Raw genomic sequence first — 57,671 nt, forward strand, 5'->3', positions numbered from 1 at the left:
ATACTTGAAATAAACAAAAGCACCCCCATATTCGCCAATAGCAACCTCATCCTATAGGTCTATTGTGCGAAATTGATATTTTTTGAAAATTATATTACAATACAGCTATCAGGAGTTTAGCTCCATAAAGTTTAGGTTTGGATTTTAGATCCATAACGTGATGGTAGCCGTATTTGATACGACTACTTTTCTTTTTATCTAGCAACTGTTTCCATTTTGGAAACAACTCAAAAAATCCCCACACTCTCCATCGCCAAACTTTGAGTGTGAGGATTCAACTTTCCATCAAGCAAGCAATGGAAAGGATGATAAAAAAATACAACTATAGTTTATCATAAGTTCTACACCTTTTCAACTATGCGGGCAAGCAATAGAAAAGAAAGGACTTTTTATGATAAAAAAATACCTTACAAAAAAAGGAGAGACTAGATATCTCTTTCAAACATATCTGGGTATAGACCCTGCTACTGGAAAAGAAAAGCGTACAACACGCCGTGGTTTTAAAACCATTAAAGAAGCTAAAGCAGCCGAACGTGACCTTCTCTTAGATGTTGAAGAGAATGGTTTTTCAAACAACGAAGATTTCCAGAACCCTACTTTCGCTGAAGTTGCTGATTTGTGGCTTGATAGCTATAAGAGCACTGTAAAACCAACAACTTATCAGAATACTAAGAAGAAACTTGATGTTATGATTGACTTGTATTTTACAGATATGAAAATCCAGCAGATCAGTGTAGCTTATTGTCAGAAGGTTGCTATCCAGTTAAGAAATCGCTATATCCTCTATGCCAATTACTACTCTGTCATTAGCCGTATTTTCAAGTATGCCACTTCTATTGACATTATCAAGTCAAATCCCTTAGACAAGATTATCAAGCCTAAAAATAGGCCATTGAAGACCAAAGAAAACTACTATACAAAACAGGAGCTAACGGAGTTTCTTAAAGTTTGCAGAGTAGATTGTAAGCCTGTAGAGTATACCTTTTATCACTTACTAGCTTTTACTGGTTTGAGGACTGGAGAAGCTATCGGACTCATCTGGTCAGATGTTGATTTTGAAAATAAACGATTGGATATTTCTCGTACGGCTGTCGTTGTTAATAAAAAACAAACTGTTCAGGACCCTAAAACCAAAAGGAGTAAGAGGGTTATCACTTTAGATGATGAAACTCTGAATGTATTAAAACTCTGGAAACGTCAGCAGATAAAAGAGTATTTTCGGGCTAGTGTGCCTTACAAACATGATTCGAATTATATCTTTACGAATAGTTTCGGAGGATGGATTTCGCCTTCAGCTGTGAAAGAGAGACTTAGAAGATTCTTTTGTGAACATAAGGATGTCAAAAAAATCACTCCTCACGGTTTCAGGCACACACACGCTTCTCTTCTCTTTGAAGCTGGTGTTACAGCAAAAATCATTTCAGATAGATTAGGTCATAATAATGTTCAAACCACCCTTGATATGTATACCCACATCAATGACAATCAACGTTTTGAAGTCGTCGATCAACTCATGGATTTCATCCGCCCCAGCTAAAAGTCATGCCGTATTCAATCTCGTATTCACTTTTGGTAGACATGCTAGAAACCCACTGATTTCAAGGGATTAGGAAGACGTGTACTATTTATACCATAAATCCGCTTTCAACGATAAAGAAAAGGTAAGAAAAATGAAACATTTAGAAATTGAATTGAAAACACTCTTGAAAAAAGATGAATACAATCGTCTAAAAGACCAGTTCACAGACGTCACTCCTGTTCTTCAAAAAAATTACTACATGGACACGCCTGATTTTGAACTGCGAGAAAAGAAAGTTGCTATGCGCATTCGCACTTTTGAAAACTGGGCAGAATTGACACTCAAAGTCCCACAGAGTGTCGGAAACATGGAGTACAACCAAAAATTGCAGCTAAAAGATGCTGAAAACTATCTGAGCAAGAAAGAACTTCCTCAAGGGCTAGTACTGGATGAATTGGCGAAACATGGTATTAAAACTAGTGAATGGCAGATTCTTGGTTGTCTAACAACGCTTCGCTATGAAATGCAAACATCTATTGGCCTCATGGCGCTAGATGAGAGTCAATACTTTGATATGACAGATTACGAATTGGAGCTTGAAGTGGAAAATCATGAGCAAGGCAAACAGGATTTCCAACAATTTTTAGAGGAAAATCAGATTTCTTATCAAAAAGCTCCTTCAAAATTGGTTCGATTTGTCAAAAGTATGAAAAATAGCTGAAATAATCTCCATTTTTTGGTAAAATAGAAAAGATAAAAATACACGAATCCTAGTTCATATAGGTAAGGCAAATATCACTAGGATTTATAAAGTTTACAGAGGACGGTCTATAATGTCAGATAGAAAAAACATGAAACTTTTCGCACTCAACTCTAACCAAGAGATTGCACAGAAAATTGCTCAAGCTGTTGGTGTCCCACTTGGAAAACTATCATCACGTCAATTTTCAGACGGAGAAATCCAAGTGAATATTGAAGAAAGTGTCCGTGGTTATGATGTTTACATCATCCAATCAACAAGTTTCCCTGTCAACAACCACCTAATGGAATTGTTAATCATGGTCGACGCTTGTGTGCGTGCAAGTGCCCACAGTATCAACGTTGTCCTTCCGTATTTTGGCTATGCACGTCAAGACCGCATTGCTTGTCCTCGTGAGCCACTTACAGCAAAACTAGTTGCCAATATGCTGGTTAAGGCTGGGGTTGATCGTATCCTGACTCTTGATTTGCATGCCGTTCAGGTCCAAGGTTTCTTTGATATTCCAGTGGATAATCTTTTCACTGTTCCCCTATTTGCAAAACATTACTGCGATAAGGGACTACTCGGTTCAGATGTTGTTGTCGTTAGCCCTAAAAATTCAGGTGTAAAACGTGCTCGTAGCCTGGCTGAATATCTTGATGCTCCTATCGCCATTATCGACTACCCTCAGGATGATGCAACTCGCAACGAAGGTTATATTATCGGTGATGTTGAAGGTAAAAAAGCCATCTTGATTGATGATATTCTTAATACAGGACGTACCTTCTCTGAAGCTGCTAAAATCGTTGAACGTGAAGGAGCTACAGAAATTTATGCTGTTTCTAGCCACGGTCTCTTCGTTGAAGGAGCTGCTGAACTTCTTGACAATACTAAGATTAAAGAAATTCTTGTGACTGATTCAGTAGCAACAAAAGAAAAAACTCCTAAAAACGTATGCTACATCACTGCTAGTGAGTTAATTGGTGACGCTATCGTACGTATCCACGAAAGAAAACCAGTCAGCCCACTCTTTGCTTACAACAAAAAGAAATAAGGTGATTCTTTGATTTATTTGGACAATGCTGCAACGACTCCTATGTCAGCAGTTGCTATTTCAGCTATGACCAAGGTTTTACAAGAAACCCATGGCAATCCTTCTAGTATTCATGGACATGGTCGTCAAGCTGGCAAACTCTTGCGAGAAGCCCGTCAGGAACTAGCTCAGTTACTGGGGACAAAACCTCAACATATCTTTTTCACTTCTGGTGGGACTGAAGGCAACAATACTGCTATCATTGGCTACTGCCTTCGTCACCAAGAACAAGGAAAACATATCATCACAACTGCCATTGAGCACCATGCTGTCCTTGAAACCATTGATTACTTGGTTCAGCACTTTGGGTTTGAAGCAACCATTATCCAGCCAGAAAATCAGGAAATCACTGCCCAGCAAATTCAAGAGGCCTTACGTGACGATACGATTTTGGTTTCTACCATGTTTGCTAATAATGAGACAGGAAACCTACTTCCCATTGCTGAAATTGGCCAAATACTCAAGCAACACCCTGCTGCCTATCATGTTGATGCAGTTCAGGTTATTGGTAAAATCCCTATACATCCAGAAGAATTGGGCATTGATTTTCTCACTGCTTCTGCCCACAAGTTCCATGGCCCTAAGGGAATCGGCTTTCTCTACGCATCTAGCATGGACTTTGATTCTTATCTACATGGCGGAGACCAAGAACAGAAAAAACGTGCAGGGACTGAAAATCTAGCTGCCATCGTGGGTATGGTTGCAGCCCTAAAAGAAGACCTCGAAAAACAAGAAGAACATTTTCAACATGTACAAAATCTAGAGACTGCCTTTCTGGCAGAGCTAGAGGGAATTCAGTATTACCTGAATAGAGGACAACATCATCTTCCTTATGTTCTCAATATTGGATTTCCTGGCCAGAAAAATGACCTCTTACTCCTTCGTCTAGATTTGGCTGGAATTTCTATCTCTACTGGTTCAGCCTGTACTGCGGGCATTGTACAATCCAGCCATGTTCTCGAAGCCATGTACGGGGCAAATTCAGAACGCTTGAAAGAATCCGTTCGCATCAGTTTGTCGTCAGAAAATACTGTTGAAGACCTACATACCCTCGCAAAAACCTTAAAAGAAATTATCGGAGGTTAGCCATATGGCATTTGAAAAAACCATTCTGTTAAAAAATTGTCGTTACGACTACACTCTTAGCCCTTCTGTTAAAAAATTCACCCTTAAGGACAACACCTTTTTTGAGACTAAGGTTGGTAACTATGAATTGACTCGCCTACTTGAAAAAGTGCCAAACAGCGGTGAAGGCTTCCAACTCAAAATCATCATTAACAAGGAACTTACAGGTGCTAAAATCAATATCACTGACAAGTTTGGCCTTCGTCTAGTTGATATTTTCAAATCAGAAGATCACCACATTCATCAGGAAAAATTCTATTTCCTCATGGATAGCTTAGTAGAACGTGGTGTCTTTACAAAATCGGAAAGATAGAGCCAAAATGTTTGAACTGACCTATAAGGACAGCTATCATGTAGAGCGTACACTCAAGTATGAAGATTATGAGGCTCTCATGCTAGCTTTGTCAGGATGTGTGACTCTACCAGATACACTTTATGTGACTTCTTTGACTTTTAAGGGCCAGGAAGTTTATCAGGGTCTGGTCGGAGACCTCTACCGTTTTCTATCACATGCAGATTTTTTACATCAAAACTAAGATTTTTCTTAGTTTTTTCTTGTTTTTGTTGATTTTTTCACAATGTTTCTATAAAATAGAAGAATAGAAAGGTTGTGATTTTGTGAAAGATAAACAGTCTGCTATTCCAAAAGCTACAGCAAAAAGACTCTCTCTCTACTATCGAATTTTTAAGAGATTTCATGCAGAAAAGATTGAACGTGCCAACTCTAAGCAAATTGCAGAGGCTATCGGTATTGATTCAGCGACCGTACGTCGTGATTTTTCCTATTTTGGTGAACTAGGTCGTCGTGGTTTTGGCTATGATGTCAAAAAACTGATGACGTTTTTTGCCGATTTGCTTAATGATAACTCCATCACCAATGTCATGCTGGTTGGTATTGGAAATATGGGCCATGCCCTTCTCCACTACCGCTTTCATGAGCGTAACAAGATGAAGATTATCATGGCCTTTGACCTAGATGACCATCCTGAAGTCGGTAGCCAAACTCCTGATGGAATTCCCATTTACGGAATTTCTCAAATCAAGGATAAAATCAAGGATGCTGATGTGAAGACTGCTATCCTGACAGTTCCCAGCGTCAAGTCACAAGAGGTTGCCAATCTCTTGGTAGATGCTGGCGTGAAAGGAATTCTCAGTTTTTCACCAGTCCATCTGCATTTACCAAAAGACGTGGTCGTTCAGTATGTCGATTTGACAAGTGAACTCCAAACTCTCCTCTACTTCATGCGAAAAGAGGATTAGAAAGCGAAAATCATTTTATGAAAAAACCAGTTATAGGGATTACAGGAAACGAAAAAACTCATCCAGATGATGACATCATGATGAGCTACGCAGCAAAAGGCTTTGTGGAAGGCGTTAAAGACGCTGGAGGGATTCCCATCATCCTACCGATTGGTGATCAAGAAATGTCCTGCCACTATATCAGTATGATTGACAAGCTCATCTTGACAGGTGGGCAAAATGTTGATCCAAAATTCTATGGTGAACCAAAAACCATTGATAGCGATGACTACCACCTTCAAAGAGATATATTCGAACTAGCCCTCATCAAGGAAGCTATCAAACAGAAAAAGCCTATTTTCTCCGTCTGTCGTGGGACTCAGCTTTTTAACGTTGCCATGGGCGGAACTCTGTACCAAGATATCGAAGATCATTGGCAGAATTGTTCTGCCGAGTACACAACTCAACGCTTGGTGACAGAACCTGATACTGTTCTCCGAGAAATCTATGGAGAAATCTCCCATATCAACTCCTTCCATCACCAGAGTATCAAGGATTTAGCACCAAATTTAAAGATTGCGGCTCATGATCCTAAAGATGGTATTATTGAAGCTGTCATGAGTACGGATGATGTTGCCTTTCTCGGTGTCCAATGGCACCCAGAATTTCTATTTGAAAATCGCCCCAAAGATAAAAACCTCTTTGACTATGTTGTTAATGAACTTTAGATTAAATCTGTCTTTTCACGGTAACTAAAGTAACTAGATTGTGAGACAATCAAATGGTCCAAGAGGACAATCCCCATCAGGTCGCAGGCTTCTTTAACAATTTTAGTGACATGATCATCATTTTGGCTAGGCGCTACCGCTCCCGAAGGATGATTGTGAACCAAGATGAGAGAAGTCGCCATATGCTTGATAGCATAGTGAAGAATCTCTCGCGGCTCAGCGATACTACGAGTTGCAGAACCGATAAAAATGGTCTGTTGATGAATGATTTGATTTTGAGTATTGAGATAGAGCGCCACCAGGTGCTCTTGTTTTTTATCCCCCAATTCCTGCTGCATCTTCTTGGCCAACTTTTGACTGCTGAGAATACTCTCCATCTCAAGGGTCTCATGCTTGTGAATACGATGCCCCAGTTCAATCATTGCTTGTAATTCTATGGCCTTAACGCGCCCGATACCAGATAGGCTCTGCAATTCCTGCAGGGTCATTTTTTTCAAATCCGTTAGGCTTGAAAGATTGCTCAAGACTTTCTGGGCAATTTCAAAAACGCTAGCCTGACGTGTCCCTGTCCTGAGTAAAATAGCTAGCAACTCTTGATTACTGAGCGCTTCAACTCCTTCCTTGGCCAGTCTTTCTCTTGGTAATAGTGAATCTTCTTGGAATGAAATACTATACATAAAAATCCTCCTCACTTTATTATTCGTGAGAAGGATGGAAAATTAGATTTTTTTCTCAATTGGAGCCACACTGGCTAAAAGTTTTTTCAAACCTACTTCCGGGAAATTGATTTTCAATTCCTGCGTAGCACCACTACCTGAAACTTCCAGAACAGTTCCCTCTCCCCATTTCTTGTGGAGGGCAATGTCACCAATGGACCAATTCGTCTCGCTAGAAGCTGATTTTGCTCCAGCTGTAAATGGACCAAATGGAAGACCGCTTGACTGGATAGTTTTTGGAGCAGCACTGCGTTTACGGTCTTGGAGGGCCTGCGCCAAACTCATACCTTGACCGAAGGCAAGGCCACCACTACTATATGATGCTTTAAAGCTTGTATTTGCTGGACGAGCCAGACCTTGATACTCAAGTAAGTCTGAACTGATTTCGTTAATAAAACGAGTGGGACGGTTGTAGTTGGTACGACCAAAAAGCAGGCGTGAGTTGGCATTGGTCAGATAGAGAATTTTCTCTGCACGCGTAATTCCTACATAGGCTAGACGACGCTCTTCTTCCAATTCATCTTGATCCTCAGCTGCACGACTAAGTGGAAAGACATTTTCTTCCATCCCAATCAAAAAGACAACTGGAAACTCGAGACCTTTGGCAGCATGCAGGGTCATCAAGGTCACTTCTGATGTCTCCTGACTACCTGAATCTGTGTCCGCAATCAAGGCCAAGTCATTTAAAAAACGACTCAGTTTATCCAGACCAGTTTCTTCTTCTGGCCCATCAGAGGTGTCATCAAAGTTTTTCGTCACAGAGAGGAACTCCTCGATGTTTTCTACACGAGCCTTGCTTTCTAAGGTCGCTTGGGCGTTAAGAATATCGACATAACCTGTTTTTTCTAGGACGGACTCAACCAACTCAGTAATGCTTAAGTGATCCAGTTGCTCTCGCAAATCTAACATCATATTTGCAAAATCCCAGATAGACTGGGCTACTTTACCCTTGATACCAGACAACATGATATTGGCTGAAGCATCTAGCATAGACATGTTTTGCATATTTGCAAAGTCACGAATTTTCTCAACAGTACCTGGCCCAATTCCACGTTTTGGTTCGTTGATAATACGCTCAAAACTGATATTGTCACTCAAATTAGCAATAAGATTAAGATAAGCGATAATATCGCGGATTTCCTTACGGCTGTAGAACTTGGTTCCACCAACCATGGTATAAGGAATGTTTGACTTGAGCAGGGCTTCCTCAATAGTACGAGACTGGGCATTAGTCCGATAGAGAACTGCAAAATCCTTGTGAAGGAAGTTTTGACTGCGACTAAGTTCATCGATGGTTCTGGCTACAAATACAGCCTCATCTAGCTCATCATCGGCACGATAGTAAACGATTTGCTCCCCATCAGCATTTTGAGTCCAGAGATTCTTGGGACGGCGATTTTTATTATTTTTGATAACCTCATTAGCCGCTTGGAGAATTGTTTTAGTGGAACGGTAATTCTCCTCCAACAAAACCACCTTGGCTTGGGGATAATCTTTCTCGAAATCCAAGATATTCTGCATATCCGCACCACGCCAACCGTAGATAGACTGGTCCGCATCTCCAACCACACAGATATTTTTAAAACGGGAAGCCAAGAGTTTGACCAATTGATACTGGGCATGGTTGGTATCTTGGTACTCATCAACATGGATGTACTGAAATTTCTGCTGGTAGTAGGTCAAGACATCAGGATTTTGATCAAAGAGACGCAGGGTCAGCATAATCAAATCATCAAAGTCAACCGACTCCGACTGACGCAGTTCTTTCTGATAGGCTGTATAACACTGGGCCACAATTTGCGTGTACATATCTCCAGCTTGGGCAGCATAGGCAACATCATCAATCAGATCATTCTTAGCATTGGAAATAGTTCCTAAGATGCTCCGTTCATTCCATTTTTTCGGATCCAAGTTTAACTGCTTAAGAATGCGTTTCATAAGAGTTCGCTGTTCACCAGGATCTACAATAGTAAAATTGCGGTTGTAGCCAATATGGTCTGCATCACGACGCAGAATACGCACACACATGGAGTGGAAGGTCGCAATCAGACAGTCCTGAGTGGCTGGATTGAGGCTATAAGCACGCTCTTTCATCTCACGCGCAGCCTTGTTAGTGAAGGTAATAGCCAAGATATTCCAAGGATTGACCAGCTTTTCATCGATTAAATAAGCGATACGGTGGGTCAAAACTCGGGTCTTTCCAGAGCCAGCCCCCGCCATAATCAACAAGGGACCTTCTGTCGTTTGCACCGCCTCAGCCTGACGGTCATTCATTCCATTTAATAATGCGTTCATCTTCTCTTCCTTACTCTTGAAGTCAATATTTCTATTATATCAGAAATCAGGGAAAATAGAAACTTTACGGGGAGTAGCAAAATATAGCGGATTGAAACTAGAATACTACACTGTAGGTTTCTAAAACACTCGACTTTTTCACTTAATTTTTTCATGAACTAGCTCAATACATCAATATAAAAAAAGGTAAATTTAAGATTGGCAATACGAACGTTAAACAGAATTCCATTTCTCTTTTTAAAACCAAAACAACGATATCGTAAAACCTCTACAGGAACGATAGATTGCGACACTAAAATATTCTCCCCTAGTTTTGCTTTACTAATAGTATATAGGAGGAGAGCCCTGAATCCTAGACCCTCTGTTATGATGTGGTTACAAACAGAGTTGGAAAAAATCTTAAAGTCAGAAAAACGCATGATATCAGCCCCTAACACTTGATACAATGCGTTTTATTATGAAAAGATCTACTGGATTTTTTATCAAAATAAACTTCCAGTAGTCTTTTCAATTTTTATTAATAAGTTCCTTCTTCACCTTGGCTAGTCAAGATAACAGGTCCATCTTTCGTAATGACAAATTGGTGTTCATACTGACATGACAATCCACCGTCAATGGTCTTATGCGCCCAACCGGTTTTCATATCTGTATCGATTTCCCAGTCACCTGTATTAATCATTGGTTCAATAGTCAAGACCATTCCTTCACGGAGACGAAGTCCACGACCAGCAATACCATAGTTAGGAACCATTGGTTCTTCGTGCATGGTTGGGCCAACACCATGACCAACCAAATCACGCACTACACCGTAACCACGACTTTCAGCGTATTCTTGAATGGCTGCACCAATATCACCAATACGGTTCCCAATAACAGCTTGCTCAATCCCCTTATACATTGCTTCTTTAGTTACATCCATCAAGTTTTTCACTTCTTCGGACGGTGTACCTACAGCATAAGCCCAACAAGAGTCTGCTAAACCACCAGAATAGCTCTGAGTGTATTTCTTCATTTGCTCAACATTGTTGAAGTTTAATTTTGAGACATTCAAATCAGACTTAGCAATTGGACCTCCCAAAACCATGTCAACCTTGAGCAAATCACCATCTTTCAAGATATAGTGACGAGGGAAAGCATGAGCTACTTCATCATTAAGAGAGCAACAGGTAGCATAAGGATAGTCCATCATGGCACCGTCAACTCCAATCTGAAGCGGAAGGAAATTTTCTTCCTTACAACGACGGCGAACGTATTCTTCAACTTCCCACATATCTACGCCAGGCTTAATCAAATCACGCAAGCCAATATGGATACTTGCTAAAAAATCACCGGCCTTATCCATAGCTTCGATTTCACGAGCTGATTTTAATGTTATCATTTTTTCTCCTAGTTTCTAATTAATTTTAACGGTTACATTTGCTTTTGAAACAATCTGATGACCATGATAAATATCGTAATCAATAATAGCTGACCGTCTAGTATGGTGGATAATGCGTGCTTGAATGCGCAGTGTATCATCTATCTGAACAGCCTGCAAAAAGTAGATGAGCATCTGCTCGATAATGAGATTGCGACCACTATTCACAACTAAATCTTGGGTCATGTGAGTCAGTATCTCCGCTAATACACCATTAGCCAAAACACCGTTTTTCTCAAGCATAAAGGGTTCCACTGTAATGACGACTTCATCATGGTGATAAGCGAGTTTTTGACCAATCTGCTCAGAAAAAGTTGGTAGAGCAGAAACTTGGGAACGACTCATCTTCTCCATGACATCTCGTCGTGTCACAACTCCAAGCAAGGTTTGATTATTCCGAACAACCGGTACCATTTCAAAGTCTTCAGCAATCATCCGTTGACTCACATTGGCAATATTTGTCGATAATCCAACTAAAAATAAACTACGAGACATGACCTTGTCAATTGTGGTACTTGGTGACTTATCACCAGCATCTCTCATGGTTACAATGCCAACAACAACCTGATGTTGATTGATAACAGGAAAACGACTGCTACGATTCTTGCGTACCAAGTACAAATAATCTTTAACGGTGTCTGTCTCTCTCAGAAAACCATACTCATGACTTGGACGATAAAGCTTCTCAACTGTCAAAATATCAGTCTTGATTTGGACATTTGACAAGGCTTTATTGATCATAGTCGCAACAGTGAAAGTGTCATGCTTGCTTCTTAGAACAGGAATCCCTTTTTGATTTGCCAGTTTAAGCACATCATCATGAACATGAAAACCACCTGTAACCAAAACGGCATTTTCATTTTCCAGCGCTAGTAATTGGATACGGGTTCGGTCTCCGACAATCAAGAGCCCCCCATCGTGAAGGTAGGACAGAATATTTTGTTCAGTCATGGCACCAATTGAAAACTTACTAAATTCTCTATCTAAACCTTCTTGCCCAGCCAGAACCTCAGAAGAAGTCACTTCTGCAATTTCAGCAAAAGTTAATCTTTCAATCGCAACTTTCTGGGATTTGACGCGGATTGTTCCACTTCTAGGACGGGTCTCCACAATTCCACGGTTTTCAGCTTCTTTAATGGCCCGATAGGCAGTTCCATCACTGACTCCCAGATGATTTGAAATACTACGAACACTGACCCTTTTACCAACGGGTAATTCTTCCAAATAGCTTAGAATTTCTTGGTGTTTACTCATTAACTTCTCCCTTTACAAAGCGAAACTCAAGATAATCTCGCATTTTCCTTGTGTAGCGATCACTTCCCTTAAACTGACGAATCAATCGAAATCCAGACTTAAGGGCAACCCGTTGACTAGCTTCATTTTCAAGGTGGGTAATGATGGATAATTGTTTTAAGCCAAATTCTTCAAAAGAAAGTTGACAAATTTTTCTAACAACCTCTGTCATAAATCCTTGCGACCAAGCATCTTTTCTCAAAAAATAGCCAAGTTCTGCTTCTTTTTTAATTTCATCTAACTTTTCAAACTTAATAGAACCAATCATTTGTTGATTTTTCTGGTCACAAATTGCCCACACTCCCAAAGGGGACTTCATAAAGTAATTGGCAAGTGCATACTGACTTTCTTCCAGACTTGCCTGCGTTGGGAAAATAAATTGAAGATTTTCTGGATTTGAAGCTACCTCGTGGAAGTCCTGATTATCACTAAAAAAGAAAGGACGCAAATACAAGCGATCCGTTTCAAAAAAAGAAAACATTGCTAATTTGGTCCAAATATTCATAAACACCTCTACGGTTTAATACTCAACAAGTCTAATATCCGCTCCTAGATTACGTAATTTTTCGATAATATCAGAATAACCACGTAAGATAAACTCGACATTGATAATTTCAGTTTGTCCCTCGGCCATCAAACCAGCAATAACTAAAGCTGCACCTGCTCTCAGGTCAGTTGCTTTAACACTGGCTCCACGTAAACTACGTCCACCCGTGTACAAAATATGACCATTTGTTGTCGAAATGTTCGCATCCATCTTTACTAGTTCAAAAACATGATTTACACGTTTTTCGTAAATCGTATCGACAATTGTACCACGACCATTCGCTCTTAGTAAAAGTGGGGTAATCGGTTGTTGCAAATCAGTTGCAAAGCTTGGGTAAGGAGCCGTCTTAATATTGATTGCTTTCAAATTAGACTGTTCCTCGACAAAAATGCTGTCTTCAGATACAGTCATTCTCACTCCCATTTCTTCCAACTTAGCAATAAATCCTTCTAGGTGTTCGTAAAGAACATTATTGATACGAATTCCTTTACCAACTGCAGCAGCTAAGGAAATATATGTTCCAGCTTCAATGCGGTCTGGAATCACCTGATGACGTGTCCCATGTAATCTTTCGACACCATCAATAATGATGATATTGGTTCCTGCCCCACGGATATGGGCACCCATATTATTCAAGAGGGTAGCTACATCAATAATTTCAGGTTCACGGGCTGCATTTTCAATAATAGTACGACCATTTGCTTTAACCGCAGCAATCATCGTATTAATCGTTGCTCCTACACTAACCGTATCCATGTAAATACTTGTACCATGAAGTCCTGTATCTTTAGCAGATAACTTCATGTTATCTCCCTCGTAGCTAACAGTGGCACCCATAGCTTCAAAAGCCTTAAGGTGTAGGTCAATCGGACGAGGACCAAGGTCACATCCTCCAGGCAAGCCAACTGTGGCTTCACCAAAGCGACCTAAAAGACTTCCATAAAAATAATAAGATGCACGAAGACTATTGATTTTCCCATAAGGCATTGGAATATTTTGAACACCTCTTGGATCAATCTCCAAGACATCGTCATAACGCTTAACAGTAGCTCCCATCAATTCCATAATTTCGACAAGACTGGCTACATCCGAAATATCTGGAACGCAATCCAAAGTCACCACATCATCAGCCAAGATAATAGCCGGAATTAAGGCCACAACACTATTTTTAGCACCACTAATAGTGATTTCACCTTGTAGTGGTAATCCACCATTGATAACAATTTTTCTCATTCTAAGTTTTCAATACTCTCTCAAGATTTCTAATAAGGTCTTTAAAATAAATTATATCATAAATGCAACCTTTTTTCCATCCTTTTCAATTTTATTGGATAAATCAGAGTTGATGAGTTAGTCACTGATACTCAATGAAAACCAAAGAGCAGATTAGGAAGCTAGCCGCAGGCTGCTCAAAACACTGTTTTGAGGTTGTAGATAAGACTGACGAAGGCAGCTCAAAACACTGTTTTGAGGTTGCAGATAGAACTGACGAAGTCAGTAACATATATATACGGCAAGGCGACGCTGACGTGGTTTGAAGAGATTTTGAGTATAATCTTTCTCGAAGCGCTATTACCCCTTTTTTGTCCCCTGAAATCGAGTAGGAGCTAAGACTAGCTCCCTTATCTAAGTATCGGAATACGGCTGTTCAACTAAACTTTAGAAAGAACTTCTCCCCCTTCTCTCAGTTCACAGAAGCGTTTTATACATACCGTCCTATATTTCATGAACAAGACGTTTTCAGGCTAGCATCCTATCAGACAATCTATTTTAAAGATAACCGTGACTCAGGATCACTTCTATCTGTCGTTTTCTCTTTATAGTGATAGACCTCACGGGATAAGTCGTACATCTATCCTCGTTTATACAAGATATGAGGACGTTAAAAGGTTACAGTGAAAATAGGAAATCTTAGTACGAATTCAATTACTCTCGTGCTTTATGTACTACCTTTTTGGAATTTAGAGTTCTGAGCCCCCTTATCCACTATATACACCTTACTATCACGTTCCTGTTCGTAGAGCCACGATTTCGCTATCCCTTCCTCTGACGATTCTTATTTCCAGCGACAGACTTAAAACGGTCTATCCCCAGACCGTTTTAACCCGCTACCTCACGATAGTCAGGCTTGGGAATCGCTATTTGACTCGCCGAGAACTTTGACATCAGATATACTATAACAAAGTGAAATAAGAATCAAACAATTTAATTTTAAAATTCAAATCAATTGATAACAATATTTTAGAAGATATCCTGTGCTATTCCAGATTCAGTTTGCTATACATGCCCGTTGTACCACAAAATCCCGTGTCTGATGAGGCACGGGATTTTTTAGCTTCTTTACTGAGATGGATTGTCTTTTTTAGTTCGTGCCAATCTCAGAGCACGATTTGGATTGAGACGATTAAATAGTTCTTCCAATTTCTTTTCATTCCAAACATCTGCGGCGGAAACAAAATTGCCATCCGCATCTCGGAAAGATATCGGTTTATCTCCCATACTAGTCTCCTAGTCTACAAATTCAAATTCAAATTTACCAATGCGGACCAAATCCCCATCCTTAGCACCACGCGCACGAAGGGCTTCATCAACCCCCATACCACGTAATTGACGGGCAAATTTCATGACTGATTCGTCACGATCAAAGTTGGTCATATTAAAGAGTTTCATCAGTTTTTCACCGGAAAGTACCCATGTCGCATCGTCATCACGGCTAATTTCAAAGGCTTTCTCTTCCTCGTCAAATCCATAGTAAGCTTCTTCTTCCATATCGGACTCGTCGTAAAGCAAGAATTCTGGTGTCTTGTCTAACAATTCAGCTGTAGCATCCAAAAGCGTAGCCAGACCTTGCTTGGTCAAACCAGATATTGGGAAGATAGCTGGTAACTCTTCAAATTCATCGTAGTTTTCAGCCAATTTTTTCTTAAATTCTTTAAGATTTTCTTGACTCTCAGGCATATCCATCTTATTGGCTACGATAATCTGTGGACGCTCCATGAGACGAAGATTGTATGACTCTAACTCCTTGTTAATGGCAAGATAATCCTCATAAGGATCACGGCCTTCGCTAGCTGACATATCAATAATATGAAGGATGACACGGGTACGCTCAATGTGACGGAGGAACTGAGTTCCCAAACCAACACCTTGACTAGCCCCTTCAATCAAACCTGGCAAATCGGCTACTGCAAAGGATTCACCTGATTGGGTGCGAACCATACCTAGATTTGGCACAATGGTCGTAAAGTGGTAGGCACCAATTTTAGGTTTAGCCGATGTGATAACACTTAAAAGTGTTGATTTCCCTACAGATGGGAATCCTACTAAACCAACATCTGCCAAGATTTTTAGTTCCAATTGTAACTCACGTTCCTGACCTGGTTCCCCATTTTCAGAGATTTCAGGTGCAGGATTTTTTGGTGTTGCAAAGCGGATATTTCCACGACCACCACGACCTCCGTGGACAACGATAAATTCTTGTCCATGTTCAATCAAATCTGTCAAGACCTTGCCAGTCTCTGCATCACGAACAGTCGTACCTTGTGGTACTCGAACTATAAGGTCCTCAGCACCACGTCCATGCATTCCTTTGGTCATTCCTTTTTCACCAGAATCAGCCTTGAAATGACGATTGTAGCGGAAATCCATGAGGGTACGTAGTCCTTCGTCTACAACGAAAACCACATTACCTCCACGTCCACCATCACCACCCCAAGGACCGCCATTAGGGACATATTTTTCACGGCGAAAGGCAACCATGCCATCACCACCATTACCAGCCTTGACCTTAATCTTGGCTGTATCTAAAAACATACTCATTTTTTCTTCTCACTTTAAAAAAGGGCTGGGAAATCCCAGTCACAAAATTTTCTTGAATCTTTTTATAGATTACTGAGGGCACCAATTGCAGTTGCAAAAATACCCAAAATACTTGCTACTAACATGATAAGCACGATAAGCAAGGTTAATTTCTCAAACATCGTTTTTTTACGTTTTCCATTATCTCCAAATGCCATTTTTATCTCCTTCGTTACATTCTATTTTCTATTATCTTAGCATGAATTCAGCTAGTTTTCAATAGTCAGTTGCTACTGGTGCAATAATCCATAAAATGATATAAGCTACAATTCCCGCTCCGTAACAGCAAGCAAGAACACCCCATATTACACGAACAATAGTCGGATCCATATCAAAATAATGGGCTACCCCAGCACAAACACCAGCAATTTTTTGATCACTACCACTTCTCATCAATTGTTTTTTCATAGCTATTCCTCTTTCTATTCTTCATGGTCTTTCCAATAATCTCTGATGCTGATTAACTGTGTTTTTGAAGCCTTCAGCATGCGTCTAGAGCCTTTTACCGGTACAGCGACCACCTTTTGCGGTAGATACAAAACTGTCTTAAAGATACGCTGACTAACCGTATCATCTTTGGCTAAATCTTTCTGGAAGTTATTTGAAATAATAGCATCAAGATAAAACTCATGCACCCGTTTCCCAAAGTTCTCAGCCGAAATCTCGTACAATTTTTCTGATAAGGTATGCTCATTCATGTCTGGTGTTGCAATCAAGGCCTCTAAAATAGCACCAGCCAAATCATGTTCTCCATAGTACAAGGTTCCAAACATCTTGTCATTGATGAGATTGTCCAGATAAGGATTTCCATGAGCAATGACAGGCGTCCCACTAGCTAAGCTTTCCAAGTAGGTCAAACCCTGCGTTTCACTTGTCGATGCCGAGATGAAGAAATCTGCCGCCTTATAATAAAGAGCCGTCTCACTAGGAGCAATCATCCCTGTAAAGATGACCGAGTCTTGAATCTCTAGTTTCTGGGCTTGCTCTTTGAGGTCATCCAGATAAGGACCATCCCCAGCTACCACCAGTTTAACCTTGTTCTCCTCTTTCAGAACTTCTTCAAAGGCTGCTAATACTGCCTGAATATTTTTTTCATAGGAAATTCTGGAAAGACTAAGTAGCATCTTTTCATCATCTTGAATCCCTAGTTTACTACGCAGTTCTTTCAAATTTTCCTGCTTGATTTCAGGACGCTCAAACTTGGCTAATTCAATCCCAGTAGGAATGACCCGTTTTTCAACCTTGACCTTATAGTCCGATAGTAAATCACGGACAATCTCACTCGGGCAAATAACCCCATCCACATCGTGCAGGAAACCTCTAACCAAATACTTGACCATACTAGGACGAATCAACATCCCCTTGGCAATATAATGCACATAGTCTTCGTACTGAGTGTGATAGGTATGGATGACTGGAATCTTCAATTCACGCGCAATCCAAATTCCCAACAAACCAAGAGAAAATTCTGTCTGAGTGTGGATAATATCCAGTTGATATTGTTTAGCAATTTCAAGCGCCTTGCTGAAACCTCGATAGGCAAAGCGACGATCTTTAAAAGCAAAGAAAGGAACACTTGGAATGCGGATAATTTGCCAGTCTTCATAACGATTGACATCCTTATCTGTCGTCGTAAAGATAAAAACAGCATGCCCCTGCTTTTCAAGTTCTGTTTTCAAGGTTCGAATACTGGTCGCAACACCAGAAACCTGAGGAAAATAGGTATCTGTAAATAAACCAATTCGCATAGATTACCTCACTTTTTACTTTCTCCCTAAAGCGGCTTGTTTCTCATAAAAATCCAACCAGATTTGTAACAGATGCTCTTCTGAATACTCTCTAGAAATATTCTTAGCTTTTTCTTTCAAATCTTTTAAAGCAGCAGGATTTGCTTGATATTCTAAAATAGCTTCTTTCATCTCTTCTCTGTCTGCTGTCGCCCGATAATTCCCCTCTAAAATCACCTTATAAAGATCCAAATCACGCAACATAATCGGAGCTTCACAACTGGCAGCCTCTAAAATCGTCATCGGAAAGAGCTCATTGTAACTAGGAAGCAAGAAAAGATCCGCTAGGGCATACAACTCGCGCATCCGCTCTGGCGATACAATACCTGGAAAAATCAAATTTTTAGGGGGATTCTCCATAATTTTCTTATAGCGTTCATAACCATCTGTCATGCCACCAAAAGAGAAACCACCAGCCCAGATAAAGGTAATCTGCGGCAATTCCTCAGCCAGACGGATAAAATCGTCAATCCCTTTGCGCTTCTGAACTTGACCAGCACCTACTACGATAAACTGATTGTCACTAAGACCTAGCTCTGTACGCAGTTTCGCTACCTCTTCCTGTGGAAGAGGATGCCATTTTTCCTTGTTGACAAAGTTAGGAATATAAGTCACTTTTTCACGTGGAATACCCGCTGCCACCAAATCCTCAATAAACATAGGATTGACCACCACCAAGTGCTCCATCCGATTGTAAAAAGAAAATACATAGCGTTTCACAATTCCCTTTAAGAAAAATGGAATTTTCAAACTCCCCTCAAGTGTGTCAGGCAAGAAATGCACATAGCCAATTTTCCTTCCTGAGCGTTTCTTTTGAAATGTTGATAAATAATAGGGGAAATCAATGGTATGAAAGTGAGTCACATCTGCCTCTATTGGAAGATTTTCTGTAACAATCAATTGGTCCTTGGCATCACGGTGAAGAAGACGAACTAATTCACGGTAAGCACCTGAAACTCCTTGTCCTGCTACTTTCTCACTTGAACTCAACATATTGATGCGTAATTTCTTTCTTTCCATAACTACTATTATATCATTTTCTTTGAATAAAATCAGCAAAAGAAAGGAGAGACTAGAGGAAAAGAAGGGGAAATTTCCTCATTTTCCAATGGTCTCTCACATGTTTTTATAGGTTTACTTAATGCCTAGGGCAATGCGTGCATAGCGACTCATTTTTTCAACGGTCCAGGCTGGATACCAAACCAATTTGACCTCAGTATCCGTTACTTCTGGAACCTCGGTCATGGCATCATAAATCTGGTCCGTCAAAAGGTCTGCTAGGGGACAACCCATAGTTGTCAAGGTCATATCAATCTCTGTTTGCCCTGTGTCGCCGTCAAAACGAATCTTATAAATCAAACCAAGATTGACAATATCGATTCCCAACTCAGGGTCAATAACTTCTTCCAAGGCTGATAAAATTCGTGTTTTGATATTTTCAATTTGCTCTTCTGTATAAGCCATATTTTCCTCACTCTTAGTCTTCAATAAAATCACGAAGCGGTTTGCTACGACTTGGTTGGCGTAGTTTTCTCAAAGCCTTGGCTTCAATCTGACGGATACGCTCACGAGTCACGTTAAAGACTTTACCCACATCTTCAAGGGTACGCATTTTTCCATCATCTAGTCCAAAACGTAGACGCAGAACATTTTCTTCACGGTCTGTAAGAGTATCCAAGACCTCATCCAACTGCTCACGCAAGACGATACGAGTTGTATAGTCCACTGGATTTTCAATCACTTCATCTTCGATAAAGTCTCCAAGGTGGCTATCATCCTCTTCACCGATTGGTGTTTCAAGAGATACTGGTTCTTGAGCAATCTTCAAGATTTCACGAACCTTATCAGGAGTCATATCCATACGTTCAGCGATTTGCTCAGGTGTTGGATCTTGACCTAATTCTTGAAGGAGGTTACGCTGTTCACGAACCAATTTATTGATGGTTTCAACCATGTGAACTGGGATACGGATGGTACGAGCTTGGTCCGCAATAGCACGAGTGATAGCCTGACGAATCCACCAAGTTGCGTAAGTTGAGAACTTGAATCCTTTAGAATAATCAAACTTGTCAACCGCCTTCATCAAACCCATATTTCCTTCTTGAATCAAGTCAAGGAACTGCATACCACGACCGACATAGCGTTTGGCAATAGAAACAACCAAACGAAGGTTGGCTTCCGCAAGGCGTTGTTTAGCTTCGATGTCACCCGCTTCAACAGCCAGTGCTAACTCTTTTTCCTCTTCATTGGTCAAGAGAGGAACGACCCCGATTTCTTTCAAATACATACGGACAGGGTCATTAACCTTAGCAGAAGTTGACCCAATCAAGTCCTCATCGCTGAGTTCTGGTTCTTCTTCATTGCTAAGAACACGCGCACTTGGATTTCCTTCATTATCTGTGATAGAAATTCCTGCATCTTGAATCCGTTGCAAGAGATCTTCAATCCCATCAGCGTCCAAGGTAAAAGGAACGACAAGACTAGCATTGATTTCATCATCTGTTGCTGTCCCTTTTTGCTTATGATTACGGATAAATTCTGCTACTTGTACGTCAAATGTTGTTACTTCTTTTTGTTTTGTTGCCATTATTACTCCATTCTTCTCTTTTGTGAAATTAAACGTTCCAATTCTTCTAAGGCTGTGTCGGTATCTCCTACATGGCTAGCTTCCTGCACCTTCTTTTTGATTCTCATATTATCCTGATTCAAGAGAGCCTTGTTTCGAGTCATTTCTACTTCACTAAGTTCCTGAGGTGACATCTCAGATGGTAAATCCTGAGCTAAGACTTGGTACCAAGCTCTTTCAGCTTCCTCTGTCTGTTCTGCTAGAACTTCTGGAGGAAGATTGCCATACTGTCCAAGCAAGTCATATAAGACCTGAAATCCAGGTGTATCAAATGCAAAATCTTCTCGCAAGCGGTAATCGTTCAAAACAAGAGGGGATTCCATCATTCGATAAAGTAGATGGGCTTCTGCCCTCATAATAGCGGATAACTGCTTGGTGACAGGCATGGTGATTGGCGTCGGTCTGGAAATTCCTTCCATGCGATTCTGCCTTTGCGCCTGACGACTCTCATTAACAATCTGCTCAATCTGAGCATAATCAAAGGATGCCAGACTGTCAGCTAAAATATGAATATAGCTATTTTGAGCAGTGATAGACTTTTCTTGAACAATCAAGGGAGCTATTTTTTCAATAAACTCAATCTGAGCCTGTAGATTTTCACTATTTTCAGGCTTGTACTGGTGAATGTAGAACTCAATCGGACTAATACGAGTTTTCGTTAATAGATAGGCCAATTCTTCTGGACCATTTTTTTGTAGATACTCATCCGGATCCAAGTTATCAGGCATGCTGACGATTTGCACAGGTATATCACCAATTTCGTCCAGCGCTTTCAATGTCGCAGCTTGCCCAGCCTTATCGCCATCGTATACCAGAACTAACTTCTTGGTTAACCTTTTCAGATGCTCAACATGCTCACGACTCAAGGCTGTTCCCATAGATGCGACAGCATTTTCGATTCCAGCCCGATAGGCTGCAATGACATCCATGAACCCTTCCATGAGGTAAATCTCACTGGCTTTTCCAGAAGATTTTTTTGCCCTATCCATATGATATAATTCGTAACTTTTGTTAAAAATTGCAGTCGATCGGCTATTTTTATACTTAGAAGTTTGTGAATCCGTTTTCTGCCAGATACGACCTGAAAAGGCAATGACCTTTCCCTGGTCATTTGTCAGGGGAAACATAATCCGATTGTGAAAGGTGTCTACAAATTGATTTGCATCCGATAGGTAAAATAGCCCTGAATCTAGAAAATCCTCATCACGATACTGACCAGACAAACGTTGATAGAGATAGTTGCGTTCTGGAGGTGCTAAACCAATCCGAAAATGTTTGAGCACTTCATCTGTCAAACCTCGCTGATAGAGGTAATTTCTGGCTTCCTCCCCCATGGTCGTGGTCATGAGAATAGCATGATAAAATTTGGCTGCATCTTCGTGCATATCATAAAGAGCTTGGTAGGGTGAAGCTGGATTCTGTTCACTATAAAGCGGTTTTTCAACCTCAATTCCAACACGCTGACCTAAGATTTGGACAGCCTCTATAAAGGGAACCCCTTGGTACTCCTCTATGAACTTAAAGACATCACCAGATCGGCCACAACCAAAACAGTGGTAAAACTGCTTATCCTCTACAACGTTGAAAGAAGGTGTTTTTTCACCATGAAAAGGACAGAGCCCTAGATAGTTCCGTCCTGCCTTTTGTAAAGAAATCACATCTCCTATGACTTCCACAATATTGGCATTGTTTTTGATTTCTTCAATGACTTGTTTGTCAACCATACACAATACCTCCATGTTATCATAGTTTACTTTATATAGTATACTTTATTTCAGAAAAAAAGTAAACCATTTCACTCATTTTCCCTACTTTATTCAAAGAGTTGATAATAATCAGAGATTTTCATTTTTGCTTTTTCTTCTTGATTCAAATCTTGGATAATCCGTCCTTCTTTCATGACAATCAAGCGATTGCCATATTTGAGAGCATCTTCCATATGGTGGGTAATCATAAGCGCTGTCAGCTGATTTTTCTTGACAAATTCATCTGTCAATTCCATAAGGGAAACACTGGTCTTTGGATCAAGAGCTGCAGTATGCTCGTCTAACAAGAGTAATTCAGGACGCTTCAAGGTTGCCATCAAGAGACTCAAGGCTTGTCTTTGACCACCTGATAAAAACTCAATCGGTGTATTCAAATGCTTCTCAAGACCATTTCCTACTTTTTCAATTGTAGCCTGAAACTCATCCTTATAGCTAGCCAGACGTCTTGGTAACAATCCACGCTTTTCACCACGAAACTTGGCAATCAAGAGATTCTCTGCCACTGTCATACGAGGAGCTGTTCCCATCTTTGGATCTTGGAAGACTCGAGACAGATACTTAGCGCGCTTCTCTGGTGAAAACTTGGTAACATCCTCACCTAAAATACGGATGGTTCCACTGGTTAAGGACAAGGTTCCTGCAATGGTGTTAAAAAGGGTTGATTTCCCAGCACCATTTCCGCCCAAAATCGTGATAAAGTCCCGTTCAAAAATTTCTAAGGAAACATCATTTAAAATAATCTTTTCTTCATCAAAGCCATTTTTAACGATTTTGGTTGCATTTTTTAATTCTACAATTGCTGTCATTTGCTTAACTTGGCTCCTTTCAAGATGGTTTGCTTAAATGTTGGAATCATGAGGCAGACTGCTAAAATCACGGCGCTGTACAAACGAAGGTAACTTGTATTAAAGCCAAGCGCAATAACCGCCCACACTAAGAATTGATAAGCGATAGAACCTACAACGATGGTAACCAGACGTTCTGCCAAACTCAAACTCTTGAAAATAACTTCTCCAATAATCAAACTTGCAAGCCCCACAACGATAACCCCGATCCCTCGAGATACATCAGCATACCCTTCTTGCTGGGCAATGAGAGCTCCTGCAAGGGCAATCACACCATTTGATAAGACCAAGCCCATGAGCTCCATGCGTCCAGTATGAATCCCGAAACTTCTAGCCATATCAGGATTGTCACCTGTAGCAATATAGGCTTGTCCGAGTTTGGTATCCAAGAAAAAGAGCATGAGAGCAATAACAATACTCACAAAGATGAGACCTGTCAAGAGTTGATTCAAGTCTGAATCAAAAGGCAAAACATCCTGGATTTGCTTGGTTCCAAGTAAGCCTAAATTGGCACGTCCCATAATCAAGAGCATGATAGAGTGACAGGAAGTCATCACCAAAATCCCTGAGAGCAAAGTTGGGATCTTCCCTTTTGTATAAAGAAGTCCTGCTGCCATGCCAGCCAAACAACCTGCTCCTACAGCAAGCAGTGTCGCTAAAAAAGGGTTCACGCCTTTGGTTATCAGAGTGACAGCAACAGCTCCCCCAAGAGGGAAGGAACCTTCTGTTGTCATATCTGGAAAGTTTAAAATCCTAAATGTCATAAAGATTCCCAGACCTAGAATAGCCCAAACAAATCCTTGAGAAATAATGGAAACAATCATATTTTATTTAATCCTTTCTATATTCATCTTTTTAAAAAATGGGAAGAGTCTCCTCCTCCCTACCTTATTTATTCGATGACTTGTCCTGCTTCTTTGAGAACAGACTCAGGAATCGTAATACCTAGTTCTTGAGCTATTTTTTTATTGATCACTGACTTACCAGTTGAAAAGACATTGACTGGGGTATCAGCTGGTTTTGCACCTTTCAGAACTTGCGCAATCATTTTTCCAGTTGCCACACCAAGGTCATGTTGGTCAACTACAACGGATGCCAAACCACCTACTTCTACCATAGCTGCCGCACTTGGATAAATTGGTTTCTTAGAACTTTGATTGCTAGAGACAACCGTTGGAAATCCTGATGCAATGGTGTTATCAATTGGAACCCAAATAGCATCTACCTTGCTAGTCATAACAGTGACAGTTGAGGCAATTTCATTTGTTGAAGGAACTGCAAATGTTTCCACTGTCAGACCTGCTTTTTCAGCATAAGCCTTAAATTCTTCGACCTGTGTTTTTGAATTGTCTTCGCTACTTGAGTAAAGAGCTCCGATTGTTTTCACATTCGGTGTCAGAGTCTTGATGAGTTCAACTTGTTGTTGAGCTGGATTGTGGTCAGATACCCCTGTAACGTTGCCACCTGGTCTTTTCAAATCTTTAACCAAGTTAGCACCAATTGGGTCTGTAATAGCGGCCATGATAACAGGTAGGTCTTTTGTGGCACTAGCTAAACCTTGAGCAGCTGGTGTTGCAATACCAACCACAAGGTCATTTCCATTTGCAACCAATTGTTTACTCATTGTCGCAACCTTACTTTGGTCACCTTCTGAGTTCATAAAGTCGATCTTCAACTGGTCATCTTTATATCCTTCTTCAGCAAGTCCAGCTTGAATCCCTTTATAAATCAAATCAAGGGATGGATGGCTCACAAATTGAAGCACACCAATCTTGGTTATTTTCTTCTCATCCTTATTATTCTGAGATTCTGGTTTATTCATTGAAGAGTAAATCAAGCTTCCTGCTACTAAGACTGCTAAGGCAGCGACAATTCCAATTAAACGTTTATTTTTCATTCTGTTTCTCCTTTTTAATTCCTTTAAAATACTTCACTTATCTAATACTCTTCGAAAATCTCTTCAAACCACGTCAGCGTCGCCTTACCGTAGGTATATGATACTGACTCTGTCAGTTCTATCCACAACCTCAAAACAGTGTTTTGAGCAGCCTGCGGCTAGCTTCCTAGTTTGTACTTTGATTTTCATTGAGTATAAACAAGCGACGCCATCGTTTTCTTTCCATACTAACCTCCATCAAAAAAAGTCCTCACACAAAAAACTTGTGTGAGGACGTCGATGCGCGGTACCACCTCAATTATAGGGAATTTCCCTATCGCTCTGTCTCGCAATAACGAGATGCACTGTAAGGTGTGCTCACCGAATTTTTATGATTTCAAATTCTAAATAACATTCAGCCCAATTTTCATCATCGCCACTTATCTGTTTTCAGCTACCACAGACTCTCTTGAAAGTTTGTACGATTACTTTTCTGAATGGTTAAATTATATCATTTTTAAACTACTTGTCAATAGTCTATGAGAATTTTTTTCATCTTCACTTTTGAAAATGATTAGCCTGAATTACGCAATCCTGTCGCAATTCCGTTGATGGTGATATGAATCAATCGTTCTTGATCACTGGACAATTCTCCACGACGTTGGCGTTTAATCAACTCTAACTGAATATAGTTGAGAATATTAAAGTAAGGCATACGGTAATCCAGACTAGCTTTTAGATATGGATTGTCAGCTAAGAGTTCGTCATGTCCTTCAATAGCCAAGATAACGTTCTTAGTAACTTGCCATTCATTTAAAATAGTCTCATAGATGGCCTTAACTTGCTCGTCTTCACAAAGTTTAGCATATTCAAAAGCAATATTCATATTTGATTTTGACAAGACCATATCAACATTTGAAAGAAGCGATTGGAAGAAAGGCCAATTTTGGTACATATCTCGTAAGATAGCAATATTCTCTGGATTTTTATCGATAAATTCCTTGAAGCTTGAACCAACCCCGTACCATCCAGGGAACATAACACGACTCTGTGACCATGAGAATACCCAAGGGATGGCACGCAAACCACCGATTTCAGTAATCGTCTTACGAGCGGCTGGACGAGAACCAATATTAAAGCTTGAAATAGCCTTGATTGGACTTGACTCGAAGAAATAATCATAGAAATGCTCATTACCAAAGACCAAATCACGGTAGATATCGTAACTACGGTCCACTACTTGATCCATAATGGCTTCATAACGATTTGAGGTATTGGTATCGCTCTTCTTCTGAGTAATCATACGGTTAATCGCTGCCGATACTAGCATTTCAAGGTTATAGTAAGCGGCGTCTTTGTTACCGTATTTATTGCCAATTACTTCACCCTGCTCCGTCAAACGAATACGATCCTTGATAGACTTGAGTGGTTGAGAGGTGATGGCTTCATAGGTTGGTCCACCACCACGACCGACAGTCCCACCACGGCCATGGAAGAAGGTAACCTTAACGCCAAATTCATCTCCAATAGCAGTCAATTGTTGTTGAGCCTTATAGAGGGTCCAACATGATGACAAGTAACCGCCATCTTTATTACTGTCAGAGTAGCCAAGCATGATTTCTTGGTAGTTATTACGTGAAGCAATCCATTTTTTGGCAAGAGGAAGAGAAAGATATTGTCTCATTGTTTCCTCTGAATGATCCAAGTCTTCAATTGTTTCAAAAAGGGGAACAATCTGAACACGCGCCCTTTCCGTATCCACCAGTCCTACTTCTTTTAATAGAATAGCTAATTCTAGCATATCAGAAAGGCTGGTTGCATGTGAAATGATGGTCTGACGAATGACATCATCTCCCAACTTATCTTTCAAAACACGAGCCGTCTTAAAAATAGCTAGTTCTTTTGCTAATAGTTCTGATTTTTCTGCGTGAGTCGCAGAAAGAATTCGTGGATCTTCTTCTAATTCTTTCAAGAGAAGGTCACACTTTTCTTCTTCGCTCAACTCGCTATAGCGAGAATGAATTCCTGCTGATTTCAAGAGTTCTGCCACACAGGCTTCATAGACGCTAGAGTCTTGTCGCATATCAATTGATGCTAGGTAAAAACCAAATATCTCTACTGCCTGCAGTAATTCAACAAAATCACCTGAAATCAAGGACTCGCCCTTATTTTCTAGTAGAGAATCTCGAATGGCAATCAAATCCTTGTAAAAATCATTGGCGGTTTCATAACGAGTCCCAACTTCCTTATCTTCAATCAGATAGGTTTTTGTTGCTTGAATTTTTGATTGAATATCAAATAAAGCACGACGGTAAAGCTCTTTTTCACGGTAAATCGAGTTATCCTTAGACTGACGAGCCATTTCTCTGACTTGCTTACTTACATTGACAATACTAGTTGAAAGAGAAAATTCACGATAAAGTTGGTAAATCTTTTCATCATAGTAGTTCATGATGACTTCACACTGAGTGAGTGCAGACTGCTTCAAGGTCTCTGCTGTAACAAATGGATTTCCATCACGGTCACCACCTATCCACATACCCATGGTGATTGGCTTAGCCTGTTTTAAATTCAACCCATGCGCTTGCGCTAAGCGCTTATACTCCGTCGTCAAATGAGGTACAGCTTTCAAAAAGGAGCTGTTGTAATATTCCATAGCATTCGTGATTTCGTTAGTCACTTTTAATTTTTTCTCACGAATCATGTCTGTCTGCATGATAATTTCGATATAACGGCGCAAATCATTGTGCCATTTTTCTTTATTGATCAACCCCAACTTAACATCACGGTATTTACGCAAAAGACTATGAATATGATTTGTTAAATCCAACATACTTTTGCGTTGCACTTGTGTTGGATGGGCTGTCAAAACAGGGACAACATTCAAGTGTTCTAGAATCTCAACGGCATTTTCCTTTTCTGCTACCAATTTAATCGTTGTAGATAATTTACCTAAATAGTCCTGATCAATATTATTTTGATGATTGATTTCATAAGCTAAATCCACATCCTCTGAAATATTAATCAAAAGAGGCAAGATTGAAAAATAGCGTGAAATATAGACCATTTCATCATTTGATAAGCTAGTCACTAGACGGTTTAGACCTTGATAATCTTCCTGCGTTGATAATTCTTTCAACTGCATGATTTTTTCAAAGGTCTCTGGGGCAAGCATGTTTTTAGTAATATCTTCCAATAATTCTGTTAGAATCAATACTTCTTCTTGCACAACACTTTTATTACTATAATTTTCTAATTTTTGAAGAGACATAGACTATCCTTTCTTTATTCTACTTCACAGAAGGTTCATTGGTTGATTTTCCAATTCTCGGTACAACTTAGCGCGTTTTTCACTGGCGTCGATATTTAAGACAAAGGCCACTGCCACTGATAAGACTAGAAGACTATTCCCCCCCTGGGATAAGAAGGGGAAGGTTACTCCTGTAGATGGAATCAAGCCCGAAATCCCTCCGATATTGACAAATACCTGAACCAACATCATCCCTCCGACACCGAGTGCAACCATCGCATTGAAAGGATTCTCCGCTCGGATACCGACCAAGATAATCCGCAAAATCATGAAAAACAAGAGAGCTAAAATAAGACTGGCACCCACAAAGCCAAATTCTTCAATCACGATAGAAAAGACAAAGTCTGTATGAGCTTCTGGTAAATAACCTCGTTTTTCAATCGAGTTTCCAAGACCTAGACCAAACCAACCGCCATTGACCATGGCAAAATAAGAATTAGATAACTGGTGACCCGCATCCGCACGATCGGCAAAAGGATTAAAAAAGGCACTAAAGCGCTTGGCTACATAGCCAAATACTGGAATTTTTGAAAAGGTCTCAACACCGATTAGGCTGATAGTGGTCAAGACAAAGACAGAAGCGGCAGATACGAGCGCCAGAATGGTTGAAAACCAGCGATAAGCGATTCCACTAACTGTATACATAATCAAGGAAACCAAGACTAAAATAGTCGCATTCCCTAAATCAGGGAAAATTCCCAAACTTCCAATCAGAACTAGGAGAACGAATCGCCAATCATTAAAAGCACGGGGAAGCCATTGATTTTGAGTCAAAACTTGAAAATCATAAATAGCTATTTCTTCTTGCTGTTTGGAGAATCGGTGAGCCAAATACCAAATAATAATGATTTTCAAGTACTCAGCTGGCTGAATAGTTACTCCTGCAACCGAAATCCAACCGTATGCCCCGTTTACGGAAATACCAATAAAACGAGCCAAGAACAATAAAACCATTTCTATCAAGATAACTAAAATGATTAGTCGCTCATTTCTCAAAAAATCTAGTCTTAATTTATAAATTAAGGCAATCAGTATTAAACTAACAATCCAAAAGATTCCTTGATTTCGAACCAATTGCAAGGCGCTCTTGCCTTCTTCGATTAAAATAGCACTGGTGGTCGAATAGACCACAATCAAGCCCAAAATAGATAAAAGCAAATAGGGAATCAAGATGGAATAATTTAATAAGTGCCTCTTACTAATCTTCATAGTATCACCACTCTACTAGGATACAGACTAATCTGTTCCAAATTCCGTTTTATTTTCTAGTTTTGATTGCTATTATACCATTTTTTCAGAAAGAAAAAAACTCTTACCTCACAATCCTTCGAATTTTACTGTTTTTACAGAATTAAGGCAGAATTTGAAATCGTAAAACCATTTTGAATAAGAGTTGCTTCAACCCCATCGACTCCGACTAATTAAGTTGCTTTCGTGAATGCCAAAATCAGCCGCAATTTGTTCAGATGTGTCTGCGGAACTCAAAAGGTTTGGGGAACCTTTTGAAGATTAACTGCGTTTCTTCAACAAGCTTACACATTCGACATGAAGCGAGTGAACACCAAGTATGCCAAGTAGTTGCGTTCGTATTTGGGAACATATCCACATACTTTTTAACGATAGCATAATGTTATCGTTAAAAGGTTTAATCCATATATAACAAATCAGTGTCTAGCAGCAACTTGCTTTATTATTTCCTCATCAGTTCTTTCATCTTCTAATTTATCAGAAAAGAAGAAACTAAGATTTTTATCATCTTTATATTTTTCATACAAACTTCTTCTTAGAGTATACGCCTTATTACTATTCGCCTTTGATCTGGTATTCTTTCTTCCATCAATCTCTCCATTTCTTCTTACATCATAACAGTATATTGCATTAGGATTGTTTCCCTCACATCTTGAACCTTGGAGCTGTTTAATTAAACCTTGCTTTTCCTCATACTTTTTATCTGGTATAAATTCTGAAAAAATTTCAGAGAAATCTACAAATAAATTTCTATTTGCACTACCTCTATTTATATTAAAAAAATTCGCAAATTCATCTAAAGAATTGAAGTAAACCTCGTAAAAATTCGCATACGCCTGTATAGATTCATTAATATTATTAGCCCTAATGAATTCTAATTTTACCTTAGCATATTCAGATGGCTTTCTTTCTGTATCACTATATAACTTTAATATTACAACATAATCCTCATTTTTGTAATTGAATGAAAAGCTATCAATAATCCATTCTTTTTCCTCCATACTACTTAACAACTTAGGTAGATTTTTAAATCTAATTTCAGCCATATAATCACCTCATATTATTTTTTATATTCTTTCCATCTTTATTCTATTATCTACTGGTTCCTGTACATCTTTTTGGTATAGCCAGTACAATGCATTATCGCGACAAATAGGAATGTATATAACTAAATGTTCCAAATACCTTCTTGACCTTAGGTCACTCTAAATTTATCAAACTTCTTTCTGCTTAATCTTATTATACCATATTCACTACACTTCATAAATCACAATAGAGACTGGGCAAAAACCCACTTCTAACTATCAAAAAACGAGCATTTCCGTAGTTGGAGATGCTCGTTTTCTTATGTCATGGTTTATGATTAAAATAACAACAAAACAATTAGAAAGCCATGACAATGTATAAAGATTATAACACAAATCAGTTAAGTTTGGAAGTAAATCTTTCCTACGATATTCCATCAAATCACGAAGCAAGAATGATTAGCCTCTTTGTGGACAATATCCCTAGTCAAGTTCTATCGGAAGAGACCTCTCATACTGGTCGCCCTGCCTTTCATCCAGCCATGCTCATGAAGATGACCCTGTTCGCTTATGCTCGTCAAGTGTTCTCTGGACGTAAAATCGTTCAAATGAACTCAGAAGTCATTCCCATGAAATGGTTGAGCCAAGATACCTATGTTAGCTATAAAACGATTAATAACTTCCGCTCCAGTAAACATGCCAACAACCTAATCAAAACTGCTTTTATTTACTTCTCCTTACTCATGCGTGAGAACGGGATGATTGAGGATGATGCCTTGTTCATTGATGGAACAAAACTAGAAGCTGATGCCAATCTCTATTCTTTCACTTGGAAAAGAGCTATTGACAAATATGAAGCAGCCTTGAATGGGAAAATTTCTCAGCTCTATGATCAGCTGATTCAAGAAGGGGTAAATCTCGCCTTATCTAAAGAAGATCGGGAAACCAGTCAGGGCTTGGAGGAGCTACTAGAAAAAACGGAGGCTACCTTAGCTGAAATAGAACAAGTTATCGAAGAAGAGCCTAAAGTGATAAAGGGTGGATCTGCCAATAGACAAAAACGCCGTCGGATAAAGAAAATCCGTAAGCAATTAAAGGAGGATTTCCTTCCTCGTAAACAGCGCTATGAAGAAGCTAGAAAAATTTTAGAAGACCGCAACTCTTTCTCAAAAACGGATCATGATGCCACTTTTATGAGGATGAAGGAAGACCATATGCAAAATGGACAACTGAAACCTGGATATAATGTCCAAGCGGCTACCAATGGTCAGTATGTCCTTGACTTTGATATCTTTCCAAATCCAACAGACACTCGCACTCTGAAACCCTTCCTCCAATCGATTCAAACCCTAGACTTATTCAACTATATCGTAGCTGATGCCGGTTATGGTAGCGAAGAAAATTATCGTTTTATCATTGATGAATTGGAAAAGACACCGCTTATTCCCTACACCATGTATCAGAAGGAATTGACTAAAAAATACCAGACGAGCACAGATAATCCAATGAACTGGGAATATCTTGAGGACACGGACCAGTTTATAAAGCCCGACGGCCTAGTTTATTCTTTTAAGAACTACTCTAGGCCAACTGACAAGTATGGCTTTCAACGTGATTTCAAGATTTATGAGGCGGATAAAGTTCAAGATACTCCTGAGTTAGAACAGTTGGCTAAAACAGATAGTGGGAATCAGAAACAAATCCATTATAATCCAACTTGGAATTACTTTAAGGAACTCCTTAAGCAAACATTACATAGTGAAGAAGGCTCTCGAATCTATGCCAAACGGAAAATCGATGTTGAACCCGTTTTTGGTAGATTGAAGAGTGTTTTTGGCGTGCGCAGAGTGCATGTCAGAGGGAAACAAGCTATCGCAACAGAAATAGGATTCATCTTTATGAGCATGAATCTCACCAAATTGGCCAAGAATCTAGCCTCTAAAACATCCACTATTCAAAAACCACACAGTATTTCTTTCAGCTTGATTGGATTCAAGACTGGAATCACTGTGTGGTTTTATTTAGAAACTAGTTTTTGCCCAGTCTCTCTTAAGATAAATATTTATTGTTGTATTCATTTTTCCGATGCGCAAACGACATCTACAAATACATATAAATCTATGTGCCTTTTTAGGACTTTTTTGACGTCAAAATTGCCTTTATCTACAAAGACAAAATGCTTGTAAAATAGCTTAAAATCAAGGATTTTCACCCTTTTTTTCGTTGTAGCAACACTACACACTCCACATGATGCGTTTGAGGAAACAGATCCACTGGTTGGACTTTCTTCAACTCATATCCTAATTCTTGGTAGAGTTTGATATCACGCGCCATGGTTGCGACATTACATGAGATATAAGCGATGCGGTCTGCTCCTGTTTGGCTACTTGCCTTGATAAAGCTTTCGGTCAAGCCCTTACGTGGAGGATCAACTAAGATAACAGTTGGTTGAATACCTTCCTTGAGCCAATTTTTCATGGCATTTTCAGCTGTGTCACAGACATAGTGGGTATTTGAAATATGGTTCAGTTGGGCATTCTTCTTGCTATTCTCAACCGCTTCTGGAATTACTTCAACACCATAAACTTCCTTGACGTGTTTCGCAACAGAGAGGCCAATCGTCCCAATACCAGAATAGGCATCAATGACCACATCATCTTCTTTTAATTCTGCAAAGTCAATGGTTGTTTGATAAAGTTTTTCAGCCATTTCAGTATTGACTTGGTAAAATGCTGGTCCAGCGATTTGGTAGTCATTTCCCAACATCTGGTCAGTAATAAAGTCTTGTCCATAAAGGGTGCGCCATTCCTTACCAAAAATAGCATTGGTGTTCTGGTCATTGATATTTTGCATAACAGACACAATCTCTGGAAACTGCTTGATGACTTGTTCAATTAATTGCTCCACTCGAAAAACTTTGGGACGAGTTGTTACCAAAATAACCATAATTTGACCTGAATAGTGTCCGCGACGCACCACAAGATTACGAATCAAGCCAGACTGCTCCTTTTCATCATAAGGTTTCAAATCATAACGGCGGAGCAAGTCGCGTAGGGCTACTACTAGCTCGTCAATTACAGGATCCTGGATAAAGAAATCTTCCAGTGGCATGAGATCGTGGGAATTCTTACGGAAAAACCCAGTTTCCAAGACACCATTTACTCGACGAACAGGGACCTGTGCCTTGTTGCGGTACTTGATTGGATTTTCCATACCAAGCGTCTCAGCAACCTCTACATCAGCAATCCCAGCAATCTTGTATAGACTATCCTTGACTTGCTTGGTTTTAAACTTGAGCTGTTCTGGATAGGCAAGATGTCCTAAATCCGCGATTCCTGAACGCAGGTAAGCCAAATCTACGTCTTGGTTACGGTGTGGTGACTGGATAAGGTATTCTTCAACCTTCCCAAAACCAATCTTTTTATTAACCTTAAGGACACGCATGAGGATTTTTTCACTCGGTAAAGCATTCTCTACAAAAAAGACCAAACCATCCACCTTGGCAACTCCTGCACCTTCGTGGGTCAAGTCAACAATTTTAACTTCTACAATATCATTTTTCTTTAACATTCTCTTCTCTTTCTATTGGCCGACAAAAAAGACGGCAACGTTACGGTTACCATCTATTATACCATGAAATTTCTTAAGAACCAAAACTCTTGAAGAAGTTGACAATGGCTTGCCAGAGGGCGCTTAGGAAATTACCGCCGTCCTCTAGCGCCTTATCAGCATCAAAGTTAAGGTTGATATTTTTAAAACTGTCGCCAGCTTGTGAAACAATACTTTGTTTAAGGTCATTTAGGGTTTTAGTGAAATCTGCATTGCTGAGGATATCACTCTTTGAGAGATTTAAAGCAAAATTGATGATGATATTGATCTGGTTTCCTGTTATCACCTGATCAAGTTTGTAATTTTTCAAGGTATCTTCAACGATTTTACGGACATCATCCTCTGTCAGATTTCCCTTACTTTCTTTAGCTTTGGCGATCCCTGACTTAATATCGGCTAGGGCAACATTTAATTTATTAGCATCATAGCCTGACTTGTCCTTGTTTTCAGCATTAATATCGGACAAAGCCTTCAACTCTTCTTGAGCCAACTCTTTATTGGCTTGTGGTACCTTGGCTCCATTAGCTTCCAGCGAATAGTAAATCCCAGCTAAGGCACTCTCACCTGTAACTGGAATAGGTGCTGCTACAGTAATTTTAGCGTGTTCCATCCCCAGCGTTACTGCTGCGTTTCGGTACATATCCTGCGTCACCTTAGTGATGTTTTCTGGTGTTTCAATCTTGACCTCAAGTGGCGACTTGTCACCTAGTTTTTGAATCTTGGCTGATGAATACAATTGTAAGCTAGAGTCATTGGCCACATTCATAATCTTAGAATAGACATCAGGTGTCATGGTCTTGAGTTCTTTGGTGTCTGTTGAGGCATTGTAGCCTAGTTTTTTTAGGGTTTGATTTTTTTGATCTTCTGACAATGATGAACCTAGGACATATTCAGGTTGAACATAGGTTTCATCGATAACTTTTTGAACATCTGTTGCTGCATGGACGCTATTCATAGCTGTTACTGCCCACAAGACCGCAGCACTGGTCAGAAAGAGTTTCTTTCTCATAGGGAATTTCCTCCTTTACCTTTCTAGAGTAATATATCTATCTTAAAGAAAACTTATAACAAAAACACCTGGGCTAGCCAGATGTTGAAAAGAGAGTGAAACATTTGATGATGTATAGGTTGAGTTGAACCTGTCTAGAATAGTAATAGTTTCCTCCATTTACATAGAGTTCGGCACCGTGAAAAATGGAAATAGGGTGAATATAACTATAAGTCTTTCCAGTGGTATTACCAAGCAAGGGAGCAACAGTCTCACGGGAGTACTGTTTGGCCAGAGCCAAGGTATTTTCCTTGCCATTTTGTGCGATAAAATCGATATAGGCAGGTCCAAAATTATAGGCTTGAACAGCCGTCCAAACATCTACCCCCTTCTTCTGGGCCAGATAGAGATTATCTGTCAGAGTTTGAACGCCTTGCCGAATGCTAGAGGCGTTATCATTGATGGTATTGGTTGAACCACTTGCAGACTCACTAGACTGCATAACATCGCCTTCTTTTCCTTTTGTTTCGGTATAAATCATAGCGAGCACAAGCTCTTCGTTTGCTGGGGTGTCTTTTTCACTCAAGATTTCTCGCACCATGGGTTGATAGGTCATAACTTGCTTGACATCCTGGTGAACGCGGTAAGCTTTATAGCCAGCAAAAAGGAAGACTGCTAGTACAAGCACTCTTCGAATTCGTTTAAACATTATTTACTTTGGATATCCTCGATATTTTTGATTAAGATAGAGTAGGTTCCATTGTCGTTTTGGATAAACTCAACAGACTCGGCGTCTTGATAGACGTTATTGGGAACGATGAGCTCAATTCCATTTGACAAGGAGAGTTTTTGGTTTTCAAATTTCTTTAATTGGCGACTAGCATCAATTTCATCAAACTGAACTGGTTCTGGTACGGCTTCTTTGACTTGGTCAATAAAGCTCAAACGAGCCGTCAGATTGTTGTCAAAAAGGTCGTTAGCCAATTTCTCAGGCGATAATTCATTACTTTCTTCTAGATTATTGAAAATCGCTGATTTTACCTTGGATTGAAATTGAAAATCATCTGTGTTAAAGGTTTCAGCAATTCTCTGGGCCGTTTTTTCCAGTTCCTTGATGGATTTCTTAGGTGAAATCTTAGGGACTACAGCAAGAAGATTATCTGAAAAATAATTCAAAAAAGTCCCGTTGTACTTGATTCGTTTTTCAATCAGATGATACTTGCGACTCTGAAGATTAACCACCAAGGCCTCATCAGCCCCTGTTCCAAATCCAGGCAGGTTATTCTGAGTCAACTTGATTGGATTATCAACTTCTCCTCCGAGGTGGGGCAAGGTCTCTCGCAGGGCAATTCGTAAGAAAGCGAAATGTTCTACACCTTCTTTAGAAAATTGCACAAAAATCAAGTCATTGGTCTTGAGATTTTCAGAAATGCTAAACTCCTCTTTCCAGAGATTAGCCAGTGTTACTGATGTCTCCAATAAATCGTCTGTGATGTGATTGAAGAAGGGATTTTCTTCCTCGAAAATCCCAGTCTTGGCTTCATCTGAATACACACGTTCAATTTTTTTACGCAGGTATTCTTCGATTTTTGGAGTAATATTGAGAAGCTTATCCGCTAGGAACAGCTCGGTATCAGCCGGACTGAACTGGTGAATAATGGCTTTCTTAATATAAATGTCCATAAAAGTTTTAGTCCTCGTATAATGGGAAGGCGTCTGTCAACACTTTGACTTCACTTCTCACTTCTTCTAAGACAGCTTCATTTTCTGCATTCTTAAGGGTTTTAATGATGAGTTCAGCCACTTTGCGACTCTCTGCTTCACCAAATCCACGCGCAGTAATGGCTGCAGATCCGATACGAATCCCACTTGTCTTGAATGGTGACAAGGTTTCGTAAGGAATTGAATTTTTATTTAGGGTAATATTGACTTCATCCAGCAAGTTTTGAGCAACTTTTCCGTTTTCTACAACCTTAGTCACATCAACAAGGAAGAGGTGATTTTCAGTCCCACCAGAAATAATACGGAAATCAGGGTCTTGCAAGAAGACATCTGCCATAGCTTTGCTGTTTTTGATAACATTGGTAGCGTATTCCTTGAAGGCTGGATCCAAAACTTCTTTAAAGGAAACAGCCTTGGCAGCTACAATATGCTCCAAAGGTCCACCCTGAATACCTGGGAAAATAGCTGAATTGATTTTCTTAGCTAGATCCTCATCATTGGTCAAAATTAAACCACCACGAGGGCCACGAAGGGTTTTGTGGGTCGTTGTTGTAGTGATATGAGCATATGGTACTGGGCTTGGATGTAGACCAGCTGCAACCAAACCAGCAATATGAGCCATATCTACCATGAGTTTAGCCCCAACAGCATCCGCAATTTCACGGAATTTTGAAAAGTCGATAATTTGAGAATAGGCTGAAGCACCAGCTACAATCAGTTTTGGTTTTACTTCTTGGGCTTGCTTCAATATAGCATCAAAGTCCAATAATTCCGTTTCAGGATCTACACTATAAGAAACAAAGTTGTAGGTTTGACCTGAGAAGCTAACTGGAGCTCCGTGGGTCAAGTGTCCACCTGCTGCTAAATCCATCCCCATAACGGTATCACCTGGCTCAATCAAGGCCATGTAAGCCGCACAGTTGGCTTGGCTTCCTGAGTGAGGTTGGACATTAGCAAATTTTGCACCGAAAATTTCTTTTGCGCGTTCAATAGCAAGAGTCTCTACCACGTCTACCACATCCGTTCCACCATAATAACGGCGGCCTGGGTAACCCTCGGCATATTTGTTTGTCAAGATAGACCCTTGAGCTGCCATAACAGCCTTGGAAACTACGTTTTCCGAAGCAATCAACTCGATATTATTTTGTTGGCGTTCTTCTTCTTTAGCAATAGCATTCCAGAGATCAGCATCGTATGCTTTAAAATCATCTTTGTCAAAAATCATAGGTCTTCTCCTTTATTGTATGACTAGTCCATTAGTTTAATTTTCTTATTAGAAAATCAAACTAAAAGATGCGAATAAACCGTTTCTGCATTTTATCACAAGTATAACCAACTTTTTCATAAAATGCATGAGCACCCAGACGATGATCAGCAGAGTTTAAGCGGATAAACCCATAACCACGTCTTTTTGCTTCTTCTTCCAACCCTTGCAATAAGCTTTTACCAATACCTTGACCTTGTGCTTGAGGTGAAACTGCTAAGGCTAAGATATTAAATCCTGCTTTAGAATAAAGTGATTCATAGACCTCAGCGTGGACATATCCAAGCAAGGCATGACTAACTTCATCCTCATAAGCAAGTAGGAAATGATGGGAATCCTGAGACAGTCTAGCTAGTTGACTAGCTGTGTCCTCTGGACTAAAAGAATAACCCAAAGCATCTTGGTTGATCTCACATATCGCTTTCACATCAGTTTCTCTTAAATCTCTTAGCATCTCATTCCTCCTCAAAAGAAATCTCTGGCAACTGAGCAAGAATATCTTCTCGCTTAATGACCCCTTGGCGTAAGATTTTCACCTTGTCTCCAGACAAATCCAAAATAGTTGAATCCTGTCCAGTTAGAAAAGCATCGTCTTCCAGCCCCAGAACCTCTTGGTCAAAATCTTTCAGAATTTGTTCAAAGGTTACTCCACTCGCCTGACCTGAAATATTGGCAGACGGTCCAATCAGGGGTCCTGTCACTCGAATTAAATCCAGTGTGATAGGGTGACTGGGCATCCGAAATCCCACCGTTGCAAGACCAGAATTGACCCAATAGGGAACTTTGTCGTTTGCTTCTAGTATAATAGTCAAGGGACCTGGTAAAAAGGTCTCTACAAGTTTTTGAAGATAGGTTGGCTGATTCTTTGAAAAGTGCAAGATGTCCTCGAGAGAGGCGATATTGAGGTTAAGCGCCTTGTCTCTTGGACGACGTTTAAGCTGGTATACATGATCAACTGCTTTTTCGTCTAGAGCCTTGGCAAAGAGACCGTAAACTGTCTCTGTTGGCAGAACGACAGCCCCACTCTTTTCTAACTCTTGTCTAATCCTGTCCATCATCAACCACGACCATCCTATCTTGACCAAATTGGTCCTTGAGTGTTCGTACTCGCTTTTCAGGAAGATGCTTCCTAAAAAGTTCAGGAACACTTTGACCTTGCTTGTATCCAATTTCAAGGTAAATCTTACCACCATCTTTGAGATAGTCTTTTGCATCTTCCGCAATTTTACGGTAAATAGCTAGGCCATCCTCATCTGCAAAGAGAGCTAGATGAGGCTCCGAATGCAAAACATTCAAGCCGACCTCTGACTCATCTTCACGAGAGATATAGGGTGGATTGGAAACAATTATATCATATTTTTCAGAAATTTCTGTAAAACAGTCAGATTTTTTTAAAAATATTTGAAGATTTTGATTTTTAGCATTTTCGCTGGCTACATCTAAAGCATCTTGAGAAATATCTGCTGCCGTCACTGACCAATCTGGTCTGTTTTTTGCTAGAGCGAGAGCAATAGCTCCACTACCTGTTCCAATATCCAGAACTGAAAGATTCGTCTCAGGATTTTCAGCTAGGATAAGCTCAACCAATTCCTCTGTCTCTGGACGAGGAATCAAAACCCGCTCATCAACTTTTAACTGCATTCCATAAAAATCTGCCTGTCCAATGATGTACTGTGCCGGTTTATGAGCTGCTAACTGTTGGAAAATTCCTTTTACAAATACTTCTTCCTCTTCCGTCACTTCCTGCTGGAGGGCAAAAACAAAGTCAGTAAAAGATAGATTTTTCAGGCTACGATAGACAAAAGAGAGGCTTTCAGCTTCCTCTCCTTGTCTTATCAACTCTTCTTCAAAATCTGAAAATAATTGAGCTAATATCATTATTTATTTAATTCTTCTAATTTTTGTGTTTGGTCATAGAGCACCAAAGCATCCACAACCTCATCCAATTTACCAGACAAAATAGTATCTAGTTTTTGGAGAGTCAAGCCGATACGGTGGTCTGTGACACGGTTTTGTGGGAAGTTATAAGTTCGGATCCGTTCTGAACGGTCACCAGTACCGATTGTCGACTTACGCTCAGCGTCTTGTTCATCCTGAGCAATTTGTGCAAAGTGGTCAGCAACACGGGCACGGATGATTTTCATGGCTTTCTCACGGTTCTTCTGCTGGGTACGTTCTTCCTGCATCTCAACTTTAATATTGGTTGGCAAGTGAACGATACGAACGGCTGTCGCAACCTTGTTGACGTTCTGTCCACCAGCACCAGAGGCGTGATAGATGTCGACACGAAGGTCTTTTGGATCAATGTCGTATTCAACCTCTTCAACTTCTGGCATAACAAGAACTGTCGCTGTCGAAGTATGAACACGGCCTTGGCTTTCTGTCACAGGGACACGTTGCACACGGTGGGCACCTGATTCGTACTTGAGTTTAGAGTAAACCGACTGACCAGAAACCATAGCAACCACTTCTTTAAAACCACCGACACCATTCATAGAGGCTTCCATGACTTCAAAGCGCCAACCTTGGGCTTCCGCATACTTTTGATACATAGTTAGAAGGTCTCCAGCGAAAAGTGCAGCTTCGTCTCCACCAGCAGCGCCACGGATTTCAAGGATGATGTTCTTGTCATCGTTTGGATCTTTAGGAAGGAGCAAGATTTTCAATTTTTCTTCGTATTCTTCTTTTTCAGCCTTGGCATCTTTGAGCTCTTGCTTGGCCATTTCTTCCAAGTCCGCATCTCCGCTTGATTCCTTAATCATCTCTTCAGCGTCAACGATGTTTTGAAGGACTTGTTTGTACTCACGGTAGGCTGTTACTGTATCACGAGTTGAAGCCTCTTCTTTTGAAAGCTCCATAAAACGTTTGGTGTCAGAGACCACATCCGGGTCACTCAGCAATTCTCCTAATTCTTCATAACGGTCTTCTACAGCTTGTAGTTGATCATAGATGTTCATTTTTCTTCATTCTCCTTATTGATTTCAGGGGCAAAATAATGTTTACGGCAAACTGAGATATAGGTTTCATTGCCACCAATCTGAATCTGTTCACCATCATAAACGGGCAGTCCATCCTGTGTACGCAACACCATGATCGCCTTTTTCTTGCAATACTGACAAATGGTCTTGATTTCGTCAATCTTGTCTGCTAAAAGCAAGAGATATTTGGAACCTTCGAATAGTTCATTGCGAAAGTCGTTTTTCAAACCAAATGCCATAACGGGTATGTCTAACTCGTCTACAACACGAGCTAGGTCATAAACATGATGACGTTTGAGAAACTGGGCTTCATCGACCAACACACAGTAAGGTGTTTCTGGTAAATCACGGATAAATCCAAAGATATCCGTCGTTTCCTCAATCGCAAGGGCAGGGCGTTTCATGCCAATTCGACTCGATACATAGCCAACACCATCACGCGTATCCAGAGCCGAGGTCATAAGCACAACACCTTTTCCTTGCTCCTCATAGTTATAGGCCACCTTGAGAATCTCAATGGTCTTACCAGAGTTCATGGTCCCATAACGATAATACAACTGTGCCATGTTTCTTGCTTCACGTCCATTTCTAAATTTTTGCTACATTCTAGTATATCATAATTTTCTGAAGCTTTAAACGGCAAAATGTGGTAAAATAGAAGAAATCAAAAACTAGTGGAGGAAGCCATTATGCCATTTGTACGCATCGATTTATTTGAAGGACGCACGCTCGAGCAAAAGAAAGCTCTTGCTAAGGAAGTAACAGAAGCTGTTGTTCGCAACACAGGAACCCCTCAATCTGCTGTCCATGTCATCATCAACGACATGCCAGAAGGAACTTACTTCCCACAAGGGGAAATGCGCACCAAATAAGCTAGCTTAAGCAGAATTGCTTAGGCTTTTTCAATCTCCAAGTAGCATCCATTGAAGAAATAGTCTAAATTTGTTACAATTTGAAAAGAGACTTGGAATATTCCAAGAAAAGAGCAATTAATTAAAGGAAACATTATGATTACACGTGAATTTGATACCATCGCTGCTATCTCTACTCCACTAGGTGAAGGGGCTATAGGCATTGTCCGCCTGAGCGGAACAGACAGTTTTGCTATTGCGCAAAAGATTTTCAAAGGAAAAGACTTGAGTCAGGTTGCTAGCCATACACTTAACTACGGTCACATCGTTGCCCCTCAGACAGGAAAAGTCATGGACGAGGTTATGGTTGGAGCCATGAAGTCTCCAAAGACCTTCACTCGTGAGGATATTATCGAGATTAACACCCACGGTGGGATTGCGGTGACTAATGAAATTCTCCAACTAGCTATCCGTGAAGGAGCTCGATTGGCTGAACCTGGTGAATTTACTAAACGGGCCTTCCTAAATGGACGTGTGGACTTGACTCAGGCTGAAGCCGTTATGGACATCATCCGTGCTAAGACAGACAAGGCCATGAACATTGCAGTTAAGCAATTAGACGGCTCCCTTTCTGATCTTATCAATAATACCCGTCAAGAAATCCTCAATACGCTTGCCCAAGTCGAGGTTAATATTGACTATCCTGAGTATGACGATGTTGAGGAAGCCACTACTGCTGTTGTCCGTGAGAAGACTATGGAGTTTGAGCAATTGCTAACCAATCTCCTTAAGACAGCCCGTCGCGGCAAAATCCTCCGTGAAGGGATTTCCACTGCTATCATCGGACGCCCAAACGTTGGGAAATCTAGCCTTCTCAACAACCTCTTGCGTGAGGACAAGGCTATCGTTACAGATATTGCTGGTACTACTCGAGATGTCATTGAAGAATACGTCAACATCAACGGTGTCCCTCTCAAATTGATTGATACAGCCGGTATCCGTGAAACGGATGACATCGTGGAACAAATTGGAGTTGAGCGTTCGAAAAAAGCCCTCAAGGAAGCCGACTTGGTTCTACTGGTGCTAAATGCCAGTGAACCACTAACCGCCCAAGACCGCCAACTCCTAGAAATCAGTCAGGAGACTAATCGCATTATTCTTCTTAACAAAACTGACCTGCCAGAAGTTATTGAAACCTCTGAACTTCCAGAAGATGTCATTCGCATTTCAGTCCTTAAAAATCAAAATATCAATAAGATTGAAGAGAGAATTAACAACCTCTTCTTTGAAAATGCTGGTCTAGTCGAGCAAGATGCTACTTACTTGTCTAACGCACGTCACATTTCCTTGATTGAGAAGGCCGTTGAAAGCCTACAAGCTGTTAACCAAGGTCTTGAACTGGGTATGCCAGTTGACTTGCTTCAAGTTGACTTGACTCGTACTTGGGAAATCCTCGGAGAAATCACTGGGGATGCTGCTCCTGATGAACTCATTACCCAACTCTTTAGCCAATTCTGTTTAGGAAAATAAGAAAAATCCATGATCCTTCATTCGGTCATGGATTTTATTGTCTTATTAGTAATCTGGTCTTAAAACCCCTGTTACAGTTGCCTTGGTCGCTTCGTAGTCGCCATCTACAACAACCTTGATAATGCGTTTGGCATCTTCTTCTGGTGCTGGAACAAGAGGTAATCGAGTTGGACCAGCTTCAAATCCCATATAGTTGAGAACGGCCTTGACAGGAGCAGGACTTGGATAAGAGAAGAGGGCATTGACTTTAGGAATGAATTTACGCTGAATAGATGCAGCTTTCTTCATATCGCTTTCTGCAATGGCAGTAAACATCTCGTGCATTTCATCCCCATTTGTATGAGAGGCAACAGAAATAACCCCATCCGCACCAAGGTTCATGGCATGGAAAGCATCTCCATCCTCACCTGTATAGACCAAGAACTCTTCTGGCTTGTGCTCAATCAAGTAAGCCATATTGGCCAAGCTGGTACATTCTTTGACACCAATAATATTTGGATGGTCAGCTAAGCGAAGCATGGTTTCTGGAGTCAATTCGACAACTACACGCCCTGGAATGTTATAGATAATAATTGGTAGGTCAGAAGCATCTGCAATAGCCTTAAAGTGCTGATACATTCCTTCTTGCGAAGGTTTATTGTAGTAAGGAACAATAGCAAGCCCAGCAGCAAAACCGCCGAATTCCGCGACTTCTTTGACAAACTCGATAGAGTCACGCGTATCATTGGTACCAACACCCGCAATCAAAGGAACGCGTCCATTGACAATCTTTTGTACAGCCGCAAACAACTCCAACTCTTCATCGTGAGTCAAGGTTGGACTCTCAGCAGTGGTCCCTGCGAGAAGAATTCCATCCGTATGATGAGTCAACAAATGCTCAATCAAGGCTGGAATAGCATCAAAGTTGATGGAACCATCCTGATGGAAGGGGGTAATAAAGGCTGTGATGATTTTACACTCTTTTAAATCTTGATAAGACATGAAAACACCTCTCTATTTCAAAGAAGGAGTTCATCTGAACTCCTAAACAATATGACTATTTTAACTCAAATTTCAATTCAGCTGTTGGACGAACCAAGCCACGTTCATGAAGAGTTTCAGCAATCTGAACTGAGTTCCAAGCAGCACCTTTGAGCAGGTTGTCTGAAACAACCCACATGTGGATTCCTTTTTCAGCATCCAAGTCTTTACGGATACGACCAACAAAGGTATCACGCGAACCAACTGCATTGATAGCTTGAGGATAAATTTGATGAGCTACATCATCTTCAAGAACAGCACCCGGGAAGGCTGCGATAGCTGCTTTGACTTCTTCGATTGGAGCCACTTCTTTTGTTTCGATATAAACAGACTCAGAGTGAGCTGATAAGACTGGAATACGAACACATGTTGCTGAAACGGCAATACTATCATCTTCCATGATTTTCTTAGTTTCCTTAGTCATCTTCATCTCTTCATAAGTGTAATCATTGTCAGTGAAGACATCAATTTGTGGAAGAGCATTAAAGGCGATAGGATAATGTTTCTTGTCACCACCTGAAGGCAAGATTTCGGCATGCAAATCACGTGGGGTTACACCATCATTCAAGACTTCACGAAGTTCACGTTGTGTCTCAAGAATTGCTCCCATACCAGCACCTGAAACTGCTTGGTAAGTTGAAACAATGATACGGTCCAAGCCCCATTTTTGGCGAACTGGCTCAAGAGCCACCATCATTTGAATTGTTGAACAGTTAGGGCAGGCAATGATCCCATTGTGGGCATCAAGTGCGTGAGCATTGACCTCTGGAACAACCAAAGGAACGTCTGGATTTTGACGGAAGTAAGATGTATTATCTACTACTACCGCTCCAGCTTTAACTGCGTATGGTGCATACTTAGCTGATGTCGAACCACCTGCTGAAAAGAGAGCAATATCAACTCCCTCAAAAGCTGTCTCAGTCGTTTCTTCAATCGTAATATCTTGGTCTTTAAATTTCAAAGTCTTGCCTGCTGAACGTGCAGAAGCAAGTAAACGAATTTTATCGATTGGAAGTGTTGATTCTTCCAACATTTTTATCATCTGAGCACCGACAGCACCTGTCGCGCCGACTACAGCAACTGTATATCCCATAAATAACCTCTTTCGGAATTTTCTAAAAATTTCTATAATAGAAGTATTATACTACTTTTTCCATGAATTGCAAAGCTTTTTATCATTTTTTGGAAAATAAAAATCCCCAGTCGTTAGACTAGGGACTAAGAGGCATCTTCATGTGATGAGCAGGTTCACACAACTCATCAAGGTCCGCTCCTGCGTTATGACCTCCTTATGCTCAATAGTAGTCCGAAGACTACCTATCGACTCATCGCATCTTCTATTCTACTAAAGAGAATAACTTTTGTCAACAGACTAAACTCTTTATACTAAATTCAAACTTCGTCAGCGTCACCTTACCGTATGTATGTGATACTGACTTCGTCAGTTCTATCTGCAACCTCAAAACGGTGTTTTGAGCTGACTTCGTCAGTTTCATCTACAACCTCAAAACGGTGTTTTGAGCTGACTTCGTCAGTTTCATCTACAACCTCAAAGCAGTGCTTTGAGCAACCTGCGGCTAGCTTCCTAGTTTGCTCTTTGATTTTCATTGAGTATTAGTTTTATTTACACAGGTGCATAAGAAACATCTTTGAAAAATTGGGGGCAGACATAACAAAAAACCTTGTAAATCAAGGGCTTTTCTGTTTATTTCATGCTAATTGCCGGGATTGAACCGGCGACCTCATCCTTACCATGGATGCGCTCTGCCAACTGAGCTAAATCAGCTTACTTGAAAAGTATACTATAATCAGAAAAGCTTGTCAAGTTTCCTTAGAAATTTTCTATAAGAAAAAGCCAGGTAAAGGCTACCTAGCTTGTCCTGTTCTATTTGCTTAAATCAATTCGACGACCAATTTTACCGATAATAATCGCTCCAATAATCAATGAGGCAAATTCACCAATCCCTGTTGTAAACCAAGTAAGGAAGAATGGTAATTCTGCTACAATATTTAACTCTGCAGCGATAGTAAACATGGAAATTGAAAAGAGGATTGAAAAGAAGAAATGATCTTTTCGAATCAATCCGTTAAAGAGGTAATCCTTGCTGTATTTTGCAAAAAGCCAAACACCTAAACTGAGGAATACCAAGGTTGATCCGCCACCAACAAAGACATCTAGTAGTCCGAAGCTAAAGAAATTAGCAATCATACAACCGATGGTAACTCCGATGATGTACTTGGGATTGTAAAAAGCCATAAAGTTCATCATTTCTGAAATACGGAACTGATAAGCACCATAGCTAATGGCATTTAGGGGCGGTGTAACAGTCAAAACGACATAGATAGCAGCGACGATTGCAATGTCTGCAACATCACGAATAGTTAATTTTTTCATCTTTTCTCCTTTAGCGGGTTATCCGCGTGTAATATGCTTGGTGAAAGAAGCTAAGCACCAAGGGTTGCTTTATTCAACCTTACTAGTATAGCACAATAGCCTGCTTTATGCTATACTTAAAACATGAAAATTCCTATTCAAAAATTTTTTAACAATGAAATCTTAGCCTATCTCTTTTTTGGCCTTGCAACAACTCTAGTTTCGATTCTCTCGCGATTGGTCATTTATCAACTAACTCATCAGGAACTCCTTGCTACGGCCTTGGCAAATATATTTGGTATCCTATTTGCCTTTATCACAAATGATAGGCTTGTATTTAAGCAAGCAAGGAAGAATCGGCTTATCCGTTTAGTGAAATTTTTTCTTGCCCGCCTTTCTACTTTTCTGTTAGACTTGTTTTTAACTTTTCTCTTTGTAACTCAATTCCCTCATATCATAGGGCAATTTGTAAACGAAAATCCTGATAAGGTAAATGCAATTGAAACAATAATTGCACAAATACTCATTATTATCATCAATTATATCTTGAGCAAGGTCTATATTTTTAGAAAATAATATTCCATTTATGAGCCTTTTAATTGCCTTCTATAATGATTTAGGATACAATGAAACACGAAACGTTGAAAGGAAAACAGTATGTTAAAAAATCTAAAATCATTCTTGCTTCGAGGAAATGTTATTGACCTTGCTGTCGGTGTTGTCATTGCCTCTGCTTTTGGTGCTATCGTTACTTCACTTGTAAACGACATTATCACTCCTCTTATTTTAAATCCCGCTTTGAAAGCTGCTAAAGTCGAACGTATCGCTCAACTTTCTTGGCATGGAGTCGGCTATGGTAACTTTTTAAGTGCTATTATCAATTTTATCTTTGTCGGTACCGCCCTCTTCTTTATTATCAAGGGTATTGAAAAAGCACAGAAACTGACTGGCATAAAGGAAGAAAAAACTGACGAAAAAAAAACAACCGAATTGGAAGTCCTTCAAGAAATCAAAGCTCTTCTTGAGAAAAAATAATCGTTTAAAAGGATCTAGCGCAAAGAAAGCTAAATCCTTTTTTCTTTACTCTTTGGGTAACTTGCCTGCTTTCTCAAGCATTTTTTTGATCAAATAAGGCATCTTAACATTCTCCCGCCCTTTTTTCTCAATCAGTTTTTTCACAAATTCTGGCATTTGTAAATCTTGAGATTCAGCCAAAATGTTTTTCGTCTCGTCTGAAGGAACTAACTCATCAAAGGTCTCTTCTTCTGGGAGAAATTCCTTAAACTCTTGATATTCATTAGCTCTGACTGTATTAATCAAGGCATCAATTAAACGAGAATCCGTATTTGGCATTGGTGGACGATGGTAGTTCACACCCAATTCTTGACACAAGTCATAACATTCCACATCATTATCAAACAAGACCTCAATATGCTCGCTAATGAAGCTGATAGGAACAAAAATATAATGGTCTGGATGTTCTGTCTGTTCTCTGAGATACTCCAAAACATCTGGCTTAATCCATGGAATCCCAATATCACTCTCACTCTGCCAAGTATTGGTATATTGTTCAGAACTCAAGCCTAGTTTTTCAGCGACTAACTTGCTATTTTCGAAAATTTGGTCAATATATGGGTCACCAAAATCCAAGGCAAAAATAGGCACACTATGGGCTGAAAAGATGACTTTAAAGCTGTCTTGCTTTACTTCTTCTTCTAAAATCTTAGCAATTTCATCTGCCCAATAGTTTAAGAGCGCTTCTTCCTGATACCAGTCCTTAATGACCAAAAATTGAATTTGTTTGCTTTCTAAAAATTTTTCATAGCCCATGACAGAGTAGAAAGAATAATGGGGCTCCAAAATCAAGCAAATACACTGTTCAATTCCGTCTGCTTCCATTTGACCGATCACATCTGGAATAAAGGGACTGGAAAACTTATTAGCAAAGTAGACACTGTATTCATTCCCCAGCCTATCTTCTACCAAGGCAACCTCTTGACGGGTAATTTTTTGCAGAGGCGTGCCTCCAATTCGTACATAATTATCATAGAGAGTCTGAATCTCGTGGTCTTGGGGTCTCACCCCACGACGAATATTTGTGAAAAAATCAGCTACACCTTCAAAGGTAATCTCTTCTGGTGAACCGAAGGTCATCATTAAAATTGCTTTTTTCATGACTGCTTCCTTGTGATGTTTTTATCAAGTTTATTTTATCATTAATTCATCGATAAGTAAACGCTAACATAGGGACATTCTCAATCTTCTGTCTTTTGTTTTTCTCTTCTTTCTATGATACAATGGAAAAAATAAATTCAAAAGGAGTTTTTTTATGACTTATCCAAATCTCTTGGACCGCTTCTTAACCTACGTTAAGGTCAACACGCGCTCTGATGAACACTCTACTACTACTCCAAGTACACAGAGTCAGGTTGACTTCGCAACAAATGTCCTAATTCCTGAAATGAAACGTGTTGGACTGCAAAATGTTTACTATCTACCGAATGGTTTTGCTATTGGAACCTTGCCAGCCAACGATCCGTCTTTAACACGTAAGATTGGTTTTATATCGCACATGGATACTGCTGATTTTAATGCTGAAGGAGTCAATCCACAGGTAATTGAAAACTACGATGGTGGTGTGATTGAACTAGGGAATTCTGGTTTCAAACTCGATCCAGCCGACTTCAAGAGTCTTGAAAAATATCCAGGACAAACGCTCATCACAACAGATGGAACAACCTTGCTAGGTGCTGATGACAAGTCAGGAATTGCTGAAATTATGACAGCCATTGAATATCTAACTGCTCATCCTGAAATTAAGCACTGTGAGATTCGTGTTGGTTTTGGTCCAGATGAAGAAATCGGTGTTGGTGCCAATAAATTTGATGCAGAAGATTTTGATGTGGATTTTGCCTACACAGTAGATGGTGGTCCACTAGGTGAGCTTCAATACGAGACCTTCTCAGCAGCTGGGGCTGAATTGCATTTCCAAGGACGCAATGTCCACCCTGGTACTGCCAAAGGGCAAATGGTCAACGCCCTTCAGCTAGCAATTGATTTTCATAATCAACTTCCAGAAAATGACCGACCTGAGTTAACGGATGGTTACCAAGGGTTCTACCATCTTATGGATGTGACTGGTAGTGTCGAGGAGGCGCGTGCAAGCTACATTATTCGTGATTTTGAAAAAGATGCCTTTGATGCGCGTAAAGTAGCTATGCAGTCTATCGCTGATCAGATGAATCAAGAACTTGGGAGCGACCGTGTCACTCTAAACTTGACAGACCAGTACTACAATATGAAAGAAGTCATTGAGAAAGATATGACTCCAATTACCATTGCCAAAGCAGTTATGGAAGATTTGGGTATCACTCCTATTATCGAACCAATCCGTGGAGGGACAGACGGCTCTAAGATTTCCTTTATGGGAATCCCAACCCCTAATATCTTTGCGGGCGGCGAAAATATGCACGGACGTTTTGAATACGTCAGCCTTCAGACTATGGAACGTGCAGTTGATACCATCATTGGCATCGTAGCTTATAAAGACTAAAAAGACGAGGTAGCTCAGCTACTTCGCCTTTCTTTTTATTCTACTGGTTTTGCTTGATTTCCAGTACTTATTGTAGATTCTGTTGTTTCCTTTTCTAAAGCTGGTTCAGCAGGCTTAGAATCTGTTGTGTTGCTTGGTTTGTTTTCGTCGCTTGCAGTTTCACTGTTAGATTCTGTAGCTACATTTGGTTGGTTCTCAACACTGGTGTTATCACCATTTGCTTCAGCATTTCTTGCTGGACTTGTTTCTTCACTTGCGCTAGCTTTTGACTGGATTTGGTGATTCAAAACTAGAATAGCTTTTGTCAATTCAAGTAAAGCTGCTTTGTCTTTACTATTAGCAGAAAGTTGATCTAATAATGCATCCACCTTATCAAAGTCCGCATCAGATCCATTATTACTTTCTAAATAAGAGTGAAGCGACATGAGAATATCGTAGAGTTTTTGATAGAGTACAAGTGTCTGAGAATCTTGCTCAGCATTTTCCTTTTCTTGTTGAAGGGCGCTAGCGATACGAGTCAAAACATCTTTTACCTGACTGTTTACTTCATCCAAGTCTGCATCAGCCTTGTTTGTGGCAGCTTTTAGATTTTCTACTTCTTCTGCCAAGGATTGTCTGATTCCTTCTTCATGGATTTGTTCCAAGAGTTGATTTGCCTTGTTCAAAAGACTTTCTACTTCTTCCTTGCTATCTGTCGCAGATTATTGGTTGCTATCTACCATGTACTCCTAAAACAGGAGAGTTATAATCCAAGATTACAAGGCCTTACAGAAATAAGAAATCCAGATAAGACAATGTTCGTCCAAGACGCTATTCGCTTCGCACAGCAGCACGGATTCAATATGCTTTAATTTTAAAGTTTAGGTGTCAAGACCTCTTTTTAGTGTGCCCAAAATTTAGAGAAGTAATCAATCAACTAACTTTTATTTTTTTCAAACTTTCAGTAAACTGACCTAAAGCTAACTCAATCTGTCTTTGTAGATGCTTCTGCTATCAGCTAGAAGTTGATCTACTTTTGCCAAGACTGCCTTCTCATCAAAAGTTCCAGGTTGATAGTTGGATTGCAGGGCTGGAATTTTGTTTTTCAAGGCTACTTCATAGCCCTTAGTTTGAACCTTGATGTAGTGATTGTGGTCTCCATGAGGAATCACAAAACCTTCTGAATCTTCACTTATAATTCGATTGGCATCAAAAACCATGACCATCTTCTTCCTCATGGTGGACATGTAGTGACGGATTACTTAATACAGAACTAGAAGAACTTCCTACCTCTTCCGTGTTAGAGTGTGATGGGGGATTGTTAAGAGATGACTTAGGAATATAGTGATAGTGTTCCCCATGTCTTACTATATAAGCATCACCTATATCTCTGACAATATCATTAGGGTTAAAAACATATGTGGCTGCTAATTCACCTGCCGACAAGTCACTCTCAGGAATGAAATGATAGTGACCACCATGTGGTACTATAGTAGGTTGAAATAGAATATGAGCAAATTGATAAGGGGATTTTAAAGTAATTTCTAACAATGATTTAGAAACTATGATGTGCTATTCTAAATTCAACTCACTATATATAACCATCATCGGTAGTATAACGTCCCTGTAATTTTGCTACAGATACTTCTGCACTAGCTCCTTTATCGTCTTTACCATGTTCTTGTTTTTGGCGATTGATTTCATCTTTTGTTCGTACATTTTCTGCATGAGCTTAATCTTTAAGGTAAACATAATACTTTCCATCTACCTTAATACTATATCCTCCCTTAACCTAACTGACGATATCTTGATCTTTCAGCTGATAGTTGGGGGCTTTCATTAATGGCTCTTCACTAAAGAGCGCATCAAAAGGAACTTTACCATTATAGCAGTGATAATGATCGCCATGAGAAGTTACATAACCTTGACCTGTAATCTTAATAACAATTTGTTTTGCTTGAATTCCTTCTTTTTGACTAACCTAGTCTGGAGTCAAATTTTCAGTCTTCTTAGTGTCTTTATTACTGTTTACATATGAAACACGATTTTTATCTGTATTGGCCTGTTAGCTATGTTGGTTCAGAGCATAAACACACAGACTTAAGGAAAGGATAACAACAGATCCAGCTGCTATATATTTCTTTTTAAATTTCATAATTACCTCATTTCTATAATTATTTATATGATGTCTTCATTATTAAATGATTAAATAAATAAATTAATTAACCAATTAATTAACTAGTAAATATTCCACCTCTTTTTAAGTTGTATGTCAAGAAATTTTATATATTAATAATAAAATGAAATTCTCCCAAAGTCAGAGTTTTATTTCTAACTTTTGAGAGAACTTCATTTTTGATTCAGACTTTTTCTACTGCTATTCCTTACGCTATGAGATCAGATAAATTCTTTTTTATCACTTCTCCACTTGGCAATCTTAATTCAATCGTTCCATCCATATTGAATATAACACTATCTAAGCCTAATCCGTAACTAGCTGTAAATTTTTCTAATTTTTCTTGTACAGGATCTACTGCTGGAGCTTCCTCTAATGCTGGATCTAACATAGGGTCACTCCCCACATTCCCTTCTGGATTCAACATGCCATTATCCGTTGAGTTTTCTGGTTTTACAGGTTTTTCGTTTGGTGCCTCTGGTAAAGAATCTGCTGGTTTATTTTCTGTTGGTTGGTTCTCAACTGTTCCAGTAGGTACTTTTCTATTTTCAGATGGTTTATTTTCACCATTTCCTTGAGGTGCTTCTCCTGTAAAATCTGCCATATTCTTTTTAATGACTTCTCCCGATGGTAAATATAATTCAATTGTTCCGTCCATATTAAACAAGACATTTTCTAGCTTCATCCCATAACTTTCAGCAAATTTTGCTACTTTTTCTTGTACAGGATCCACTGTAGGAACTTCTTCTAACGTTGAATTACTAGTACTATTCCCAGTTTCAGAAAGTTTTTCTTTTTCTACCTTCTCACTAGTCTTTGGTTCTTCTACCTTTTCATCAAGTTTTGAGTTTTCTTGTGCTTTATTCCTTTTAAATTGTGGTAGAATACTTGGTTTATCAGTTTGATTTTCTTTTTCCAAGATAGGTACTTCCACAATATAAGTCGATTGATTGTCCAAATAAGCATTTGCCATGAAGGTTACAGGAATTTTATTTCCGGCCGTTCTGGTTGTTCCTTGGTTTAATTTCGGAATCGGTAATTTGATTTCACCAACTTTATAGTTATTTTCTAAATAAGCATTTCCATGAAATTCATCAAACACTCTGACTAAAGCATCAGTTCCTTTAGGCACTGCAAATTGAGGGTTCACTCTTAAATAAGTATCCCCTGCATGGAAAGGATAGAAAATCGTTTGACTGGCCATTTTGTAAGCTAAAGAGGTTGGAACTGTAAATGTACCATCATAACTTACTTCTGGATAATCTTTTGAAGCGATAGTATACTTAAATGTTTGTCCTGGTAAATAAGGTTGATCTAATTCAAAGTTTGCAATATTCCCTACTCCTTCTCCAAATACTTTACCAGATACTTTCTCCAATACTTTTCCATCTGGTGTTATTAATTTTACTAGCATATTGATACCTAATTTTTTCTCCAATTCAGGCGGAAAACTAAAAGAAACGCGTTTTTGACCATTGGCTAGAGTAAAGTTTTGATTATTAAACGTACTATTTTTTAACAAATTAACAACATTCGTTAATTCTTCTCCAGTATAAACTTTATTCCCTTCTTTTTTAGCAACTCCTTCTTCGGGTTTAAACAGTTCATAGTTACTGTGAGAATGACCAATTCCAACCGGTTTATGTTCATCAATCGGATCTGCATGATGGTGATCTCCATGCGGATAAATAATCGCATTTTTTTCTTTATTCACGACAATACTTTCACGTTTGACACCATATTGTTTCATAATGCCAGCAATTTTTTCTTCGATTTTTTTATCTAAATCTTTCATTTCTTTGGCATTACTTGGATAATCCTGTTCATGAGATGACAAAGAATCTAATCCATTATGACTAGTTTTAACTTCCTCTAAATGTTTTTGCGCAGCCTTAATTTGCTCTTCTGTCAAGTCCTTCTTGAAGAAATAATGATTGTGGTTACCATGAGTCATGACAAAGCCTGCCGCATCTTCCGCAATAATACGATTAGCATCAAAGCCGTGTCCATCTTCTTCATGTTCCTCATGTGAAACACCAGGATTAACTGGAAGAGATGGCGAAGGTGTTGTTAGACCATTGTTTGGAAGAGTCGGTTGCCCAATTACGGTCGATTTTGGAATGTAATGGAAATGATCACCATGTCTGACGATATAAGCTGTGGCTGTTTCTTCGACAATATCTTTAGGATTAAAGATATAACCATCAGATGTTGAAGAGATAGGCTTATTTGTAAGTAATGAGGCATGATTCAAAGTAGATGGACTACTTGAAAAACTTCCTAGACTAGACGCTACTTCATGAGGTTTTTCATTTGTAGAAACTGTAGAACCAGTTCCACCGATAGGCACCATTCTGGCAATCTTTTCTTCTAAAGCAGAGAGCTTGCTGTAAGGAATAAAGTGGTAATGGTCGCCATGCGGAATCGCAACTCCATTTGCCGTACGACTGATAATCTTAGCAGGGTCAAAGACCAAGCCATCTGATTCACTGTAACGTTGGTCGCTAGGTAAATCATAGAGTTCTTTCAATAGACTTTGGAGATTTTCAACTTTGCTTTCTGACTTGCTAGTTGAGCCTTGTGCTACAGATTGCGTGTTATTGTCACTAGCTGTTGAAGAATAGCTTAACTGACTCGGTTGCATATTTTTTCCAGCCAGATGTGCTTTAGCTGCTGCTAATTCACTAGCAGATAAATCGCTTTTGGGAATGTAGTGATAGTGACCTCCATGAGGAACGATATAAGCATTACCCGTATCTTCGATAATATCAGCTGGATTAAAGACATAACCATCATTTGTCGTATATCGTCCCTTAGACCTTGCTACAGCAACATTAGAGTTAACCTTCTCATTATCTTTGACATGTTCTTGTTTTTGACGATTGATTTCATCTTTAGTTCGAACATTATCAGCATGAGCTTCATCTTTCAGGTAGACATAATATTTTCCATCGACCTTGATGATATAACCACCCTTGACTTCATTGACAATATCAGCGTCTTTAAGTTGGTAGTTTGGATCCTTCATCAAGAGTTCTTCACTAAAGAGGGCATCATAAGGAACTTTCCCATTATAGTAATGATAGTGGTCACCGTGTGACGTCACATAGCCCTGATCTGTAATTTTGATGACAATTTGCTCAGCCTGAATTCCTTCTTTCTGTCTAACCTGATCTGGTGTCAGGTTTTCAGTTTTCTGACTTGACTGACTGCCATCCACATAAGAGACACGATTATTGTCCTTATTTTCCTGCGAGCGATGCTGGTTCAGTGCATAGGCGCAAAGACTCAAGGATACGATAACAGCTGATCCAGCTGCTATATACTTTTTACTGAATTTCATAAATCCCTCATTTCAATAAATGATGAAGCTTTTTCTTAACTTCTTTTTCTCGGTTAAACAATTTTTTCTAAACTGGTTATTTAACCATTTAATTAACCAGTAAATAGTTTACTATTTAAAATTACTTTTGTCAAGTTTCTGTTACGTTTTTCTAAAAAAGAGAAGTAACACGAAAGGTTACTTCTCCATAAAATATGCTCCATTCATTTTACTACTGTATAGGAGCCGGTTGACTTTCTTTTAACAAAGCCAAGAGACTATCTACTTCTGCTGAAATAGTGTTATTATCTTTCGTTCCGAGAAGAAGACTACTTTTTAGACCAGTCAATGTCTCCATAGCATTTTGTCTAATACTAGAATCTGTTACTTTTTCTAGCAAGTCCTCCGCCTCTGCTATCTTAGCGTTAATAACAGAATGCTCTACTTGAGGAATTTCAGCCTCATCTGTAGTATCTTCAGCTTCTTCCTCTGTCTCTTCCGTATCAGTGCTTGGTTTATAAAGATTATCTGCTGAAGGATTTAAACCAGCGTGATTCTCTTTTTCATCAGATTCAGGGTGAGTTGGCTCACTTACTTCATCATGTTCCTTATCTTCATCAGGTTTACTGTCTTGGTCTGCCTTATTTTTACGAACATGGTCGCTAGCGTTACCAAAACCATTATCTGAATGCGGACGTTCGTTTGGATGTTCGACATAGTACTTGACAGTCGCCAAAAGATCCTCAAGAGTATACCCCTTAGGTGCCTCATAAAGGCCTTCGTCAAACCACTCAAATTTGATGTTATGGTAATGGTCATAATGAGGTATGATTAAACTACCGTTTTTGACTTCTACAGTATATTGAAGATTGTAAGGCATACGATCAAGTGGCACCTTCTTAGCTGCTTTCACGCGGTTGTAGATAGCTTCTGCTCCTTTTGCCTCAGTATTTCCTGAATCCTGATGGTCTGTCGAAGGAGGGGTCAAACCTTTCTCTTTAGCATAAGCCTGGGCTGCCGCTCTCTCAGCTTCAGACAAACTATCTTTTTTAATCCAGTGGCTATGGGTCATATGTGGAGTTACATAGGCATCCCCCTCATCACTGGTTATATCACGAGGATCAAAGATATAACCGTCTTCTGTTGTGTACTTGCCTGCCAACTTGGCTACTTGAATCTCATCATCAGTGTAGGTAATTTGCGAATTTGGTTTGCCAAGGCGTTCTGGGTGGGTAATTGGTGCTAGGAATGCC

The 57,671-nt window shown here is 39.7% G+C and carries 53 protein-coding genes, 1 tRNA gene, 4 pseudogenes, 1 riboswitch and 1 other annotated feature (1 of these 60 running past the window's edge); of the genes and pseudogenes, 16 read left to right on the forward strand and 42 right to left on the reverse strand.

All coding sequences use genetic code 11. The features are described 5' to 3' along the window. Window positions 1–391: 391 nt before the first annotated feature. From HT729_RS05970 to HT729_RS06005, 8 genes are all read left to right on the forward strand, one after another. Entirely contained in the window at window positions 392–1,537 is a 1,146-nt protein-coding gene (locus HT729_RS05970; RefSeq protein ID WP_172931787.1) for a site-specific integrase, read from the forward strand. A 133-nt stretch (window positions 1,538–1,670) separates the two neighbouring features. Continuing rightward, window positions 1,671–2,240 (forward strand): CYTH domain-containing protein, encoded by a 570-nt coding sequence (locus HT729_RS05975; RefSeq protein WP_112443672.1) that lies wholly within the window; start codon window positions 1,671–1,673, stop codon window positions 2,238–2,240. A gap of 112 nt (window positions 2,241–2,352) precedes the next feature. Continuing rightward, window positions 2,353–3,312, forward strand: a complete 960-nt coding sequence (locus tag HT729_RS05980; RefSeq protein ID WP_049524085.1) for a ribose-phosphate diphosphokinase — start codon at window positions 2,353–2,355, stop codon at window positions 3,310–3,312. Between the two features lie 9 nt (window positions 3,313–3,321). After that, complete coding sequence (locus HT729_RS05985) at window positions 3,322–4,437, forward strand: cysteine desulfurase family protein (RefSeq protein WP_172931788.1); 1,116 nt, start codon at window positions 3,322–3,324, stop codon at window positions 4,435–4,437. A gap of 4 nt (window positions 4,438–4,441) precedes the next feature. Beyond that, window positions 4,442–4,789 carry a DUF1831 domain-containing protein gene (locus HT729_RS05990; protein WP_001864230.1) on the forward strand — a complete coding sequence of 116 codons (348 nt, stop codon included), beginning with the start codon at window positions 4,442–4,444 and terminating at the stop codon, window positions 4,787–4,789. 7 nt (window positions 4,790–4,796) lie between these two features. Next, a complete protein-coding gene (locus HT729_RS05995; RefSeq protein WP_000462491.1) occupies window positions 4,797–5,012 on the forward strand; it encodes a DUF4649 family protein in 216 nt (71 codons plus the stop codon). Between the two features lie 82 nt (window positions 5,013–5,094). Beyond that, window positions 5,095–5,736 carry a redox-sensing transcriptional repressor Rex gene (locus tag HT729_RS06000; protein WP_000653414.1) on the forward strand — a complete coding sequence of 214 codons (642 nt, stop codon included), beginning with the start codon at window positions 5,095–5,097 and terminating at the stop codon, window positions 5,734–5,736. 17 nt (window positions 5,737–5,753) lie between these two features. Next, entirely contained in the window at window positions 5,754–6,443 is a 690-nt protein-coding gene (locus HT729_RS06005) for a gamma-glutamyl-gamma-aminobutyrate hydrolase family protein (protein ID WP_166731464.1), read from the forward strand. On the opposite strand, the gene radC is transcribed toward HT729_RS06005, so the two are convergent. The 6 genes from radC to HT729_RS06035 form a co-directional block, all read right to left on the reverse strand. Continuing rightward, complete coding sequence (radC, locus tag HT729_RS06010) at window positions 6,440–7,120, reverse strand: DNA repair protein RadC (protein WP_166731463.1); 681 nt, start codon at window positions 7,118–7,120, stop codon at window positions 6,440–6,442. The genes HT729_RS06005 and radC overlap by 4 nt on opposite strands. Before the next feature lie 42 nt (window positions 7,121–7,162). Next, on the reverse strand, window positions 7,163–9,454 hold the full coding sequence (gene pcrA / locus HT729_RS06015) for a DNA helicase PcrA (protein ID WP_172926058.1): 2,292 nt from the start codon (window positions 9,452–9,454) through the stop codon (window positions 7,163–7,165). Between the two features lie 517 nt (window positions 9,455–9,971). Continuing rightward, a complete protein-coding gene (locus HT729_RS06020; protein WP_000631540.1) occupies window positions 9,972–10,832 on the reverse strand; it encodes a methionyl aminopeptidase in 861 nt (286 codons plus the stop codon). A 15-nt stretch (window positions 10,833–10,847) separates the two neighbouring features. Further along, window positions 10,848–12,125: a CBS-HotDog domain-containing transcription factor SpxR gene (gene spxR / locus HT729_RS06025; protein WP_172926059.1), complete on the reverse strand. Its 1,278-nt coding sequence runs from the start codon at window positions 12,123–12,125 to the stop codon at window positions 10,848–10,850. Beyond that, window positions 12,118–12,669, reverse strand: a complete 552-nt coding sequence (locus tag HT729_RS06030) for a GNAT family N-acetyltransferase (protein WP_172926060.1) — start codon at window positions 12,667–12,669, stop codon at window positions 12,118–12,120. The genes spxR and HT729_RS06030 overlap by 8 nt, the downstream gene beginning before the upstream one ends. Before the next feature lie 15 nt (window positions 12,670–12,684). After that, window positions 12,685–13,944, reverse strand: coding sequence for a UDP-N-acetylglucosamine 1-carboxyvinyltransferase (locus tag HT729_RS06035; RefSeq protein ID WP_023940713.1), 1,260 nt, complete (start codon window positions 13,942–13,944; stop codon window positions 12,685–12,687). A 134-nt stretch (window positions 13,945–14,078) separates the two neighbouring features. Here HT729_RS06035 and HT729_RS06040 point away from each other — a divergent pair, with 134 nt between their 5' ends. Continuing rightward, the gene (locus tag HT729_RS06040; RefSeq protein WP_000849970.1) at window positions 14,079–14,249 is read left to right on the forward strand and encodes a hypothetical protein; all 171 of its coding nucleotides are present in this window, start codon (window positions 14,079–14,081) and stop codon (window positions 14,247–14,249) included. Between the two features lie 802 nt (window positions 14,250–15,051). On the opposite strand, the gene HT729_RS06045 is transcribed toward HT729_RS06040, so the two are convergent. From HT729_RS06045 to HT729_RS06120, 16 genes and pseudogenes are all read right to left on the reverse strand, one after another. Continuing rightward, window positions 15,052–15,210, reverse strand: a complete 159-nt coding sequence (locus HT729_RS06045; protein WP_007284777.1) for a hypothetical protein — start codon at window positions 15,208–15,210, stop codon at window positions 15,052–15,054. A gap of 9 nt (window positions 15,211–15,219) precedes the next feature. Beyond that, window positions 15,220–16,530, reverse strand: coding sequence for a GTPase ObgE (gene obgE, locus HT729_RS06050; protein WP_172926061.1), 1,311 nt, complete (start codon window positions 16,528–16,530; stop codon window positions 15,220–15,222). Window positions 16,531–16,592: 62 nt separating this feature from the next. Next, entirely contained in the window at window positions 16,593–16,727 is a 135-nt protein-coding gene (locus HT729_RS06055) for a DUF4044 domain-containing protein (RefSeq protein ID WP_000863852.1), read from the reverse strand. 58 nt (window positions 16,728–16,785) lie between these two features. Beyond that, the gene (locus HT729_RS06060; protein WP_172931812.1) at window positions 16,786–16,962 is read right to left on the reverse strand and encodes a PspC domain-containing protein; all 177 of its coding nucleotides are present in this window, start codon (window positions 16,960–16,962) and stop codon (window positions 16,786–16,788) included. A 29-nt stretch (window positions 16,963–16,991) separates the two neighbouring features. Next, window positions 16,992–18,317: a glycosyltransferase family 4 protein gene (locus HT729_RS06065; RefSeq protein WP_172931789.1), complete on the reverse strand. Its 1,326-nt coding sequence runs from the start codon at window positions 18,315–18,317 to the stop codon at window positions 16,992–16,994. Window positions 18,318–18,332: 15 nt separating this feature from the next. After that, a complete protein-coding gene (cpoA, locus tag HT729_RS06070; protein ID WP_172931790.1) occupies window positions 18,333–19,376 on the reverse strand; it encodes an alpha-galactosylglucosyldiacylglycerol synthase in 1,044 nt (347 codons plus the stop codon). 114 nt (window positions 19,377–19,490) lie between these two features. Continuing rightward, window positions 19,491–19,820 (reverse strand): metal-sulfur cluster assembly factor, encoded by a 330-nt coding sequence (locus HT729_RS06075; protein ID WP_172931791.1) that lies wholly within the window; start codon window positions 19,818–19,820, stop codon window positions 19,491–19,493. A 13-nt stretch (window positions 19,821–19,833) separates the two neighbouring features. Further along, window positions 19,834–20,943 carry an RNA polymerase sigma factor RpoD gene (gene rpoD, locus HT729_RS06080; protein ID WP_000201906.1) on the reverse strand — a complete coding sequence of 370 codons (1,110 nt, stop codon included), beginning with the start codon at window positions 20,941–20,943 and terminating at the stop codon, window positions 19,834–19,836. Between the two features lie 2 nt (window positions 20,944–20,945). Beyond that, entirely contained in the window at window positions 20,946–22,706 is a 1,761-nt protein-coding gene (dnaG, locus tag HT729_RS06085; protein WP_172926064.1) for a DNA primase, read from the reverse strand. 89 nt (window positions 22,707–22,795) lie between these two features. Further along, complete coding sequence (locus HT729_RS06090) at window positions 22,796–23,554, reverse strand: ABC transporter ATP-binding protein (RefSeq protein WP_138707255.1); 759 nt, start codon at window positions 23,552–23,554, stop codon at window positions 22,796–22,798. After that, complete coding sequence (locus HT729_RS06095) at window positions 23,551–24,417, reverse strand: ABC transporter permease (RefSeq protein ID WP_172931792.1); 867 nt, start codon at window positions 24,415–24,417, stop codon at window positions 23,551–23,553. Before HT729_RS06095 ends, HT729_RS06090 begins: the two co-directional genes overlap by 4 nt. A gap of 68 nt (window positions 24,418–24,485) precedes the next feature. Next, window positions 24,486–25,490: a tryptophan ABC transporter substrate-binding protein gene (gene trpX, locus HT729_RS06100; RefSeq protein WP_119920141.1), complete on the reverse strand. Its 1,005-nt coding sequence runs from the start codon at window positions 25,488–25,490 to the stop codon at window positions 24,486–24,488. 266 nt (window positions 25,491–25,756) lie between these two features. Then, window positions 25,757–25,974, reverse strand: a binding site (T-box leader). A gap of 69 nt (window positions 25,975–26,043) precedes the next feature. Further along, window positions 26,044–28,740, reverse strand: a complete 2,697-nt coding sequence (gene ppc, locus HT729_RS06105) for a phosphoenolpyruvate carboxylase (RefSeq protein ID WP_050262048.1) — start codon at window positions 28,738–28,740, stop codon at window positions 26,044–26,046. A gap of 24 nt (window positions 28,741–28,764) precedes the next feature. Then, complete coding sequence (locus HT729_RS06110; protein WP_061439109.1) at window positions 28,765–29,988, reverse strand: FtsW/RodA/SpoVE family cell cycle protein; 1,224 nt, start codon at window positions 29,986–29,988, stop codon at window positions 28,765–28,767. A 143-nt stretch (window positions 29,989–30,131) separates the two neighbouring features. Then, window positions 30,132–30,249 (reverse strand): annotated as a pseudogene (locus HT729_RS06115) (IS5/IS1182 family transposase); the annotation flags it as partial. Between the two features lie 194 nt (window positions 30,250–30,443). Then, window positions 30,444–31,073: a DUF6037 family protein gene (locus tag HT729_RS06120; protein ID WP_000808021.1), complete on the reverse strand. Its 630-nt coding sequence runs from the start codon at window positions 31,071–31,073 to the stop codon at window positions 30,444–30,446. A 353-nt stretch (window positions 31,074–31,426) separates the two neighbouring features. Here HT729_RS06120 and HT729_RS06125 point away from each other — a divergent pair, with 353 nt between their 5' ends. Next, on the forward strand, window positions 31,427–33,238 hold the full coding sequence (locus tag HT729_RS06125) for an IS1182 family transposase (protein WP_000276233.1): 1,812 nt from the start codon (window positions 31,427–31,429) through the stop codon (window positions 33,236–33,238). 22 nt (window positions 33,239–33,260) lie between these two features. Here HT729_RS06125 and rlmD read toward each other — a convergent pair whose 3' ends face one another. From rlmD to HT729_RS06175, 10 genes are all read right to left on the reverse strand, one after another. Then, the gene (rlmD, locus tag HT729_RS06130; RefSeq protein WP_172931793.1) at window positions 33,261–34,622 is read right to left on the reverse strand and encodes a 23S rRNA (uracil(1939)-C(5))-methyltransferase RlmD; all 1,362 of its coding nucleotides are present in this window, start codon (window positions 34,620–34,622) and stop codon (window positions 33,261–33,263) included. 73 nt (window positions 34,623–34,695) lie between these two features. Further along, window positions 34,696–35,670, reverse strand: a complete 975-nt coding sequence (locus HT729_RS06135) for a DUF1002 domain-containing protein (RefSeq protein WP_172931794.1) — start codon at window positions 35,668–35,670, stop codon at window positions 34,696–34,698. A gap of 73 nt (window positions 35,671–35,743) precedes the next feature. Next, window positions 35,744–36,358 (reverse strand): cell wall hydrolase Pmp23, encoded by a 615-nt coding sequence (gene pmp23, locus HT729_RS06140; RefSeq protein ID WP_000476378.1) that lies wholly within the window; start codon window positions 36,356–36,358, stop codon window positions 35,744–35,746. Continuing rightward, entirely contained in the window at window positions 36,358–37,332 is a 975-nt protein-coding gene (locus HT729_RS06145) for a nucleoid-associated protein (RefSeq protein ID WP_172931795.1), read from the reverse strand. The genes pmp23 and HT729_RS06145 overlap by 1 nt, the downstream gene beginning before the upstream one ends. A 7-nt stretch (window positions 37,333–37,339) precedes the next feature. Then, complete coding sequence (gene glyA, locus HT729_RS06150; protein WP_172931796.1) at window positions 37,340–38,596, reverse strand: serine hydroxymethyltransferase; 1,257 nt, start codon at window positions 38,594–38,596, stop codon at window positions 37,340–37,342. A 61-nt stretch (window positions 38,597–38,657) separates the two neighbouring features. Then, the gene (locus HT729_RS06155) at window positions 38,658–39,089 is read right to left on the reverse strand and encodes a GNAT family N-acetyltransferase (RefSeq protein ID WP_050261645.1); all 432 of its coding nucleotides are present in this window, start codon (window positions 39,087–39,089) and stop codon (window positions 38,658–38,660) included. A 1-nt stretch (window position 39,090) separates the two neighbouring features. After that, window positions 39,091–39,693: an L-threonylcarbamoyladenylate synthase gene (locus HT729_RS06160; protein ID WP_050261646.1), complete on the reverse strand. Its 603-nt coding sequence runs from the start codon at window positions 39,691–39,693 to the stop codon at window positions 39,091–39,093. Continuing rightward, entirely contained in the window at window positions 39,677–40,513 is an 837-nt protein-coding gene (gene prmC / locus HT729_RS06165; protein ID WP_050261647.1) for a peptide chain release factor N(5)-glutamine methyltransferase, read from the reverse strand. The genes HT729_RS06160 and prmC overlap by 17 nt, the downstream gene beginning before the upstream one ends. Continuing rightward, window positions 40,513–41,592, reverse strand: coding sequence for a peptide chain release factor 1 (gene prfA, locus HT729_RS06170; protein WP_001028819.1), 1,080 nt, complete (start codon window positions 41,590–41,592; stop codon window positions 40,513–40,515). Before prfA ends, prmC begins: the two co-directional genes overlap by 1 nt. After that, window positions 41,589–42,179, reverse strand: coding sequence for a thymidine kinase (locus HT729_RS06175; RefSeq protein ID WP_172931797.1), 591 nt, complete (start codon window positions 42,177–42,179; stop codon window positions 41,589–41,591). The genes prfA and HT729_RS06175 overlap by 4 nt, the downstream gene beginning before the upstream one ends. A 123-nt stretch (window positions 42,180–42,302) precedes the next feature. Between HT729_RS06175 and HT729_RS06180 the strand changes: the two genes are divergently transcribed. Together HT729_RS06180 and mnmE are read left to right on the forward strand one after the other, a co-directional pair. Continuing rightward, window positions 42,303–42,485: a 4-oxalocrotonate tautomerase gene (locus tag HT729_RS06180; protein ID WP_050207515.1), complete on the forward strand. Its 183-nt coding sequence runs from the start codon at window positions 42,303–42,305 to the stop codon at window positions 42,483–42,485. A gap of 135 nt (window positions 42,486–42,620) precedes the next feature. Then, window positions 42,621–43,994 carry a tRNA uridine-5-carboxymethylaminomethyl(34) synthesis GTPase MnmE gene (mnmE, locus tag HT729_RS06185; protein ID WP_172931798.1) on the forward strand — a complete coding sequence of 458 codons (1,374 nt, stop codon included), beginning with the start codon at window positions 42,621–42,623 and terminating at the stop codon, window positions 43,992–43,994. Window positions 43,995–44,039: 45 nt separating this feature from the next. On the opposite strand, the gene dapA is transcribed toward mnmE, so the two are convergent. The 5 genes from dapA to HT729_RS06210 form a co-directional block, all read right to left on the reverse strand. Next, window positions 44,040–44,975, reverse strand: coding sequence for a 4-hydroxy-tetrahydrodipicolinate synthase (gene dapA, locus HT729_RS06190; RefSeq protein ID WP_050207511.1), 936 nt, complete (start codon window positions 44,973–44,975; stop codon window positions 44,040–44,042). A gap of 55 nt (window positions 44,976–45,030) precedes the next feature. Then, window positions 45,031–46,107 (reverse strand): aspartate-semialdehyde dehydrogenase, encoded by a 1,077-nt coding sequence (locus HT729_RS06195; RefSeq protein ID WP_000542464.1) that lies wholly within the window; start codon window positions 46,105–46,107, stop codon window positions 45,031–45,033. 320 nt (window positions 46,108–46,427) lie between these two features. Beyond that, window positions 46,428–46,622, reverse strand: a complete 195-nt coding sequence (locus HT729_RS12025) for a hypothetical protein (RefSeq protein WP_240164420.1) — start codon at window positions 46,620–46,622, stop codon at window positions 46,428–46,430. 105 nt (window positions 46,623–46,727) lie between these two features. Next, window positions 46,728–46,800 (reverse strand) — tRNA-Thr (locus tag HT729_RS06205). Between the two features lie 99 nt (window positions 46,801–46,899). Next, complete coding sequence (locus HT729_RS06210) at window positions 46,900–47,409, reverse strand: QueT transporter family protein (RefSeq protein ID WP_000737071.1); 510 nt, start codon at window positions 47,407–47,409, stop codon at window positions 46,900–46,902. Then, window positions 47,407–47,504, reverse strand: a riboswitch (PreQ1 riboswitch). (Overlaps the previous gene by 3 nt.) Window positions 47,505–47,532: 28 nt before the next feature. Between HT729_RS06210 and HT729_RS06215 the strand changes: the two genes are divergently transcribed. Further along, window positions 47,533–47,964: a GtrA family protein gene (locus tag HT729_RS06215; protein WP_172931799.1), complete on the forward strand. Its 432-nt coding sequence runs from the start codon at window positions 47,533–47,535 to the stop codon at window positions 47,962–47,964. Window positions 47,965–48,045: 81 nt separating this feature from the next. Further along, window positions 48,046–48,423, forward strand: coding sequence for a large conductance mechanosensitive channel protein MscL (mscL, locus tag HT729_RS06220; RefSeq protein WP_172931800.1), 378 nt, complete (start codon window positions 48,046–48,048; stop codon window positions 48,421–48,423). 45 nt (window positions 48,424–48,468) lie between these two features. Here the strand turns inward: mscL and hemH are convergent, their stop codons facing one another. Continuing rightward, window positions 48,469–49,563 carry a ferrochelatase gene (gene hemH, locus HT729_RS06225; RefSeq protein ID WP_172931801.1) on the reverse strand — a complete coding sequence of 365 codons (1,095 nt, stop codon included), beginning with the start codon at window positions 49,561–49,563 and terminating at the stop codon, window positions 48,469–48,471. A 154-nt stretch (window positions 49,564–49,717) separates the two neighbouring features. Here hemH and pepT point away from each other — a divergent pair, with 154 nt between their 5' ends. Continuing rightward, the gene (gene pepT, locus HT729_RS06230; protein ID WP_172931802.1) at window positions 49,718–50,941 is read left to right on the forward strand and encodes a peptidase T; all 1,224 of its coding nucleotides are present in this window, start codon (window positions 49,718–49,720) and stop codon (window positions 50,939–50,941) included. Between the two features lie 35 nt (window positions 50,942–50,976). Here pepT and HT729_RS06235 read toward each other — a convergent pair. Then, a pseudogene (locus HT729_RS06235) lies at window positions 50,977–51,630 on the reverse strand (HIT family hydrolase); the annotation flags it as partial. Here HT729_RS06235 and HT729_RS12410 point away from each other — a divergent pair. Continuing rightward, window positions 51,628–51,792: pseudogene (locus HT729_RS12410) on the forward strand (IS110 family transposase); the annotation flags it as partial. The pseudogenes HT729_RS06235 and HT729_RS12410 overlap by 3 nt on opposite strands. A 270-nt stretch (window positions 51,793–52,062) precedes the next feature. Here the strand turns inward: HT729_RS12410 and HT729_RS12415 are convergent. The 3 genes and pseudogenes from HT729_RS12415 to HT729_RS06260 form a co-directional block, all read right to left on the reverse strand. Further along, window positions 52,063–53,075 (reverse strand): annotated as a pseudogene (locus HT729_RS12415) (pneumococcal-type histidine triad protein); the annotation flags it as partial. Between the two features lie 229 nt (window positions 53,076–53,304). Continuing rightward, window positions 53,305–56,439, reverse strand: coding sequence for a pneumococcal histidine triad protein PhtE (gene phtE, locus HT729_RS06255; protein ID WP_172931803.1), 3,135 nt, complete (start codon window positions 56,437–56,439; stop codon window positions 53,305–53,307). Window positions 56,440–56,650: 211 nt separating this feature from the next. Next, window positions 56,651–57,671, reverse strand: partial view of a pneumococcal-type histidine triad protein gene (locus HT729_RS06260; RefSeq protein WP_172931804.1) — the 3' portion only. Its footprint extends 2,069 nt past the window's final position; 1,021 of the gene's 3,090 nt are visible here — the last part of the coding sequence; the start codon falls outside the window, past its right edge; it ends in the stop codon at window positions 56,651–56,653.

The sequence above is a fragment of the Streptococcus sp. 79 genome, assembly GCF_013277425.1.
Lineage (GTDB): Bacteria > Bacillota > Bacilli > Lactobacillales > Streptococcaceae > Streptococcus > Streptococcus pseudopneumoniae.

Coding starts and splice junctions, on each gene's coding strand:
- prmC (WP_050261647.1), bottom strand. CDS start 40,513: ATGATATTAGCTCAATTATTTTCAGATTTTGAAGAAGAGTTGATAAGA.
- mnmE (WP_172931798.1), top strand. CDS start 42,621: ATGATTACACGTGAATTTGATACCATCGCTGCTATCTCTACTCCACTA.
- HT729_RS06035 (WP_023940713.1), bottom strand. CDS start 13,944: ATGAGAAAAATTGTTATCAATGGTGGATTACCACTACAAGGTGAAATC.
- pepT (WP_172931802.1), top strand. CDS start 49,718: ATGACTTATCCAAATCTCTTGGACCGCTTCTTAACCTACGTTAAGGTC.
- hemH (WP_172931801.1), bottom strand. CDS start 49,563: ATGAAAAAAGCAATTTTAATGATGACCTTCGGTTCACCAGAAGAGATT.
- HT729_RS06120 (WP_000808021.1), bottom strand. CDS start 31,073: ATGGCTGAAATTAGATTTAAAAATCTACCTAAGTTGTTAAGTAGTATG.
- HT729_RS06065 (WP_172931789.1), bottom strand. CDS start 18,317: ATGCGAATTGGTTTATTTACAGATACCTATTTTCCTCAGGTTTCTGGT.
- obgE (WP_172926061.1), bottom strand. CDS start 16,530: ATGAGTATGTTTTTAGATACAGCCAAGATTAAGGTCAAGGCTGGTAAT.
- HT729_RS06040 (WP_000849970.1), top strand. CDS start 14,079: ATGAAAACCAAAGAGCAGATTAGGAAGCTAGCCGCAGGCTGCTCAAAA.
- HT729_RS05980 (WP_049524085.1), top strand. CDS start 2,353: ATGTCAGATAGAAAAAACATGAAACTTTTCGCACTCAACTCTAACCAA.
- HT729_RS06195 (WP_000542464.1), bottom strand. CDS start 46,107: ATGGGATATACAGTTGCTGTAGTCGGCGCGACAGGTGCTGTCGGTGCT.
- HT729_RS06045 (WP_007284777.1), bottom strand. CDS start 15,210: ATGGGAGATAAACCGATATCTTTCCGAGATGCGGATGGCAATTTTGTT.
- prfA (WP_001028819.1), bottom strand. CDS start 41,592: ATGAACATCTATGATCAACTACAAGCTGTAGAAGACCGTTATGAAGAA.
- HT729_RS06110 (WP_061439109.1), bottom strand. CDS start 29,988: ATGAAGATTAGTAAGAGGCACTTATTAAATTATTCCATCTTGATTCCC.
- HT729_RS06135 (WP_172931794.1), bottom strand. CDS start 35,670: ATGAGAAAGAAACTCTTTCTGACCAGTGCTGCGGTCTTGTGGGCAGTA.
- pmp23 (WP_000476378.1), bottom strand. CDS start 36,358: ATGTTTAAACGAATTCGAAGAGTGCTTGTACTAGCAGTCTTCCTTTTT.
- HT729_RS06175 (WP_172931797.1), bottom strand. CDS start 42,179: ATGGCACAGTTGTATTATCGTTATGGGACCATGAACTCTGGTAAGACC.
- rlmD (WP_172931793.1), bottom strand. CDS start 34,622: ATGTTAAAGAAAAATGATATTGTAGAAGTTAAAATTGTTGACTTGACC.
- HT729_RS06180 (WP_050207515.1), top strand. CDS start 42,303: ATGCCATTTGTACGCATCGATTTATTTGAAGGACGCACGCTCGAGCAA.
- mscL (WP_172931800.1), top strand. CDS start 48,046: ATGTTAAAAAATCTAAAATCATTCTTGCTTCGAGGAAATGTTATTGAC.
- HT729_RS05970 (WP_172931787.1), top strand. CDS start 392: ATGATAAAAAAATACCTTACAAAAAAAGGAGAGACTAGATATCTCTTT.
- HT729_RS06075 (WP_172931791.1), bottom strand. CDS start 19,820: ATGGCTTATACAGAAGAGCAAATTGAAAATATCAAAACACGAATTTTA.
- HT729_RS05995 (WP_000462491.1), top strand. CDS start 4,797: ATGTTTGAACTGACCTATAAGGACAGCTATCATGTAGAGCGTACACTC.
- trpX (WP_119920141.1), bottom strand. CDS start 25,490: ATGAAAAATAAACGTTTAATTGGAATTGTCGCTGCCTTAGCAGTCTTA.
- HT729_RS05975 (WP_112443672.1), top strand. CDS start 1,671: ATGAAACATTTAGAAATTGAATTGAAAACACTCTTGAAAAAAGATGAA.
- HT729_RS06210 (WP_000737071.1), bottom strand. CDS start 47,409: ATGAAAAAATTAACTATTCGTGATGTTGCAGACATTGCAATCGTCGCT.
- HT729_RS06020 (WP_000631540.1), bottom strand. CDS start 10,832: ATGATAACATTAAAATCAGCTCGTGAAATCGAAGCTATGGATAAGGCC.
- dnaG (WP_172926064.1), bottom strand. CDS start 22,706: ATGGTTGACAAACAAGTCATTGAAGAAATCAAAAACAATGCCAATATT.
- glyA (WP_172931796.1), bottom strand. CDS start 38,596: ATGATTTTTGACAAAGATGATTTTAAAGCATACGATGCTGATCTCTGG.
- HT729_RS06005 (WP_166731464.1), top strand. CDS start 5,754: ATGAAAAAACCAGTTATAGGGATTACAGGAAACGAAAAAACTCATCCA.
- phtE (WP_172931803.1), bottom strand. CDS start 56,439: ATGAAATTCAGTAAAAAGTATATAGCAGCTGGATCAGCTGTTATCGTA.
- HT729_RS05990 (WP_001864230.1), top strand. CDS start 4,442: ATGGCATTTGAAAAAACCATTCTGTTAAAAAATTGTCGTTACGACTAC.
- HT729_RS06055 (WP_000863852.1), bottom strand. CDS start 16,727: ATGGCATTTGGAGATAATGGAAAACGTAAAAAAACGATGTTTGAGAAA.
- HT729_RS06145 (WP_172931795.1), bottom strand. CDS start 37,332: ATGGACATTTATATTAAGAAAGCCATTATTCACCAGTTCAGTCCGGCT.
- cpoA (WP_172931790.1), bottom strand. CDS start 19,376: ATGGAAAGAAAGAAATTACGCATCAATATGTTGAGTTCAAGTGAGAAA.
- radC (WP_166731463.1), bottom strand. CDS start 7,120: ATGTATAGTATTTCATTCCAAGAAGATTCACTATTACCAAGAGAAAGA.
- HT729_RS12025 (WP_240164420.1), bottom strand. CDS start 46,622: ATGAAAATCAAAGAGCAAACTAGGAAGCTAGCCGCAGGTTGCTCAAAG.
- HT729_RS06155 (WP_050261645.1), bottom strand. CDS start 39,089: ATGCTAAGAGATTTAAGAGAAACTGATGTGAAAGCGATATGTGAGATC.
- ppc (WP_050262048.1), bottom strand. CDS start 28,740: ATGTCTCTTCAAAAATTAGAAAATTATAGTAATAAAAGTGTTGTGCAA.
- HT729_RS06095 (WP_172931792.1), bottom strand. CDS start 24,417: ATGATTGTTTCCATTATTTCTCAAGGATTTGTTTGGGCTATTCTAGGT.
- HT729_RS06060 (WP_172931812.1), bottom strand. CDS start 16,962: ATGAGAAGTGGTAGTGATCAAAAAATTGCTGGTGTTTGTGCTGGGGTA.
- rpoD (WP_000201906.1), bottom strand. CDS start 20,943: ATGGCAACAAAACAAAAAGAAGTAACAACATTTGACGTACAAGTAGCA.
- HT729_RS06090 (WP_138707255.1), bottom strand. CDS start 23,554: ATGACAGCAATTGTAGAATTAAAAAATGCAACCAAAATCGTTAAAAAT.
- HT729_RS06030 (WP_172926060.1), bottom strand. CDS start 12,669: ATGAATATTTGGACCAAATTAGCAATGTTTTCTTTTTTTGAAACGGAT.
- HT729_RS06160 (WP_050261646.1), bottom strand. CDS start 39,693: ATGATGGACAGGATTAGACAAGAGTTAGAAAAGAGTGGGGCTGTCGTT.
- HT729_RS06125 (WP_000276233.1), top strand. CDS start 31,427: ATGTATAAAGATTATAACACAAATCAGTTAAGTTTGGAAGTAAATCTT.
- dapA (WP_050207511.1), bottom strand. CDS start 44,975: ATGTCTTATCAAGATTTAAAAGAGTGTAAAATCATCACAGCCTTTATT.
- HT729_RS06215 (WP_172931799.1), top strand. CDS start 47,533: ATGAAAATTCCTATTCAAAAATTTTTTAACAATGAAATCTTAGCCTAT.
- pcrA (WP_172926058.1), bottom strand. CDS start 9,454: ATGAACGCATTATTAAATGGAATGAATGACCGTCAGGCTGAGGCGGTG.
- spxR (WP_172926059.1), bottom strand. CDS start 12,125: ATGAGTAAACACCAAGAAATTCTAAGCTATTTGGAAGAATTACCCGTT.